The sequence below is a fragment of the Falsiroseomonas sp. HC035 genome, from assembly GCF_050563525.1.
Lineage (GTDB): Bacteria > Pseudomonadota > Alphaproteobacteria > Acetobacterales > Acetobacteraceae > Falsiroseomonas.
Map to the genome: position 1 here is coordinate 1 of NZ_JBNXUN010000019.1, position 54,206 is coordinate 54,206.

The 54,206-nt window shown below is 71.0% G+C and carries 56 protein-coding genes (1 of these 56 running past the window's edge); 30 read left to right on the plus strand and 26 right to left on the minus strand.

Features of this window, described 5'->3' with window-relative positions:
- Positions 1 to 349 precede the first annotated feature (349 nt).
- Positions 350 to 1,546 carry a M23 family metallopeptidase gene (locus tag ACLF3G_RS25080; protein WP_430672132.1) on the plus strand — a complete coding sequence of 399 codons (1,197 nt, stop codon included), beginning with the start codon at positions 350 to 352 and terminating at the stop codon, positions 1,544 to 1,546.
- Positions 1,547 to 1,555: 9 nt separating this feature from the next.
- Here the strand turns inward: ACLF3G_RS25080 and ACLF3G_RS25085 are convergent, their stop codons facing one another.
- Positions 1,556 to 3,256, minus strand: coding sequence for a Na/Pi cotransporter family protein (locus ACLF3G_RS25085; protein WP_430672133.1), 1,701 nt, complete (start codon positions 3,254 to 3,256; stop codon positions 1,556 to 1,558).
- 145 nt (positions 3,257 to 3,401) lie between these two features.
- Between ACLF3G_RS25085 and ACLF3G_RS25090 the strand changes: the two genes are divergently transcribed.
- Positions 3,402 to 3,920: a TspO/MBR family protein gene (locus ACLF3G_RS25090; protein ID WP_430672134.1), complete on the plus strand. Its 519-nt coding sequence runs from the start codon at positions 3,402 to 3,404 to the stop codon at positions 3,918 to 3,920.
- A 142-nt stretch (positions 3,921 to 4,062) separates the two neighbouring features.
- Positions 4,063 to 5,037: a collagen-binding domain-containing protein gene (locus tag ACLF3G_RS25095; protein WP_430672135.1), complete on the plus strand. Its 975-nt coding sequence runs from the start codon at positions 4,063 to 4,065 to the stop codon at positions 5,035 to 5,037.
- A gap of 81 nt (positions 5,038 to 5,118) precedes the next feature.
- Here the strand turns inward: ACLF3G_RS25095 and ACLF3G_RS25100 are convergent, their stop codons facing one another.
- The 4 genes from ACLF3G_RS25100 to ACLF3G_RS25115 form a co-directional block, all read right to left on the minus strand.
- Positions 5,119 to 5,358: a DUF2188 domain-containing protein gene (locus tag ACLF3G_RS25100; protein ID WP_430672136.1), complete on the minus strand. Its 240-nt coding sequence runs from the start codon at positions 5,356 to 5,358 to the stop codon at positions 5,119 to 5,121.
- 64 nt (positions 5,359 to 5,422) lie between these two features.
- Positions 5,423 to 6,823 (minus strand): amidase family protein, encoded by a 1,401-nt coding sequence (locus tag ACLF3G_RS25105; protein ID WP_430672137.1) that lies wholly within the window; start codon positions 6,821 to 6,823, stop codon positions 5,423 to 5,425.
- Positions 6,824 to 6,875: 52 nt separating this feature from the next.
- On the minus strand, positions 6,876 to 7,643 hold the full coding sequence (locus ACLF3G_RS25110; protein WP_430672138.1) for an enoyl-CoA hydratase/isomerase family protein: 768 nt from the start codon (positions 7,641 to 7,643) through the stop codon (positions 6,876 to 6,878).
- Positions 7,640 to 8,287 carry a 3-oxoacid CoA-transferase subunit B gene (locus tag ACLF3G_RS25115; protein WP_430672139.1) on the minus strand — a complete coding sequence of 216 codons (648 nt, stop codon included), beginning with the start codon at positions 8,285 to 8,287 and terminating at the stop codon, positions 7,640 to 7,642. Before ACLF3G_RS25115 ends, ACLF3G_RS25110 begins: the two co-directional genes overlap by 4 nt.
- Positions 8,288 to 8,471: 184 nt before the next feature.
- Between ACLF3G_RS25115 and ACLF3G_RS25120 the strand changes: the two genes are divergently transcribed.
- Entirely contained in the window at positions 8,472 to 8,876 is a 405-nt protein-coding gene (locus ACLF3G_RS25120) for a host attachment family protein (RefSeq protein WP_430672140.1), read from the plus strand.
- Positions 8,877 to 8,897: 21 nt separating this feature from the next.
- On the opposite strand, the gene ACLF3G_RS25125 is transcribed toward ACLF3G_RS25120, so the two are convergent.
- The 3 genes from ACLF3G_RS25125 to ACLF3G_RS25135 are packed head-to-tail and all read right to left on the minus strand — an operon-like array spanning position 8,898 to position 12,673.
- Positions 8,898 to 9,578 carry a 3-oxoacid CoA-transferase subunit A gene (locus ACLF3G_RS25125; RefSeq protein WP_430672141.1) on the minus strand — a complete coding sequence of 227 codons (681 nt, stop codon included), beginning with the start codon at positions 9,576 to 9,578 and terminating at the stop codon, positions 8,898 to 8,900.
- A 24-nt stretch (positions 9,579 to 9,602) separates the two neighbouring features.
- On the minus strand, positions 9,603 to 10,478 hold the full coding sequence (locus tag ACLF3G_RS25130) for a MaoC/PaaZ C-terminal domain-containing protein (protein ID WP_430672142.1): 876 nt from the start codon (positions 10,476 to 10,478) through the stop codon (positions 9,603 to 9,605).
- Positions 10,479 to 10,480: 2 nt separating this feature from the next.
- Positions 10,481 to 12,673 (minus strand): acetate--CoA ligase family protein, encoded by a 2,193-nt coding sequence (locus tag ACLF3G_RS25135; RefSeq protein ID WP_430672143.1) that lies wholly within the window; start codon positions 12,671 to 12,673, stop codon positions 10,481 to 10,483.
- Between the two features lie 110 nt (positions 12,674 to 12,783).
- On the opposite strand from ACLF3G_RS25135, the gene ACLF3G_RS25140 reads away from it, so the two are divergent.
- Both ACLF3G_RS25140 and ACLF3G_RS25145 read left to right on the plus strand, forming a co-directional pair.
- Entirely contained in the window at positions 12,784 to 13,206 is a 423-nt protein-coding gene (locus ACLF3G_RS25140) for a hypothetical protein (RefSeq protein ID WP_430672144.1), read from the plus strand.
- A gap of 59 nt (positions 13,207 to 13,265) precedes the next feature.
- Positions 13,266 to 15,122 carry a bifunctional sugar phosphate isomerase/epimerase/4-hydroxyphenylpyruvate dioxygenase family protein gene (locus ACLF3G_RS25145; protein WP_430672145.1) on the plus strand — a complete coding sequence of 619 codons (1,857 nt, stop codon included), beginning with the start codon at positions 13,266 to 13,268 and terminating at the stop codon, positions 15,120 to 15,122.
- A gap of 3 nt (positions 15,123 to 15,125) precedes the next feature.
- Here the strand turns inward: ACLF3G_RS25145 and ACLF3G_RS25150 are convergent, their stop codons facing one another.
- The 4 genes from ACLF3G_RS25150 to dctP are packed head-to-tail and all read right to left on the minus strand — an operon-like array spanning position 15,126 to position 18,395.
- Positions 15,126 to 15,566 (minus strand): type II 3-dehydroquinate dehydratase, encoded by a 441-nt coding sequence (locus ACLF3G_RS25150; RefSeq protein WP_430672146.1) that lies wholly within the window; start codon positions 15,564 to 15,566, stop codon positions 15,126 to 15,128.
- 14 nt (positions 15,567 to 15,580) lie between these two features.
- Entirely contained in the window at positions 15,581 to 16,882 is a 1,302-nt protein-coding gene (locus ACLF3G_RS25155; protein WP_430672147.1) for a TRAP transporter large permease, read from the minus strand.
- A complete protein-coding gene (locus ACLF3G_RS25160; RefSeq protein ID WP_430672148.1) occupies positions 16,879 to 17,391 on the minus strand; it encodes a TRAP transporter small permease in 513 nt (170 codons plus the stop codon). Before ACLF3G_RS25160 ends, ACLF3G_RS25155 begins: the two co-directional genes overlap by 4 nt.
- Positions 17,392 to 17,405: 14 nt before the next feature.
- Positions 17,406 to 18,395 carry a TRAP transporter substrate-binding protein DctP gene (dctP, locus tag ACLF3G_RS25165; RefSeq protein ID WP_430672149.1) on the minus strand — a complete coding sequence of 330 codons (990 nt, stop codon included), beginning with the start codon at positions 18,393 to 18,395 and terminating at the stop codon, positions 17,406 to 17,408.
- A 184-nt stretch (positions 18,396 to 18,579) separates the two neighbouring features.
- Between dctP and ACLF3G_RS25170 the strand changes: the two genes are divergently transcribed.
- On the plus strand, positions 18,580 to 19,971 hold the full coding sequence (locus tag ACLF3G_RS25170; RefSeq protein ID WP_430672150.1) for a GntR family transcriptional regulator: 1,392 nt from the start codon (positions 18,580 to 18,582) through the stop codon (positions 19,969 to 19,971).
- 42 nt (positions 19,972 to 20,013) lie between these two features.
- On the opposite strand, the gene ACLF3G_RS25175 is transcribed toward ACLF3G_RS25170, so the two are convergent.
- Positions 20,014 to 20,361, minus strand: coding sequence for an SWIB/MDM2 domain-containing protein (locus ACLF3G_RS25175; protein ID WP_430672151.1), 348 nt, complete (start codon positions 20,359 to 20,361; stop codon positions 20,014 to 20,016).
- Positions 20,362 to 20,645: 284 nt separating this feature from the next.
- Here ACLF3G_RS25175 and ACLF3G_RS25180 point away from each other — a divergent pair, with 284 nt between their 5' ends.
- The 5 genes from ACLF3G_RS25180 (at position 20,646) to proB (ending at position 24,933) form a co-directional block, all read left to right on the plus strand.
- On the plus strand, positions 20,646 to 21,911 hold the full coding sequence (locus ACLF3G_RS25180) for an NAD(P)/FAD-dependent oxidoreductase (RefSeq protein WP_430672152.1): 1,266 nt from the start codon (positions 20,646 to 20,648) through the stop codon (positions 21,909 to 21,911).
- Between the two features lie 173 nt (positions 21,912 to 22,084).
- Complete coding sequence (gene rplU, locus ACLF3G_RS25185) at positions 22,085 to 22,402, plus strand: 50S ribosomal protein L21 (protein ID WP_430672209.1); 318 nt, start codon at positions 22,085 to 22,087, stop codon at positions 22,400 to 22,402.
- Between the two features lie 12 nt (positions 22,403 to 22,414).
- A complete protein-coding gene (gene rpmA / locus ACLF3G_RS25190) occupies positions 22,415 to 22,684 on the plus strand; it encodes a 50S ribosomal protein L27 (protein ID WP_430672153.1) in 270 nt (89 codons plus the stop codon).
- Positions 22,685 to 22,777: 93 nt separating this feature from the next.
- Complete coding sequence (gene obgE, locus ACLF3G_RS25195) at positions 22,778 to 23,803, plus strand: GTPase ObgE (protein ID WP_430672154.1); 1,026 nt, start codon at positions 22,778 to 22,780, stop codon at positions 23,801 to 23,803.
- Between the two features lie 11 nt (positions 23,804 to 23,814).
- On the plus strand, positions 23,815 to 24,933 hold the full coding sequence (gene proB, locus ACLF3G_RS25200; RefSeq protein ID WP_430672155.1) for a glutamate 5-kinase: 1,119 nt from the start codon (positions 23,815 to 23,817) through the stop codon (positions 24,931 to 24,933).
- A gap of 50 nt (positions 24,934 to 24,983) precedes the next feature.
- Here proB and ACLF3G_RS25205 read toward each other — a convergent pair whose 3' ends face one another.
- Positions 24,984 to 25,307, minus strand: coding sequence for a hypothetical protein (locus tag ACLF3G_RS25205; protein WP_430672156.1), 324 nt, complete (start codon positions 25,305 to 25,307; stop codon positions 24,984 to 24,986).
- 170 nt (positions 25,308 to 25,477) lie between these two features.
- On the minus strand, positions 25,478 to 25,768 hold the full coding sequence (locus ACLF3G_RS25210; protein WP_430672157.1) for a hypothetical protein: 291 nt from the start codon (positions 25,766 to 25,768) through the stop codon (positions 25,478 to 25,480).
- 197 nt (positions 25,769 to 25,965) lie between these two features.
- Between ACLF3G_RS25210 and ACLF3G_RS25215 the strand changes: the two genes are divergently transcribed.
- Positions 25,966 to 27,957, plus strand: coding sequence for a methyl-accepting chemotaxis protein (locus ACLF3G_RS25215; RefSeq protein ID WP_430672158.1), 1,992 nt, complete (start codon positions 25,966 to 25,968; stop codon positions 27,955 to 27,957).
- Positions 27,958 to 27,959: 2 nt separating this feature from the next.
- Here ACLF3G_RS25215 and ACLF3G_RS25220 read toward each other — a convergent pair whose 3' ends face one another.
- On the minus strand, positions 27,960 to 28,886 hold the full coding sequence (locus tag ACLF3G_RS25220) for a LysR family transcriptional regulator (protein ID WP_430672159.1): 927 nt from the start codon (positions 28,884 to 28,886) through the stop codon (positions 27,960 to 27,962).
- A 74-nt stretch (positions 28,887 to 28,960) separates the two neighbouring features.
- Between ACLF3G_RS25220 and ACLF3G_RS25225 the strand changes: the two genes are divergently transcribed.
- From ACLF3G_RS25225 to ACLF3G_RS25240, 4 genes are all read left to right on the plus strand, one after another.
- Positions 28,961 to 29,611 (plus strand): SDR family NAD(P)-dependent oxidoreductase, encoded by a 651-nt coding sequence (locus ACLF3G_RS25225; protein ID WP_430672160.1) that lies wholly within the window; start codon positions 28,961 to 28,963, stop codon positions 29,609 to 29,611.
- A 13-nt stretch (positions 29,612 to 29,624) separates the two neighbouring features.
- Positions 29,625 to 30,545: an MBL fold metallo-hydrolase gene (locus ACLF3G_RS25230; protein ID WP_430672161.1), complete on the plus strand. Its 921-nt coding sequence runs from the start codon at positions 29,625 to 29,627 to the stop codon at positions 30,543 to 30,545.
- Positions 30,538 to 31,458, plus strand: a complete 921-nt coding sequence (locus ACLF3G_RS25235) for a hypothetical protein (RefSeq protein ID WP_430672162.1) — start codon at positions 30,538 to 30,540, stop codon at positions 31,456 to 31,458. The genes ACLF3G_RS25230 and ACLF3G_RS25235 overlap by 8 nt, the downstream gene beginning before the upstream one ends.
- A gap of 92 nt (positions 31,459 to 31,550) precedes the next feature.
- Positions 31,551 to 33,062, plus strand: coding sequence for an ABC transporter substrate-binding protein (locus ACLF3G_RS25240; RefSeq protein ID WP_430672163.1), 1,512 nt, complete (start codon positions 31,551 to 31,553; stop codon positions 33,060 to 33,062).
- A gap of 61 nt (positions 33,063 to 33,123) precedes the next feature.
- Here the strand turns inward: ACLF3G_RS25240 and ACLF3G_RS25245 are convergent, their stop codons facing one another.
- Positions 33,124 to 33,483 carry a hypothetical protein gene (locus tag ACLF3G_RS25245; RefSeq protein ID WP_430672164.1) on the minus strand — a complete coding sequence of 120 codons (360 nt, stop codon included), beginning with the start codon at positions 33,481 to 33,483 and terminating at the stop codon, positions 33,124 to 33,126.
- Positions 33,484 to 33,523: 40 nt separating this feature from the next.
- Positions 33,524 to 33,889 carry a hypothetical protein gene (locus ACLF3G_RS25250; RefSeq protein WP_430672165.1) on the minus strand — a complete coding sequence of 122 codons (366 nt, stop codon included), beginning with the start codon at positions 33,887 to 33,889 and terminating at the stop codon, positions 33,524 to 33,526.
- A gap of 248 nt (positions 33,890 to 34,137) precedes the next feature.
- Here ACLF3G_RS25250 and ACLF3G_RS25255 point away from each other — a divergent pair, with 248 nt between their 5' ends.
- From ACLF3G_RS25255 to gpmI, 9 genes are all read left to right on the plus strand, one after another.
- On the plus strand, positions 34,138 to 35,403 hold the full coding sequence (locus tag ACLF3G_RS25255; protein WP_430672166.1) for a glutamate-5-semialdehyde dehydrogenase: 1,266 nt from the start codon (positions 34,138 to 34,140) through the stop codon (positions 35,401 to 35,403).
- 14 nt (positions 35,404 to 35,417) lie between these two features.
- Complete coding sequence (locus ACLF3G_RS25260; protein WP_430672167.1) at positions 35,418 to 36,272, plus strand: 2-keto-4-pentenoate hydratase; 855 nt, start codon at positions 35,418 to 35,420, stop codon at positions 36,270 to 36,272.
- The gene (locus tag ACLF3G_RS25265; protein ID WP_430672168.1) at positions 36,157 to 36,900 is read left to right on the plus strand and encodes a nicotinate-nucleotide adenylyltransferase; all 744 of its coding nucleotides are present in this window, start codon (positions 36,157 to 36,159) and stop codon (positions 36,898 to 36,900) included. Before ACLF3G_RS25260 ends, ACLF3G_RS25265 begins: the two co-directional genes overlap by 116 nt.
- Before the next feature lie 205 nt (positions 36,901 to 37,105).
- Positions 37,106 to 38,134: a ribosome silencing factor gene (rsfS, locus tag ACLF3G_RS25270; protein WP_430672169.1), complete on the plus strand. Its 1,029-nt coding sequence runs from the start codon at positions 37,106 to 37,108 to the stop codon at positions 38,132 to 38,134.
- Entirely contained in the window at positions 38,118 to 38,600 is a 483-nt protein-coding gene (locus ACLF3G_RS25275) for a 23S rRNA (pseudouridine(1915)-N(3))-methyltransferase RlmH (RefSeq protein ID WP_430672170.1), read from the plus strand. Before rsfS ends, ACLF3G_RS25275 begins: the two co-directional genes overlap by 17 nt.
- Before the next feature lie 31 nt (positions 38,601 to 38,631).
- A complete protein-coding gene (locus ACLF3G_RS25280) occupies positions 38,632 to 39,303 on the plus strand; it encodes an NnrU family protein (protein WP_430672171.1) in 672 nt (223 codons plus the stop codon).
- A gap of 96 nt (positions 39,304 to 39,399) precedes the next feature.
- A complete protein-coding gene (locus tag ACLF3G_RS25285) occupies positions 39,400 to 40,131 on the plus strand; it encodes an FkbM family methyltransferase (RefSeq protein WP_430672172.1) in 732 nt (243 codons plus the stop codon).
- A gap of 98 nt (positions 40,132 to 40,229) precedes the next feature.
- Complete coding sequence (locus tag ACLF3G_RS25290) at positions 40,230 to 41,078, plus strand: ion transporter (RefSeq protein ID WP_430672173.1); 849 nt, start codon at positions 40,230 to 40,232, stop codon at positions 41,076 to 41,078.
- 74 nt (positions 41,079 to 41,152) lie between these two features.
- The gene (gene gpmI / locus ACLF3G_RS25295) at positions 41,153 to 42,685 is read left to right on the plus strand and encodes a 2,3-bisphosphoglycerate-independent phosphoglycerate mutase (RefSeq protein ID WP_430672174.1); all 1,533 of its coding nucleotides are present in this window, start codon (positions 41,153 to 41,155) and stop codon (positions 42,683 to 42,685) included.
- A gap of 34 nt (positions 42,686 to 42,719) precedes the next feature.
- Here the strand turns inward: gpmI and ACLF3G_RS25300 are convergent, their stop codons facing one another.
- From ACLF3G_RS25300 to ACLF3G_RS25310, 3 genes are read right to left on the minus strand one after another with little or no spacing between them, the layout of a single operon-like run.
- Positions 42,720 to 43,718: an NAD(P)H-dependent flavin oxidoreductase gene (locus tag ACLF3G_RS25300; protein WP_430672175.1), complete on the minus strand. Its 999-nt coding sequence runs from the start codon at positions 43,716 to 43,718 to the stop codon at positions 42,720 to 42,722.
- 48 nt (positions 43,719 to 43,766) lie between these two features.
- Complete coding sequence (locus tag ACLF3G_RS25305; protein WP_430672176.1) at positions 43,767 to 44,021, minus strand: chaperone modulator CbpM; 255 nt, start codon at positions 44,019 to 44,021, stop codon at positions 43,767 to 43,769.
- Positions 44,018 to 44,926, minus strand: coding sequence for a DnaJ C-terminal domain-containing protein (locus tag ACLF3G_RS25310; RefSeq protein WP_430672177.1), 909 nt, complete (start codon positions 44,924 to 44,926; stop codon positions 44,018 to 44,020). The genes ACLF3G_RS25305 and ACLF3G_RS25310 overlap by 4 nt, the downstream gene beginning before the upstream one ends.
- A gap of 132 nt (positions 44,927 to 45,058) precedes the next feature.
- Here ACLF3G_RS25310 and ACLF3G_RS25315 point away from each other — a divergent pair, with 132 nt between their 5' ends.
- From ACLF3G_RS25315 to ACLF3G_RS25330, 4 genes are all read left to right on the plus strand, one after another.
- Positions 45,059 to 46,375 (plus strand): murein hydrolase activator EnvC family protein, encoded by a 1,317-nt coding sequence (locus ACLF3G_RS25315; protein ID WP_430672178.1) that lies wholly within the window; start codon positions 45,059 to 45,061, stop codon positions 46,373 to 46,375.
- 76 nt (positions 46,376 to 46,451) lie between these two features.
- Positions 46,452 to 47,951 (plus strand): S41 family peptidase, encoded by a 1,500-nt coding sequence (locus tag ACLF3G_RS25320; RefSeq protein WP_430672179.1) that lies wholly within the window; start codon positions 46,452 to 46,454, stop codon positions 47,949 to 47,951.
- A gap of 96 nt (positions 47,952 to 48,047) precedes the next feature.
- On the plus strand, positions 48,048 to 49,145 hold the full coding sequence (locus ACLF3G_RS25325; RefSeq protein WP_430672180.1) for a divergent polysaccharide deacetylase family protein: 1,098 nt from the start codon (positions 48,048 to 48,050) through the stop codon (positions 49,143 to 49,145).
- A 31-nt stretch (positions 49,146 to 49,176) separates the two neighbouring features.
- Positions 49,177 to 49,656, plus strand: a complete 480-nt coding sequence (locus tag ACLF3G_RS25330) for an RNA pyrophosphohydrolase (RefSeq protein ID WP_430672181.1) — start codon at positions 49,177 to 49,179, stop codon at positions 49,654 to 49,656.
- Positions 49,657 to 49,660: 4 nt separating this feature from the next.
- Here ACLF3G_RS25330 and ACLF3G_RS25335 read toward each other — a convergent pair whose 3' ends face one another.
- The 5 genes from ACLF3G_RS25335 to ACLF3G_RS25355 all read right to left on the minus strand — a co-directional run.
- On the minus strand, positions 49,661 to 50,803 hold the full coding sequence (locus tag ACLF3G_RS25335) for an endo-1,4-beta-xylanase (protein ID WP_430672182.1): 1,143 nt from the start codon (positions 50,801 to 50,803) through the stop codon (positions 49,661 to 49,663).
- 2 nt (positions 50,804 to 50,805) lie between these two features.
- Positions 50,806 to 51,669, minus strand: coding sequence for a ferritin-like domain-containing protein (locus tag ACLF3G_RS25340; RefSeq protein WP_430672183.1), 864 nt, complete (start codon positions 51,667 to 51,669; stop codon positions 50,806 to 50,808).
- A 75-nt stretch (positions 51,670 to 51,744) separates the two neighbouring features.
- On the minus strand, positions 51,745 to 52,155 hold the full coding sequence (gene atpC / locus ACLF3G_RS25345) for an ATP synthase F1 subunit epsilon (RefSeq protein WP_430672184.1): 411 nt from the start codon (positions 52,153 to 52,155) through the stop codon (positions 51,745 to 51,747).
- Positions 52,156 to 52,299: 144 nt separating this feature from the next.
- A complete protein-coding gene (gene atpD / locus ACLF3G_RS25350; RefSeq protein ID WP_430672185.1) occupies positions 52,300 to 53,730 on the minus strand; it encodes a F0F1 ATP synthase subunit beta in 1,431 nt (476 codons plus the stop codon).
- A 16-nt stretch (positions 53,731 to 53,746) separates the two neighbouring features.
- A protein-coding gene (locus tag ACLF3G_RS25355) for a F0F1 ATP synthase subunit gamma (RefSeq protein WP_430672186.1) crosses the window boundary here: on the minus strand, positions 53,747 to 54,206 show its 3' portion. The gene runs 428 nt beyond the window's last position; only the last 460 of its 888 coding nucleotides appear in the window; its start codon lies beyond the right edge, outside the window; the stop codon is at positions 53,747 to 53,749.

A 54,206-nucleotide genomic window follows, 5' to 3' on the forward strand; every position in this document is an offset into this window, starting at 1 on the left:
ACAAGGTCGCGTCCGAGGCCAGAACCCTGACCACCGGCACCATCGCATCGCTGCGAGAGACCGCTGCCGTAGCAGCGGGGGCGAGTATCTAGCGGATCACTCCGCCGATTGCAAGCCCCGCTTTTCCGGCGGCCCGGCAGAACCGTGAGGCTCTGCGTTGGTGGCCGGCTTCTACGACCCAGCCCGGGACGAGTCAACACGACCTCCCGCAAAGCGTCACATATCAGCCATCGCCCGCAACCCCTTGACTTTGCTGCGTCCGTACCGTTGCGCATACAGGATTCACGTTGACATCCGCAGCCTGGCCCAAGAAGTTCCCGGCCATCACGAGCCTGGACATGACATCAGAATGACCTTGAAACTGCGCCTCGCCCTGTTCCTTTGCGCTGGCCTGGCCGCCCTTCCGGCTCCGGGCCATGCATCGGACCCGCCGGAGGAGGCGCAGCGGATCGTCACGGTGCAGTCCGGCGACACGCTTGGTGGCCTGCTGCAGGAAGCGGGCGCGGTCTCCGAAGACGCCCATGCCGCCATCGCCGCCTTGACCCCGCATTTCGACCCCCGTGACCTGTCCATCGGGCAGGAGGTCGGCGTCCGGCTGGATGAGGAGGAGGGCCTGCTCGGGCTCGAGATCGCGCCGCAGCCTGGCCAGACCATTACCCTGCGCCGGGACGGCGCGGCCTGGGTGGTCCAGGAAGCTACCGCGCCCCGCATGCGCCACCTCGCCCGCATCGAGGCGCGGATCGAGGGCGGCGTCTTCGGCACCCTCACGCGCGCCGGCCTGCCCGGACCTCTCACCCATGCCTTGATTCGCGCGCTGTCGCATGAAGTCGACTTCCAGCGCGACCTGCAGCCGGGCGATCGTATTGCCGTGGCGTTCGAGCGTCTGCGCGACCCGAATGGTGACCTGCTCGGCCACGGCCAGCTGCACCATGCCGCCCTGACCCTGGGCGGTGAGGTGCTGGAGGTCTGGCGCCATGCCGGGCCGGATGGCGAGGTGGCGTGGTACCGCGCGGATGGCACGCCGCTCGCAGGCGGATTCCTGCGCACCCCGCTCGATGGCGCGCGGCTGACCTCCGGCTTCGGCATGCGGCGCCACCCGGTGCTCGGCTACAGCCGGCGGCATGAGGGGCTGGATTTCGCCGCGCCGCGCGGCACGCCGATCTTTGCCGCCGCGGATGGCGTGATCGCATCCGCGAGCTACGAGCGCGGCTATGGCCGCACCGTGCGGATGCGCCACCCGAACGGGGTGGAGACGGTCTACGCCCACATGTCGCGCTTCACCCGCGGCCTGAAGGCCGGTGACCGGGTGCGGCAGGGCGCCGTCATCGGCGCCGTGGGGTCCACCGGCATGTCCACCGGCCCGCATCTGCACTACGAGATCCGCATCGCCGGCCGGGCCCAGAACCCGACCCAGGTCGCCCTGCCGAACGGCACGCCGCTGCGCGGCCAGGCCCTGGCCGAGTTCCAGCAGAACCGGGCAGAGCTGGGCCGGCAGCTTGCGACTTTGTCTGCCACCGTCACCGAAGTGGCGATGGCCCTCGACTGAAGGCCGCGTTCAGTCGCTGCCGGCGAGGCTCTCGGACAGGGGGGCCTCGACCGCCAGCCGGCTCGGCAGCAACTCGCCGCGGCGTTCCAGCAGCGGGTGCGCCACCATCGCGAAATGCGCGCCGATCCGGCGCAGGTCGCGCACCGCATCCAGCAGCAGCCCGGCCGCGGCACCTCCCTCGGCGGCGGACCGGTCCGCGGCCTCGGCCATGCGGGCCAGCGCCAGGCGCTCGGCATCGCGCAGCGCCTCCTTCTCCCGCACCAGGCGGCGGGCGGCCTCGGCATCCTCCCTCATGAACACCGCGACGGCGAGGCGAAGCTGCGCCTGCAGGCGCAGGTGCAGGCCGGTGATCTCGGCGGCGATGTCGGCCGGCAGCACCAGGCCGCGACGCAGCCGCTTGGTGGCGAGGCCACCCAGGTCACGCTCCAGCACGTCCCCCGCATGTTCGAGCGATACCGCGAAGGCGCGGATCTCCGCCAGCCGCCGCGCATCCTCCTCCCCCAGGTCGTCCTGCGCGATGCGGGCGAGGTAGAACTGCACCTGCCGGTGCAGCCGGTCCACCACGTCGTCAAGGCGTTTGGCGGCCTTCGGTCCCTCCCGGCTGCCTTCCTGGAAGGCGGCGGTGGACGCGACCAGCATGGCCTCCACGGTATCGGCGATGCGCAGCACCTCCCGCGCCGCATTGGCCAGCGCCACCGGCGGGGTCTCCAGCGCGCCGGTATCCAGGTAGCGCGCCGCGCCGGCATCCTCCGCCTGCGGGCGGTCTGGCATGAGGCGTTCCAGCAGCCGGGCCAGCGGGCCGAGCAGCGGCCAGGCCAGCAGTGCCGTGCCAAGGTTGAACGCCAGATGCGCCTGCGCCGCCGCCAGCCGGCCCATCGGCTCCAGCCAGGCAGCCGCCTGCGGCAGCAACGCCAGGACGATGCCGGCGCCCAGCAGCCGGTTCGCCAGATTGCCGAGCGCCACGCGCAGCCGTGCCCGATCCGGCCCGGCTTCCCCGGTCGCGGCCAGCAGCGGGTTCAGCGCGCTGCCGATATTGGCGCCGAGCACCATGGCGATGCAGGCCTCCGTCCCCACGGCACCGGAGGCTACCAGGGCTGCGATGAACAGCATGGCGGCAACCGAGGAATGCGCCGCCCAGGCCAGCAGCGCCGCCACCAGCAGGTTCGGCAGCGGCATGCCGGCGAAGGCGTCCAGCACGACATGCAGGGTGGGGGAGCTGCCGACCGGCGCCATCGTCGCGCCGAGCAGGTGCAGCGAGGTCAGCATCAGCCCGAGCCCGATCGCGACCCGCCCGAGATCCCGCACCCGGCCGCCGGCGCTGCGCCGGAAGGCGATGACGCCGGCCAGCACCAGCCCCGGCGCCAGCGCATTCGCCGGGAAGGACAGCACCAGCACGATCAGCGCGGTGCCGAGGTTGGCCCCCAGCATCGCCGCCAGCGCCGGCGCCAGCGCCACCCCGGCGCCGGCCGCGAAGCTGCCGAGCATCAGCGCCGTGGCGGTGGAGGATTGCAGCGCAGCCGTGATGCCGAGCCCGGCCACGACCGCGCGCCATCGATTGCCAAGCCCGATGCCGAGCACGTGGCGCAGCCGCATCCCGAAGCTGCGCTGCACGCCGGACTGCACCATGTGCAATCCCCAGAGCAGCAGGGCCGCGTGGCCCGCCAACTCCACCAGCAGCAGCGCCTGGGACACCGCCCACCTCTCTGTCATAAAACTGCAATAGTGCAGTCTAGACTTCCGCAGTCCGGATGAAAACCAGTGACGGGGGCGCAGGTTCGGCTCTCGCTGGATTGTGGCCTTGGCCCGGGCGCGTTTCGCGGTGGACAGCGCCGACGCCGGGCCTCATCTAGGTTCCATGAACTGGACCCTTATCCTCGGCGCCGTCGGCTGCCTGGTGGCCTGCTTCGCGGCGGCCTCCACGGGCGCGATCTTCAAGCCCGGCCCGTGGTACGCGGCGCTCCGCAAGCCGTCCTGGAACCCGCCGAACTGGCTGTTCCCGATCGCCTGGTCGGTGCTCTACCTGATGATCGCGACCGCCGGCTGGCTGGTCTGGCGGGAGGACGGGATCGGGCTGGCGCTGGTCGTCTGGGCCATCCAGCTGGTGTTCAACGCCGGCTGGTCCGCGGTGTTCTTCGGCCTGCGCCGGCTCGGCTGGGCGGTGGTGGAGGCGATCGGGCTCTGGCTGTCCATCCTGGCCTGCATCGTGCTGTTCGCGCCGATCTCCGCCTGGGCCGCCTGGCTGATGGTGCCCTACCTGGCCTGGGTCAGCTTCGCCGTGGTCCTGACCTACGCGGTTTGGCGTCGCAATCCCGGCCCGCATCCGGTGATGCGGCGGGAGGAGGCCGGCAGCCTGACGCAGCGGGCGCAGATGTAGCGCCTGTCGAAAATCCTTACACGCAACAAAGGCGGCCCGTCGAAAAGACGGCAAGTGTCTGTATTTTTTAGATGTTTCGACGTGGCATCAGTCTTGCTGTTGCCTTACGCAGTGATCAATTCCTGCGCAAGGGAACCCGTCGATGCGCCTGCCAAGCCGCCTGCTGACCACCCTTACCCTCTTCGGCGGCCTGACCGCCGCCCACGCAGGCGCCAGCGCCGCGCCGCTCGAGGCAGTCGATATCCTGCGCCAGTTCAACGTCATCACCAGCGGCGACTTCGCGACCAACTCGGATGTCGAGGGCCGCACGGTGATCGGCGGCAACCTGACCGGCGGCGCCACCTTCTACAACAATCCGGGCGCGGCCCAGGCCTCGGCGTTCCGGGCGCTGACCATCTATGGCAGCAGCACCACCGGCCAGCCGTTGAACATCAACAATGGCGGCGGCGTCACCATCGCCGGCTCGGCCGCGGGCATCCTGAACACCAATGGCGGCGGCGGGCGATCGGTCGGCGGCGGGCCGGATGCGGCGGCGCCGAATCCCCTGCCCGACTTCACCAGCAGCTTTGTCACGCCGCTGACCGACCTCTCCGCGCAGCTCGCGAAGCTTGCGGCCAACAGCGTCCTGCCCGGGACGGCGACGCCGGGCTTCCCGAACAACGTGCCGATCACGGCCAGCGCCGGCAGCGGCCTCGCGGTGTTCAACGTGACGGTGGCGGAGCTGTCCGCCTTCGCCTCCTTCAGCGTGAACCTGAACGGGCGGGATGCGGCAATATTCAACGTCAGCGGCGGCGCCTATACCGGCCAGGCGAACTTCCTGAACGCGACCTCCGTGGCGCGCGACGTCATCTGGAACTTCACCGGCGCCACCAGCCTGGATTTCCAGAGGCAATGGGGCGGCACCGTGCTGGCGCCGCTGGCCACCGTCCGCAACGCCACGCCGATCGAGGGCTCGCTGTTCGCCGCGCGCTACGACGGCCGCGGCGAGATGCACAGCCAGCCCTTCCGCGGCAGCCTGCCCGTCGCTGACCCGGTGCCGGAACCGGCCAGCCTCGCGCTGTTCGGCCTCGGCCTGGCGGCGATTGGTGTCGTGCGCCGTCGCGCACGCCGGGCCTGACTGCGCCGTCGCGCACGCCGGGCCTGACTGCGCCGTCGCGCACGCCGGGCCTGACTGCGTCGTCGCGCACGCCAGGTCTGACTAGGGCTCCACATCCGCATCCGGCCGGTCGGTCCCGGCCGAGTATTCGGTGTGCCATTGGCCCTTGTCGTCCTGGTACTCGATGGTCGTCGAGGATCCCGGCACATGCTGTTCCCGCGCCACCCGCCGCGCGGCCGCCATGGCCTTGGCGTGGCTCGGGAAGGCTTCGGAAAACACGTCGCCGAGCTTGTAGGCCCAGCCGCCGTCATGCGGGACCACGCGGTAGTGGATCTTGGTCATGGCAAGCCTCCTCCCTTCCGTCGCAACGGGTTTCCGCGGCCCGCGTTCCTTCGCGCAGCCTCCCTCAGGCCAGCACGGGGTCCACCGGGCTGGCCGGCACACCCGCCGCCTCGATCGCCTCGGCGGCGGTGAACAGCAGGTCCTCCCGGTACCGCCCGGCCAGAAGCTGAACGCCGACGGGCACGCGGCCGACCAGGCCCGTCGTCACCACCAGACCGGGCAGGCCCATCAGCGGCAGGCCGACCTGGGTCAACTGCGCCTCCATGATGCGGCGGAACGCCTCCGGGCTGCTGACATCATCTTGGTCCTTGAACGGCAGCTCGGCGGAGACGGGCGTGATGGCGACCGGATGGCGCTCGAAGAACCGCATCCACTCACGCACGAAGAAGCCGCGTTTCTGCAGCCCGTCCATGAAGGCGTTCAGGTCCGGCACCGGGCACAGCGCCTCCATCTGGGCGAAGACGAAGCTGGCGTCGGGATCGGCTTCCTGATGCAGACTGGCATTCAGGCCGCGGCGGCTTTCGGCCAGCCACAGCATCGCCTGGATGGCGGCCGGCTCGCGCAGCGGCGGGCATTCGGCTTCCTCAACCACCCAGCCGGCCGCCTCCAGCCGCTTCGCCGAGTCGCGCAGCGCGGCCTCGACCTCGGGCGTTGTGGGCATGCCTTCCGGGCGGATGCACAGCGCGGCGCGCTTCGGCGCCGGCGGGCCTTCCGGCGCGGCGTCCACCCACCAGGGGTCGCGGATGTCGCGCGCCGACATGGCGGCGAAGGCCAGGCGCAGATCGCCAATGGTGCGCGCGATGGGGCCCGAGACGGCCATCAACTGCCCGCCGACATGGCGTTCGGCGCCCGACGCGTTCCACGCCGGAATTCGCCCCAGCGTCGGCCGCAGCCCATGCACGCCGCACGCATACGCCGGGTAGCGGATGGACCCGCCGATATCCGTGCCATGCCCGACCGCGCCGATCCCCGCCGCCACCGCCGCCGCCGCCCCACCGGAGGACCCGCCCGGCGTGATGCCGGGGTCGCGCGGGTTCTTCGTATGGCCGTGCAGCCCGTTGCGGGTGAACCAGCGCAGCGAAAACGCCGGCGTGTTGGTGCGGCCGAGCAGCACCGCGCCCGCCTTGCGCAGGTTGGCGACCACCGGATTGTCCTGTGTCGCCACCAGGTCCTTCTGCAGCCGCAGGCCATTCGTGGTGGAGTAGCCCTGCTGGTCCGCGTTCACCTTGATGGTGACGGGCACGCCGGCCATCGGGCCCGCATCCTCGCCGCGCGCAATCGCCGCATCGATGCCGTCGGCCTGCGCCAGCACATCCTCCGGCCGATGGTCGACCACCGCATTGATCGCGGGGTTCGCCGCATCCAGCCGCGCCAGCGCATCGCGCGCCACCTCCGCCGCACTCACCTTGCGGCTGCGGACGAGGCCAGCGAGTTCGGTGGCGGGCATGCGCCAGAAATCGGTCATGAAGCGGGCTCCCCTTGCGTCGCTGGAAGGCTGCGGCGCAAGGGCGGCGGCGTCAACGCTGCCCGAACACCGGCTCCCGCTTCGCCAGGAAGGCGTCGCGCCCCTCGGCATGGTCGGCGCTGAGGAAGCACATGGTCTGCCAGTCGCGCTCCCGCTCCAGCGCCGCATCCAAGCCCTCGGCCAGCATGCGCTTGGTCAGGGCGATGGGCAGCGCGGCCTGCGCAGCGAGCCCCGCGGCCAGAAGCTGCGCCTCCGCCAGCGCACCTCCCTTCGGCACGACCCGGTCCACCAGCGCGATGCGCTCCGCCTCCACCGCCGCGATGGGTACCGGATACAGCAGGATCTGCCGCGCCCGCGCGACGCCGATGCGGGCCGGCAGGGTGAAGGGCAGGCCGAGATCGGCCATCAGCCCAACCTTGTTGAAGCCCGCCATGAAGCGCGCATCCTCCGCCGCCACGATGGTGTCGCAGGCACACGCCATGGACAGGCCGGCGCCGACGCACCAGCCCTCCACCGCCGCCACGATGGGCAGGCGGCCGCCGACCATCAGGCGGATGATGCGGTGCGTCCGCCGCATCCTCTCCCGCCCCTGCTCCGCATCGCTGACATCCATGCCGGAGATGTCGCCGCCCGAGCAGAAGGTGCCTCCTGCCCCGGTCAGCACCAGGGCACGGATGCCGGCATCGCCCTGCGCCGCCTCCAGCGCCGTGAACAGCGCATCCCGCAACGGTACCGCCAGCGCATTGCGTCGCGCCGGGTAATCCAGCGTCAGCGTCAGCACCGCACCGGCGCGATCCTCGCCCAGCCGCATGGCGCTCATGAATCGGTGTGCAGCACGGCGCCGGTCTGCGCCTGGAGATCGCCGAGTGACAGCCCCTCCGCCAGGATCTCCCGCAGCACGAAGCCCCGCCCCGCCACCACATCCACCACCGCCAGGTTGGTGTAGATGCGCTGCACCGCCGCCGGCGCCGTCAGCGGATAGCCGCACCGCTCCACCAGCTTCGGCCGGCCATCCTTCGTGGTGTGGTCCATCACCACCCACAGACGCTTGGCACCCGCCGCGAGGTCCATGGCGCCACCGACCGCCGGCGCCGTGTCGTTCTCGCTGGTCGCCCAATTGGCGATGTCGCCATTCTCCGCAACTTCGAACGCGCCGAGCACGCACAGATCGATGTGCCCGCCACGGATCATTCCGAAACTGTCCGCGTGATGGAAGAAGCTGCCGCCCGGCCGCAATGTCACCTGCTGCTTGCCGGCATTCACCAGCCAGGCATTCCCCTTGCCCGGCTCCGGGGCCGGACCCATGCCCAGGATGCCGTTCTCGGAATGCAGGATCACCTCCCGCTCCACCGGCACATGATCCGCCACCATCGTCGGAATCCCAATCCCGAGATTGACGAACCACCCCTCCGGAATGTCCCGCGCCACCCGCGCCGCCATCCCCTGCCGCGTCACACCCGCCATCGCACCGCCTCCTGCCGCCCCGGAGCTTATCGCCGGAGCGACGGTGGGGCCAGATAACCCTGGGAACGTCGCCAACCAATGCGCGCCTGCGTCGTTGGCTTAACGCGCGCCCCCTCCCATCCGGCATCTGGCCAGGATGCCTCGGGGGCGGCGCCGATCAGGCCCGAACGGCCCAGGAGTTCCCATGCTGCTTCCGAACAATGCCTATGTCGCCGTCGCCGATGGCGAAAAGCTCCAGCTCTACCGCAACGATGGCGACGCGGGCGCGCCGAGCCTTGCCGCGATGCAGGTGCCGGAGGTCGACAGCGACAACAAGGGCGCGGGCGGCCGCCATGCCAGCAGCTTCGCCAACCCCGATGACAGCCAGCAGAACGAGGACGGGTTCGCCGCTGGCACCGCCGCCATGCTGAACCAGCAGGTTCTAGCCGGCCACATCGAGAAGCTCGTCATCATCGCCGCACCGCGGACGCTGGGCGAATTGCGCAAGCATTATCACAAGACGTTGTCGGCGGCGCTGCTTGGCGAGATCGCCAAGGACCTGACCGGGCATTCGCTGAAGGACGTCGAGGCGACCCTCGCCGCCCACTGAGCGCCTTGTGTCCTGGGTCCCTCAGACCCAGGGCGCCCCGCGGCTGACCTGCACCACGCGCTGCACGAAGATGCCCGGAGTATGGACATGGTCGGGGGCGATGTCGCCGAGGTCCAGGATGTGGTGCGTCTGGGCGATGGTGGTGGTGGCGGCCATGGCCATCACCGGGTTGAAGTTCCGGCCGGATTTCCGGTAGGTCAGGTTGCCCCAGCGGTCGGCCTGCCAGGCCTCGATCAGCGCCACATCGCCCGGCAGGGCCAGTTCCATGATGTGCGGCCGGCCGTTGAACTCGCGGGTTTCCTTGCCCTGGGCGAGCTTGGTGCCGGCGCCGGTCGGCGTGAAGAAGGCCGGGATGCCGGCGCCCGCGGCGCGCATGCGTTCGGCCAGCGTGCCTTGCGGCACGATCTCCAGCTCCAGCTTTCCGGCGCGGTACAGCTCCTCAAACACCGTGGAACCGGCGGAGCGGGGGAAGGAGCAGATGATCTTGCGGACGCGCCCTTCCATCATCAGCCGCGCCAGGCCGACCTTGCCGGCGCCGGCATTGTTGGCGACCACGGTCAGGTCGCGCGCGCCCTGTTCCAGCAGCCCCTCGATGAGCTCATCCGGCTGGCCGACGGCGCCGAAGCCGCCCATCAGCACGGTGGCGCCGTCCTTCACCCCGTCCAGGGAGTCGGCGATCGACTGGACGATCTTGTTGATCATGCACCGGCCTCGATTGGGTGGGGTTCAGGTAGCGGCAAGGGTTTTGCGCGTAAAGCTGCCGTGGCTAATCACGGTGACGTCGCGCTCCACCACGCGGGCGCGGAAGGCGGCGCCGGTTTCGTTGGGCCAGATCTCGGTGCGGATGGTCTCGCCCGGGAAGACCGGGGCGGAGAAGCGGCATTCCATGCGGCCGAATTTTCCCGAGTCGCCATCGCAAACGCGGCCCAGCAGCGCGCGGCCGACGACGCCGAAGGTGCCGAGGCCGTGCAGGATGGGCCGCGGGAAGCCGGCCCGGGCGGCCAGGGCCGGGTCGCTGTGCAGCGGGTTGTGGTCGCCGTTCAGGCGGTACAGCAGCGCCATTTCGGGCCGCGTCGGCAGGTCGAGCGTGATCGTCGGGGGGCTGTCCGGTTCCGCGGGAAGCCGACGGATCGGCCCGTCCGGACCGCCGAAGCCGCCATCGCCGCGCAGGAAGGTGGTGCCGCCGACCGTCGCCAGCAGTCGGCCGGAGCCGGCGTCCAGGATGTCGCGCTCGGTGTACAGCAGCGCGCCCTTGCCGGCGCCGCGATCCACCAGGCCGGTGACGCGGGACCGGCCGATGATCTCGCCCTCGGTCGGGAGTGGCGCGTGCAGTTCCACGAACTGCTCGCCCGCCACCAGCTTCACGGCGTCCACGCCGGTGGCGGGGTCGGCGAGCCAGAAGCCGGGATAGCCCAGCACCACCGGCATCGTCGGCAGCGCCAGCATCCCGGTGCCTTCCGTGACGTAGCGCAGGCCCGCCGCATCCATCGGGTCCTGCCCGACGCCGAGTGACAGCGCATACAGCGCGGTGTCCTGCCAGCGCAGGTTCTGGCGGATTTCCGGGATCGGGAAGTTGAGGAGCGTTTCGTAGTGGACCGGCATGGTCAGGCCACCTCGATCACGGCATCGGCGGCGAAGGCGCCCTGTCCTGCCGGCAGCACCAGCAGCGGGTTGATCTCGGCGGACGCCAGGCGCGGTCCCGCCGCGGCGGCGAAGCGGGACAGCGCCACCAGCGCCTGCGCCAGCGCCGCCACATCGGCCTTCGGCTTTCCGCGCGCCCCATCCAGCAAGGGGAAGCCACGCAGGGATCGGATCATGGCCTCGGCCTGCCCGGCATCCACCGGGCAGCGGCGGAAGGCGACGTCCTTGAAGATTTCGATGAAGACACCCCCAAGGCCGACCATCGCCATCGGCCCGAAGACAGGGTCGCGCACCACGCCGAGCGCGATCTCGACGCCGCCCGTCACCTGCTTCGCGACCAGCACGCCATCGATCCGTGCATCCGGCGCATGCGCGCGGGCGCGCTGCATCAGCGTGGCGAAGCCTTCCCGCACCGCATCGGCGTGGCCCAGGCCGAGCAGCACGCCGCCCATTTCCGATTTGTGCAGGATGTCCGGCGACAGGATCTTCGCGACCACCGGGTAGCCGATGGCCTCGGCGGCGGCCACCGCGTCCTCGACACTGGCGCAGGCGGCTTCCGGCACCATCGGGGTGCCGGCTGCGTCCAGGATGCGCTTGGCATCGGCCTCGTTCGGCGAGGTGTCGGGCAGCGGAATGGGCTGCAATGCCGCAGCGGCCTCCGCATGCCGGGCAAAACTTTCGCCGAATCGCCCCATGGCGGCGAGCGCGATCACGGCACGCGACGGATCCTCCATGCACAGGAACCCATCCGCCTCCCACTCCCGGACACGGTCGAGCGGCGCCAGGATGGAGAGGACGAAAATGCGGTCGGGATGCGCGTCCAGTACCGCCTTCAGCTCCGTCCGCAGCCGCGGCGCGATGGAGGGGCTGGCCCCCCATTGCGTGAAGAAGGCGATGACGCTGGCATAGCCGCCATCGACCATCATGCTTTCAGCGAAGGTGCCGATCACGCTCATGTCGTTGGTGGCCTGCGCCGTGCAGTCCAGCGGGTTGAGCGGCGAGGAGAACGGCACGATCTGCTTCAGCCGGGCCTGCGCCGCCTCCGGCATCGGCGGCATCGGCAGGCCGACGGCCTCGGCTGCGTCCGAGATCAGCACGCCGGCCCCGCCGGAGACCGTGACGACGCCCAGCGTGTTGTGGGCCGGAAAGATGCCGCGCTGCGCGACGTAGCAGACGTCCAGCAGTTCTTCCGTGGTGCGCGCGCGGTGTACGCCGAATTCGGCCAGCACCGCGTCCATCACGCGGTCGTCACCGGCGATGGAGGCGGTGTGGGACTGCGCCGCCGCCATGCCGAGCGCGCTGCGCCCCACCTTCATCATCACGACGGGTTTTCCCGCCACCCGCGCCGCCTCCAGCGCGGCGACGAAGCGGGGGCCGTTCTGGATGCCCTCCGCATAGGCGGCGATCACCTGCACTTCGTCGCTGCCGGCCATCCAGCCGATGATATCGGCCAGGCCGATATCGGCCTCGTTGCCCGTTGTCACCAGCACCGGCGTCGCGATGCCACGTTCGCGGGCGGCGGCGAACAGATGGCTGCCATAGGCGCCGGACTGGCTGGCGATGCCGACGCCGCCCATCCCGGGCAGCGCGGTGCGGGGCCAGCCATTCTCGAAGCTTGCCGAGAAGATCGGATAGTAGCCGAGCGTCGCGTTGAACATGCCGAGGCAGTTCGGGCCGAGCAGCCGCAGGCCATGCGGCCGCGCCGCCTCCAGCAGCCGGGCCTGCATCGCCGCCCCCGCCTCCCCGGTCTCGGCGAAGCCGGCGGTGAAGACGATGGCCGCGCCGCAGCCGCGCGCGCCGAGATCCGCCACCGCCTGGATCGCCGCCTCCCCGGGGATCGCCACGATCGCGGCATCGGGGGCCTGCGGCAGGTCCGCCACGCGGGCGAAGGCGGGCACGCCCTGCACGGTCGGCCGATTCGGGTTCACCGGCAGCAGCGCGCCGCGAAAACCCTGGGACAGCATGTAGGCCAGCGGACGGCCGCCGATGCGGACCGGGTCGTCGGACGCGCCGATGATGGCGACCGAGGACGGCCGCAGCAGCCGATCGAGTTCCCGGAATTGCAGCGCAGCCTCCCCTGGCAGATGGCTGGCAAATTGCGGGAGGCGGGGGGTGCCGGCAAGACCCCGCGGGATCGTGAAGCCCGGACCGTCCACCGCGGAAAGCCGCCGCGTGTTGCCTCGGGCGTGACCAAGCGGCGGAGGAACGTGGGTTGATCCTGCCACCCGCCGCCTCATCTGCCGCACCCAAGCTGGAGACAATGTACATGCGGAAGATCGTCCTGGCGGCCCTGGTCGCCTCCATGCCCGGCCTGGCCCTGGCACAGCAGTACGACAGCGGCTGGCAGCGCATCGCGCCCGCCGACCTGGTGAACCTGGAGCTGACCGGCGGCGGCGTGCGGCTGAACAACTTCATCGTGGCGCCAGCGAATGCACCGCGGGAGGGTGAGGCGCTGGTGAACTACAGCTTCTCCGCCAGCGCCGTGAAGCAGGTGGAGGGGCGCCGCAACGTGCGGGTGGAGCTGGTGGGCATCACCGCGGACCGCACGCCGACCGTGACCTCCGCCCTGGTCTTTAACATCAGCAGCCCGCAGGCCAACCGTCCCGCGACCGACCAGCACCGCTTCGTCGCGCTGCAGAACGACATCGAGGCGACGGAGGCTTATTTCATCCGCGTCATGGTGCCCTGACGGTTCCGGCCGCCCCTGCCCCACCCTATGTTGCGGCGTGACGGGATGAGGGGGTTCTGGTGCGGCGCAAGCGTTCCATCGCGACGGTCTGCCTCTCCGGCACCCTGCCCGACAAGCTGGAGGCCGCCGCCGCCGCCGGCTTCGATGCCGTCGAGATCTTCGAGAACGACCTGCTGACCTTCGAGGGCTCCGCCCGGGAGGCCGGGCGCATGGCTTCCGACCTCGGCCTCGACATCGCGATCTTCCAGCCTTTCCGCGATTTCGAGGCGATGCCGGAGCCGCAGCGCGGACGCAACCTGGACCGCGCGGAACGCAAGTTCGACACCATGCAGGCCCTCGGCACCGACCTGGTGCTGGTGTGCAGCAACGCGCAGCCGGCGACACTGCCGGATTCCGCGCGCGCCGCCGCCGACCTGCACGAGATGGCGGAACGTGCGGCGCGGCGCGGGCTGCGCGTGGGCTACGAGGCCCTGGCGTGGGGCCGCCAGGTGAACCGGTGGCGCCAGGCCTGGGACATCGTGCGGCACGCCGACCACCCGGCGCTCGGCCTGATCCTCGACAGTTTTCACACCCTGTGCCTCGGCGACGACCTGGCCGGACTCGCCGCCTCGGTGCCGGCGGAGAAGCTGTTCTTCCTGCAATTGGCGGACGCCCCGCTGCTGTCGATGGACCCGCTGTCCTGGAGCCGGCACCACCGGCTGTTCCCGGGCCAGGGCGAATTGGCCGTGCCGGATTTCCTGCGGCAGGTGCTGGCCGCCGGCTATGCCGGGCCGCTGTCGCTCGAGATCTTCAACGACGAGTTCCGCACCGCACCCTCCCGCCGCATCGCCCGCGACGCGCTGCGCAGCCTGGTGTGGCTGGAGGACCAGGTCGCGGCGGCACCGCTGCCCGCGCTTCCGGTGTTGTCCGGCATCGAGTTCGTCGAGTTCGCGCTGGACCCGGCGGCGCGGGCGGATCTGGGCGCGATGCTCGGCACGCTGGGCTTCCACCGCGCCGGGCTGCACCGGTCCAAGGATGTCGAGCTGTGGCGCAACGGCGGCGCGAATCTGGTGCTGAACGCGGAGCCGGACAGCGCAGCCTCCGAACGCTTCGAACTGTTCGGCCCCTGCGTCTGTGCCATCGCGTTGCGCGTCGACGACCCTGTGCGGCTGGTGGCGCGGGCGGAGGCGCTGGCCTGCCCCGTATGGCGCGAGCGCGTCGGCGACGGCGAGCGCCACATCCCCGCCGTCCGCGCGCCGGACGGCATGCCGGTGTACCTCGTGGAAGACCCCGCGACCGGCGCGCGGCCGATCTGGGAGGACGACTTCGCCCTCGACGCCGAAGCCGCCAACGGTACGCTGCTCGGCATCGATCATGTGGCGCAGGCGCTGGCGCCCGGCATGATCGACAGCTTCGTGCTGTTCTTCCGCGCGCTGTTCGGCCTGCAGGCGGACGCGCCCTGGGAATTGCCCGACCCCTACGGCCTGGTCCGCAGCCGCGCCTACACCGGAGGCGGGGGCAGCGTGCGGCTGCCACTGAACGTCTCGGAAAGCGGCCGCACCGGCACCGGCCGCTTCGTCTCCGCCTTCGCCGGCGCCGGCGTGCACCACATCGCCTTCGCCGCCGCGGATGCCGATGCCGCGGTGGACGCCGCCGCCGCGCTGGCCGCGCCGCTGCTGGATATCCCCACCAACTACTACGAAGATCTCGGCGCCCGCTTCGGGCTGGAGGAAGCGGCGCTGGAGGCAATGGCGAAGCGCCACCTGCTGTACGACCAGGATGCCGCCGGCGGCACCTTCCGCCACGCCTACACCCGCGCCTTTCGCGACCGCTTCTTCTTCGAGATCACCGAACGCGCGGCGGGCTATGCCGGCTTCGGCGCCGCCAACGCCGCCGTCCGCATGGCCGCCCAGGGCCGCAGCGCGGTGGCGCCCTGAGACTCAGGCGGCGCCGAGCAAGTCCTGCATGGACCGCACCGCCGTCGCATAGCCTTGCGCGCCCAACCCCGCGATCACCGCGGTTGCGACCGGGGAGATCAGCGAGCGGTGGTAGATCGCCTCCCGCCGGTGGATGTTGGAGATGTGCAGCTCAATGATCGGGCCCGCGAACATCTTCAGCGCGTCCAGCACCGGGATCGAGGAGAAGGTCAGGCCCGCCGGGTTGATGACGATGCCGTCGGCGGACTCGTCGATCGCCTCGTGGATCCACTCCACGAGCTGGCCCTCGTAGTTGGTCTGGCGGAACACGAGGGCATCGGCGCCCGCCGCCTCGCGGCACATCGCCTCGACCTGCGCCAGCGTGGTGTGGCCGTAGATTGCGGGCTCCCGCTTGCCGAGCCGGTTCAGGTTCGGGCCGTTCAGGACATGCAGGGTACGAGGCATCGGGTCCGCCTGTGTCAGCCCTGGTAGCCGAATTGCCGCGGCAGCCAGAGCACGAGGTCAGGGATGAAGGTGATCGCGGCCAGCGCCAGCACCATCGCCAGGATGAAGGGCATCATGTCCCGCACCACGGCGGACAGCGGCGCATCGGCCAGCTTCGCCACGATGAACAGCAGCAGGCCGTAGGGCGGCGTGATCAGCCCGATCATGATGTTCACCACCACCACCACGCCGAGATGCACCATGTCCACGCCAAGCGCCTGCGCCGTCGGGATCAGTACCGGCACCACCACCAGCAGGATGGTGCTGCCCTCCAGCAGGCAGCCCAGCACCAGCAGGATGACGTTGACCGCGAGCAGGAATTCCCAGCGCGACAGTTCATAGCCGGCCAGCAGGTTGCGCACCGTGGTCGGAATGTTCTCGCTGGTCACCACGTAGTTGAAGGCCAGCGCGCCGGCGATCAGCATGCCGATGGCCGCGGTGGACCGCGCGCTATCCAGCACCGTGCTGTACAGCTGCGGCGCGGAGATGCTGCGATACAGCAGCGTCGCCACCAGAAAGGCATAGGCGGCGGCGACGGCGGCGGCCTCCGTCGGTGTCATCACGCCGCCATAGATGCCGCCCAGCAGGATCACAGGCATCAGCAGGGACGGCAGCGCGTCCCAGGTCAGCCGCGGCAATTCCCGCAGGGGGACGCGTTCCGCCACGGGGAAGTCGTGCCGATGCGCCATCCAGGTGTTGATGCCCATCTGCGCCACGCCCATCAGCAACCCCGGCACCACGCCGCCGAGGAACAGGTAGCCGATGGAGCTGTCGGAGATCAGCGCGTAGAGCACCATCGGGATGGAGGGCGGGATGATCGGGCCGATGACCGCCGTGGCCGCGGTAATGGCCGCCGCATAGCTGGCGGGATAGGCGCCGCCACGCTTCATCATGTCGATGATCATGCGGCCGCTGCCAGCGGCATCGGCGATAGCTGAGCCCGACATGCCGGCGAATATCACGCTCTGCACCACGTTCACATGGCCCAAACCGCCACGGAATCGGCCGACCAGCATGTTGCAGAAGCGCAGCAGCCGGTCCGTCATGCTGCCGGCGTTCATCAGCCCGGCGGAGAAGATGAACAGCGGCACCGCCAGCAGGATGTAGCTGCCGTTCAGCCCGTTCAGCACCTGCTCCGCCGCGATCGACATGTCCTGGCCCGACAGCGCCAGGTAGATGATGGACCCGGTGATCATGCCGAGGCCGATCGGCAGGCCGAGCAGCGACAGGCCGATGATCGCCACCAGCGCCAGGGAAAACGGGCTGTCGGGAATCACGCGGCGCGCGCCGGGCCAGGGGTGGGGCCACGGGGTGTGTTGGTGATGGCGCACCAGGCGATCCATGCGTGGCGGATGATCATCGCCACCGCGAAGACGACATAGACGGAAAACAGCACGTCGAAGCGCAGGCCGAGATAGGTGGACCGCTCGACCTTCATGAAGGCGACGTAGTCCAGCACAGCCGGCAGGGACATGCCGAAGACTCCGACGACGGTCAGGCCGGTGATCGCATCGAAGACCCGGCGCAGGCCGGGCAGCACGCTGCCATGGATCAGGTCGAAGCGGATCTCCTCATCGTCCCGCAGCACCAGCGCGGCGCCCCACAGCACGCCCCACAGCCAGGCGAGCGTCGAGACCTCCGTCGTCCAGCCGACCGGCGCGTTCAGCACGTAGCGCATGGCGATCTGGATGATGAAGGCGCCGAACATCGCCAACAGCAGCGCGGCCAGGACATTCTCCGCCCGCCGCCCTGCCCAGCCCAGGATGCGGCGTGCCGCGTGCCGCACCCGACGGGCCCGGTTCAGCTGACGGCGTTGATGCGGTCGAGCACGCCGGCCGGCCAGGCCTGCGACAGCGGCGAGGCGAGGTAGCGGCGCTGCGCCTCCGCCCGGAAGGCGGCGACATCGGGGGCATAGACCTCAAGGCCCTGGGTGCGGAAGAAGTTCACCATTTCCTCCTCCTGCATTAGGTGGCGGCGCGTGCTGGCCTCGATCGCCTTGTCGGCGGCGGCCTGGATGGCGGCCTGCTGCGCCGGCGTCAGCCCGTCCCACAACCGCGCCGAGATCGACAGCAGGTCGTAGGCGACCAGGTGGCTGGTCAGCACGAACTGCGTCGTGACCTCGTGGAAGCGCATGGTGCGGCTGGTCGGCAGCGGGTTGTCCTGGCCATCCACCGCGCCGGTCTGCAACGCCGTGTACAACTCGGCGAAGGCCACCGGAGTCGGGTTGGCGCCGAGCGCCTCCCCGAGGAACTGCCAGGCCTCGCCCGGCGGCATCCGCAGCTTCATCCCGGCGAGGTCCGCCGGCGTGCTGATGCGCTTGCGCGGCTTCAGGTTGACGTGGCGCGTGCCGAAATACAGCGGGCCGAGGACATGGACGTTCAGCTGGTCCCGCGCCATCCGGTTGAACTCGCGCCCGACATCGCCGGCGAAGGTCTTCCGCATGTGCTCCGCATCGCGGAACAGGTAGGCGGAGGTCATCACCGACCAGGCCGGGATCTGGCGGGAGATGTCCTGCGGCGCGAGGTTCGCCATCTCCAGGTTGTTGCGCTGGATCGCCACCAGCTCAGTCCCCTGGCGGAACAACGTGGCGTTCAGGTGCAACTCGACATCGAACTGGCCGGCCAGGTCGGTGACGAAGCCGCGCATCGCCTCGCCGCGGATGTCCTGGTCGGAGAAGACGGCGGCGAAGCGGATGCGCCGCCGGGCCTGCGCCACGGCCGGCGCAGCAAGGCCGGCTGCCAGGGCCGCGGCCCCCATCACGGCGCCCATTGCGGAACGACGCCCCATCATCGCGCCCATGCGCGTCCTCCCACCGATTGCTTGGCCGCGGATGCCGCGGCGGACCCACGCTATTGAGGCACCGGTACGGAATCAAGCGTCCAGACGCATTATCTAGGAGATTTTCTGGAATCGCGGATATTGTGGCGGTACGGGCCAGCGTGATCTGCTGCGCGGGACCAGCGACCGGGACAGGATGACGAGCCGGGTGGAGGAAGGCTTCAGCGACGCCGCCTATCGGCGCATCCGCGGCGACCTGATCCTCGGGCGCTTGGCACCCGGCGCGAAGCTGGGGCTGGAGGGGCTGCGCCCGGTCTACGGCGCCGGCGTCGCGACGTTGCGCGAAGCCCTCAATCGCCTGGCGAGCGAGGGGCTGGTCCTCGCAGAGGGCCAGCGTGGCTTCGCCGTGGCGCCAGTCTCGGCGGAGGATTTTAGCGAGGTGGCGGCGCTGCGCCTGCTGCTGGAATGCCACGCCATCCAGGCCAGCTTCGCCGCCGGCGACCTGGATTGGGAAGGCGAGGTGGTCGGCGCGCACCACAAGCTGGCCGTGATCGAACACCGGTTGCTGGCTGGCCAGGCGGCCGACGCGGCACTTTGGAAGCGCTACGACCGGGACTTCCATCATGCGCTGATCGCGGCCTGCGGCTCGGCGACCCTGCTGGAGGCCTATGCCGCGGCCTATGACCGCTACCTGCGCTACCAGATGGTAGCGGTGGTATTCCGCGGCGCCGTGGCGGCGGACCAGCACGCGGCCCTGCTCGACTGCGCGTTGCGCCGGGACCCCGCGGCCGCCTGCGCCACCCTGGCGGCGCATGTCGATGGCTGCGTCGCGCATGTGGCCGCGACCGGTGCCCTCGCCGGCTTCACGCCAGCGCTCCGCCGCCACCCGGCCCCACCCAGCGCCGAATCGGCGAGCGAGCGTGCCTACCGCCTGATCCGCGGCGACCTGCTGCGCGGCATCCTCGCACCCGGCCAGAAACTGCGGCTGGAGGCGCTGCGCGAGCGCTATGGCGCCGGCATCAGCACGTTGCGGGAGGTGCTGAGCCGCCTGACGGTGGAGCGGTTCATCGTGGCCGAGGGCCAGCGCGGCTTCGAGGTCGCGCCCCTATCGGCCGCGAATCTGCACGAGGTGGCGAGCCTGCGCCTGCTGCTCGAGGGCCATGCGCTGGGCCATGCCTTCCACGCCGGCGACCTGGAGTGGGAGGCGCGGGTGGTGGCCGCGCATCACCGCCTGGCGCAGATGCAGGACCGGCTGCGTGCGGGAGACGCGGCGGCACTGGACCAGTGGCGGCGCCTCGATGCGCAGTTCCACCAGGCCCTGATTTCCGCCTGCGGATCGCACACCCTGATGGCAACCCATGCCGCGGTGTTCGACCGCTATCTGCGCTACCAGAACATCGCCCTGGGTTTCCGGGGCGATATCGCGGTGCGGGAACACCAGGCCCTGCTGGATTGCGCCTTGCGCCGGGATGCGGCGGGGGCGCGGCGGGTGCTGGCCGCGCATATCGGCGGCGGCGTCGACCAGGCGCTAGCCAGCGGCGCGATCGAGGGGGCCAGACCCCTCGGGCAGAGGGCGCGCCGGGCGTGAAATCCGCGCCCGGCCGCGCGTCGCGCCGTTACTGTCGCGCCGTTACTTCAGATGCTGGGCCAGGTGCTTGTTCATCTCGAACATGGTCACCTTGTCCTTGCCGAACACCTTGCGCAGCTTGTCATCGGCAATGATCTCGCGCCCGTCATCGGGGTTCTGCAGCTTGTTTTCCTTGATGTAGACCCAGACCTTGCTGACCACCTCGCCGCGCGCGAGTTTGCCTTCACCGACCACGGCCGCCAGTTCCGCCGAGGGCTGCAGCGGCTGCTGCAGCGCGTTGGGCTTGGCGCCCTTGGCGGGCTTGTCGATCTTGGCTGCCTTTTCCTTGGCCGGGGCCGCATCCTTCGGCGCCTTGGTTTCCGACGTCTTCGGGGGGGCCTTGCTGGGCATGCATATGTTCCTGGCTGCTGGCGCCCGGCCGCCCTTCAAGGGCCAGCGGACGAAGTTTGGATCGAAACGGCGGCGTTGTCTGGCGGTTCCCGAGGATCAGGTTTTTCCACCGGGGCGTGCAGGGTGACATGAATAGGGCGCCGCGTCAGTGTGGATCAAGACCAATCCGTTTCGCGGGTACGTACCGCGGATCGGGCCAGGTCGGCGCCGCTTGTCACTGAACGGAGGCGCGTGCTTACGTTCCGGCCTGCCTGGAGCCGGCCTGTTTGGAGTCAGACGCTGCCATGACCGGTCCGCACCCGCCCCGGGTCCTCGTGGTCGGCGCCGGCATCGTCGGCCTCGCGCTCGCCTGGCGCCTGCTGCGCGGCGGCGCCTCCGTCACCGTCGTGGATGCCGAACCGCCTGGCGAGGGCGGCGCCAGCTTCGGCAATGCGGGCGCGATCAGCGCCAGTTCCGTCGCGCCGCTGGCCATGCCCGGCCTGCTGCGCCAGGTGCCGCGCATGCTGCTGGACCGCGCCGCGCCCTTGCATGTGCCGCCCGCCTACTGGTGGCGCGCCGCGCCCTGGCTGGCCCGCTTCGTCGCCGCGGCGCGTCCGGCCGCCGTGTCCCGCGCCACGGCGGCACTGGACCAGCTGCTGCACCTGGCGACGGAACAGCACCACGCGCTGGCGCAGGAGATTGGCGCGCCGGAGCTGCTTCGGGCGCATGGCCAACTCTACATATACCGCGATGCCGCGCAGCTGGCGAAGGACACCCCGGCCTGGGAGATCCGGCGCCGCCACGGCGCCCGGCTCGAAAAGCTGGACCGCACCGGCATCACCGCGCTGGAACCCGCGATCGGCGAGGCCTACCAGCTCGGCATGTTCCTGCCGGACCACACCCATTGCGCCTCACCGCTCCGCTACGCGCGCCGGTTGGCCGAGGCGTTCGGGCAGGCCGGCGGCACCATCCTGCGCGATCGTATCACCGCGCTGGCGACCAGCGATGGCCGCATCTCCGGCGCCCAGGGGGAGGCCGCGCTGCACCAGGCGGAGGTGGTGGTGCTCGCCGCCGGTGCCTGGTCGGCCCGACTGGCCGCCCCGCTCGGCTACCGCATCCCGCTGGAAACGCAGCGCGGCTACCATGTGGACCTGCCCGATGCCGGCGTCACGCTGACCCGGCCGGTGATCCCGGCGGACCGCAAGGTGTTCATCACGCCGATGGAGGGCGCGCTACGTGTCGCCGGCACGGTGGAGTTCGGTGGGCTCGGCCGCCCCCGGGATGCCGCACGGGCGGAACTGCTGTATGGCGACCTCGCGGCGGTGTTCCCGGACGCCAAGGTCACGAGGGCCTCGGATTTCTGGATGGGCCACCGGCCCTGCCTGCCGGATTCGGTGCCGGTGATCGGACCGGCGCAGCGCGTGCCCGGCCTGTGGTTCGCGTTCGGCCACGGCCACCTCGGGCTCACCGGCTCGGCCCCGACGGCGGAGCTGCTGGCGCCCGCGATCCTGGGCCGCCCCGCCAACCAGGACCTCGCCCCCTACGCGGCAGAGCGCTTCGCCGGCGCCTGACGCGCCAGCCGAACCGTTGACTCACCGGCCGACGCGCGGCTATACGCTGCGCCCTCCGGCCACCCAGGTGCTCAGGCGCTTCGGAAGGCCGGCGGCCAGTCATGGCCGAACCACCTCCAACAGTCCGGGCGGACTCGCCCATGGCACCGGACCTCGAAAGCCCGAGCGCGAACATGACCTATGCAGTGATCCGCACCGGCGGCAAACAGTACCGCGTCACGCCCGACGCCGTGCTGACCGTCGAGAAGCTCGAGGCCGAACCCGGCTCCACCATCACCTTCCACGATGTCCTGGCCCTTGGCGACGAGTCCGGCCTGACGCTCGGTGCGCCGACCGTTCCGGGCGCCACCGTCACCGCGGTGGTGGAACGCCAGACGCGCGATGCCAAGGTGATCATCTTCAAGAAGCGCCGCCGGAAGAACAGCCGCCGCAAGAACGGCCATCGCCAGATGCAGACCGTGCTCCGCATCTCCGGCATCGTTGCAGCGTAAGGATTTCGGAAAATGGCACATAAGAAGGCAGGCGGTTCCTCCCGCAACGGCCGCGACTCCGCGGGCAAGCGCCTCGGCGTGAAGCGCTCGGACGGCCAGTTCGTCCAGGCCGGCAACATCCTGGTCACCCAGCGCGGCACCAAGATGATGGCCGGCAGCAACGTGCTGGTGGGCCGGACCCACTCCCTGCACGCCCTCGTCACCGGCCATGTGAAGTTCGAGCGCAAGGCCGAAGGCCGCGTGCAGGTCTCCATCACGCCGATGGCCATCGCCGCCGAATAAGGAAGCGGTCGTCTGGCAGGCGTTGGGACGGGGGCCGCACGGCCCCCGTTCGCGTTTCCAGGCTCCGGACCCCCAGATCCTAGACATGGCGCCATGAAATTCCTCGACGAAGCCAAGGTACATGTGAAGGCAGGTGACGGCGGCGACGGCGTCATTGCCTTCCGGCGCGAGAAGTACATCGAATTTGGCGGCCCTGACGGTGGCAATGGCGGCAAGGGCGGCGACGTGATCATCGAGGCCGTGGACGGCCTGAACACGCTGATCGACTACCGCTACGCCCAGCACTTCCGGTCCCGCAAGGGCGGCAACGGCGCGGGCTCAGACCGCACCGGCGCCGGGTCCGACGACGTCATCATGAAGGTGCCGGTCGGCACGCAGATCCTGGACGAGGACAAGGAAGCCCTGCTGGCGGACCTGACCGAAGTCGGCCAGCGCGTCGTTATCGCCCGCGGCGGCGACGGCGGGCACGGCAACGCCACCTTCAAGACCTCCACCAACCGCGCGCCCCGCCGCGCCGACAAGGGCTGGCCGGGCGAAGAACGCTCGATCTGGCTGCGCCTGAAGCTGATCGCGGACAGCGGTCTGCTCGGCCTGCCGAATGCCGGCAAATCCACCTTCCTCGCCGCCGTCTCCGCGGCGCGGCCGAAGGTCGCGGACTACCCCTTCACCACGCTGCACCCGCAGCTTGGCGTGGTGCGGCTGAACCCGGATGGCACGCCGTCCCGCGACGGCTCGCTGGAATTCGTCCTGGCCGACATCCCCGGCCTGATCGAGGGCGCGCATGAAGGCGCCGGCCTCGGCACCCGCTTCCTCGGCCATGTCGAACGCTGCGCCGTGCTGCTGCACCTGGTCGATGGCACCGCCGCCGACCCTGCCGCGGCCTACCGCACGATCCGGGAAGAACTGGCCGGCTACGGCGGCGGACTTGCCGACAAGCCAGAGGTGGTGGCGCTGAACAAATCGGACGCGATGACGCCGCAGGCCACGGCCTCGCGCCTCAAGGCGCTGTCCAAGGCGGCGGGCAAGCCCGCCCTGCTGGTCTCGGGCGCCACCGGGGCCGGGGTGCCGCAGGTGCTGCGGGCGCTGTACGAGCAGATCCTGGCCGACCGCCAGCGCTGAGAGGGCGGCCCATGCTCCCCTCCCTCGCCACCGCGCGGCGCATCGTCGTCAAGATCGGCTCCGCCCTCGTCGTAGACCCTGGCAGCGCCACGCCGCGGGAGGCCTGGCTGGCCGGCGTGGCGCAGGATGTGGCAGCGCTGCGTACGCGGGGGGCGGAGGTCATCCTGGTGTCCTCCGGCGCCATCGCGCTGGCCCGCCACGCGCTCGGCCTCACCCGGAAAAAGACGCTGCGGCTGGAGGAGAAGCAGGCCGCCGCCGCCGTCGGGCAGATCCGGCTGGCCGGCGCCTGGGCGCAGGCGCTGTCCGCCGTGCAGCTCAACGCCGCGCAGCTGCTGCTGACGCTGGAGGACAGCGAGGATCGCCGGCGCTACCTGAACGCCCGCGCGACGCTCGGCACGCTGCTGACGCTCGGCTGCATTCCCGTCATCAACGAGAACGACACCGTCGCCACCGCCGAGATCCGCTTCGGCGACAATGACCGCCTGGCCGCCCGCGTGGCGGAGATGGTGGAAGCGGATGCGCTGGTGCTGCTGTCCGATATCGATGGCCTGTACACCGCCGACCCGCGACGCGACCCGCAGGCCGCGCATATCCCCGTGGTGCCGCACATCACGGAGGAGATCATGGCGATGGGCGGCGAGCCGCCGCCCGGCTATTCCTCCGGCGGCATGCGCACCAAGCTGATCGCGGCGCGCATCGCGACCGGCGCCGGCTGCGCCATGGCGATCGCGCTCGGCCAGCGCGACCGGCCGCTGGATGCGATGATGCAGGGCGCGCGTTGCACCTGGTTCCTGCCGGAGAATGAGGGCCGTTCCGCGCGCAAGCGCTGGATCGCCGGCAGCCTGGCGCCGCTCGGCGCGCTGGTGGTGGATGCCGGCGCGGCACGCGCGTTGGCGCGCGGATCCTCGCTGCTGCCGGCTGGGGTGCGTTCCGTGGAAGGGACGTTCCAGCGCGGTGATCCGGTGGCGGTGCGCGACGAGGCCGGCCTGCTTCTGGCGCGCGGGCTATCCGCCTATGACGCCGACGCCGCCCGGCTGATCGCCGGCCACCGCAGCGAGGAACTCGAGCAGATCCTCGGCTGGCGGGGGCGGGACGAGATCATCCACCGGGATGATCTCGTCGTGCTGTAGGCACGCCGGTAGCCACGCTGTAGGCACGCCGGTAGCCAAGCTGCAGGCACTCAGCCGCGGTCGCCCGTCGTGGCGGCGAAGCGCGCGGGCTGCGCGGCCTCGATCTCCACCACGCTCTGGTTCTCGCCGCTGCCGACCACCCGCACGATGCGGGCCGACTGCATGCCGTTGACGCTGAGCGTTTCCGTCGTCGCGCCCTCGCCCGAGCCGGTCACGCGCACCAGCGCGCCGCCGACGATGTTGTGGTTCGGGTCACGGCCATGCACGACGATGCTGTCGCCATCCTGCGTGGTCGTGAGCCACTGCGCCGAGGCGCCCTGGGCAAACCCCGTGGCCAGCAGCGCCGCCGCGGCCATCCGTGTGAACTGGTTCATCGGTCTTCTCCTGTCTCGCATCCTGTTGCGGTACGCCCTTGCGTCCGGGACGGAAGCTAGTGCGGCCGCGTTGCGGCAGGGTGTCGTGCCCCTCGCGGCGGGTTTCGACAGATGGCGCCCCCCGCCGACGTGCACGACACGGACGAAAGCAACGAAATGCAGGGTGTGCCTCAGCGCCAGCCGTAGCGATGGCCGCGCGGCGGCGCATGCCAGTTGCGCCGCTGTGGTGCGGCATAGGCATGGCCGCGGTAGCGCAGCGGCGTCACGTAGCGCGGTGCCACGTAGCGGGGTGCTGGGCGATGACTCCGCCGGTCATCGTGGCGCCGGTCGCGGTACTGCACCGGCGTCGCGTCGAGGGCCATTTCGGCCACGGGCCGCGGCGGGGTAGCCGGCGCGGCATTCGCGGTGCCGGCGGCAAACAGACCGAGGCTGAAGGCGGCGGCGAGAAAAAGGCGGCGCATGATGTCCTCCTGGACGTGCAACGCGGCCAGCATGGCGCCGGGGGCAAGGCGCAACCGGGCCGGGATTGCCGCTTTCCGGAGGCAGATTGCTGCGGAAGGTAACGCCGCTTCACGGGCCCTTAAGCCCCGACGCGCAAAATGGAGAGCATCCGCGCGACCAACCCTGCCCGTGGCGCGCCATCCTTCCGGGGCCAACAATGTCGAGTCCCTCGCCGAAGCTTGCGCCCAAGTCTGCGCAACGCCTGTCGAGCATCCGGAGCCGGCTCGCACTGGGTTACGGCCTGGTGCTCTGCCTACTGCTCGGTCTCGCCGCCGTCGCGGTGCGGGAGGTGAACGCGATCAACGCCAGCCTCGCCGTAGTCGCCGACGTCAACAGCGTGAAGCAGCGCTTCGCCATCAACTTCCGTGGCAGCGTGCACGACCGTGCGATTTCGCTGCGCGACGTCGTGTTGGTTCGCCTGCCGGCCGAACGCGCTGCGGCACTGGCGGAGATCGACAAGCTGGCGGCTGACTACGCCGCCAGTGCGCAGCGCCTCGACGCGATGATGGCCACGGGCGCGGAGGTGACGGAGGATGAACGCCGCATCCTCGCCTCCATCAAGCAGACCGAAGCGCGCAGCATGCCCCTGATCTCCCGCGTCATTGCCCTGCAGGCCTCGGGCGATGGCGCCGCGGCCCATGCGCTGCTGCTGGAACAGGCGCGGCCTGCCTTCGTCGAATGGCTGGCGCGCATCAACCAGTTCATCGACCTGCAGGAAGCGAAGAATGGTGTCGTCGCCACACAGGCGCGCCGCCTGGCGGGTGGCTTCCAGGCGCTGATGCTCGGGCTGGTTGGCGCCGGCCTCCTGCTCGGGATTGGCATCGCCGCCTGGTCGATGCGCGCCATGGCGCCGCTGCGGGCGCTGGAGACGGTGATGCGCCGCATGGCGACCGGCGACCTTGCGGTGGACATCCCGGGCCAGGGCCGCCGCGACGAAGTCGGCGCGATGGCCGAGGCGGTGATGGTGTTCCGCGCGCAGGGCCAGGAAGCGCATATTCTGCGGGCCGAGCAGGAGGCGGGTCGCGAGGCGGCTCAGCAGGCCAAGACCGAATCGTTACGTGGCATGGCCAATCTGGTGGAAGCGGAGACGCTGAAGGCGATGACGCGCATCGTCGAGCAGGCCAGCGGCCTCGCCGCCGATGCCAGCGCCATGGCGGCCGCGGCGGCGCGGGTGGACCAGAATGCCGGCGCGGTCGGCGCCGCCGCCGATGCCTCCCTGGCCGTGGCGGAGACCGTCGCGGTGGCGGCGGAGGAGCTGACGACCTCGATCCGCAGCATCTCCGGCCAGGTGCGGGAGGCCGCCGAGGTCGGGCGCGCCGCCGCTACCGACAGCACCAAGACCGAAACCGTGATCCTCGACCTGTCCGGCGCCGTCAGCCAGATCGGCGACGTCACGCGGCTGATCCAGGAAATCGCCGGCAAGACCAACCTGCTGGCGCTGAACGCGACGATCGAGGCGGCGCGCGCCGGCGATGCCGGCAAGGGCTTCGCCGTGGTGGCCGGGGAAGTGAAGGCCCTGGCGACGCAGACCGCCAAGGCGACGCAGGAAATCAGCCAGCACATCGAGGCGGTGAGCCAGCGCACCGCCGCGGCGGTGGAAACCGTGCGCCGCATCGCGCACTCCGTCGCCCGCATGGACCAGCTCGCGGCGACACTCGCCGAGTCCGTCGGCCAGCAGGATCAGGCGACCAGCGCCATCGCCCGCAGCATCGCCGACAGCACCCAGGCGACACGCGACGTCTCCCGTCGCATCGGCCAGGTCTCCAGCGATGCGCGCGATGCCGGCACCCGCGCCGAACGCAGCCGCAAGGAGACGGAGGATCTGGCGGCGGAGGCGCAGGGGCTGACGCATCACGTGGTCAGCATCCTGCGTTCCTCGGTGCCAGAGGTGGACCGCCGCAACGGGCCGCGCCGGTCGACCGAGGGGAGGGCAACCCTGGTGCTCGGCGGAACCGGCAGCATCGTGGAACTGCGCGACATCAGCGAAGGGGGCGTTGGCGTCGTCGGCGCCGTCACCGCGCCCCTGGGCACGCGCGGCAGCCTGCAGATGGAGGGCCAGGCGCAGCGGGCGGTGGAACTGCGCGGAGTGGACGGCACCAGGGTGCGGCTCGCCTTCGTCCGGGACATGGCGGGTCAGGCCGCTGCCTGAACTCAGCCGGCGGCCGGGCTGTTCTGCGCGGCGATGCGGTCGCGCAGCCAGATCTGCGCGGCCGCGTTGCTGTCGCGCCGATGCCACAGCATGGAGATCTCGAAGCGGCGCGGCGGGAAGGGCAGCGGGCTGACGGTCAAGGCCGCCGTATTGGCGCAGGCCATGCAAAGGCGGCGGGGCAGCGTCGCCACCGCCGGCACCTGCTTCAGCAGCATCGGGATGGACAGGAAGTGCGCCGTCGCCATCACCACGCGGCGGCGCTGCCCCAGCCGGTCCAGCTCCTCCTCCACCCAGCTCGTGAAGTCGCCATGCAGCGAGGGGACGATCTGCGGCAGGGCGCAGAATTGCTCCAGCGCGATGGGCGCCGCGATGCCCAGACGGGCGCCGTCGAAGACGCAGGCCTGCACCTCCTCATACAGCACGCGGCCCTCATGCCAGCGCCGCCTTTGCGGCAGCAGGCCGAGCGCCAGGTCAATCTGGCCGGCATCCAGCATCGCCGGCGCCGAGTGCCGGTCCACCGGCAGCACCGCGATGCCGATATCCCAGCCCGCCGCTGCAACTTCCGCAACAAAGCCGCCAAGCAGCACCGCCGCAGCATAGTCGCCGGCGCCGATGGTGAAGACGCGGCGCCCCGCGGCCGGGTCGAAGGGCTGCGCCGCATCGGGTGACAGCGCGCTGGCAGCCAGCACCAACGCATCACGCATCGGCTCCGCCAGGCGTTGCGCGCGGGCCGTCGGTTCCATGCGCCCGCCGCTGCGGATGAACAGCGGGTCGCCCACAGCCTCCCGCAGTCGCGCCAAGCCATGGCTGACGGCGGATTGGCTCAGGCCGAGCAGCATCGCGGCGCGGGAGACGCTGCGGGTTTCCATGACGGCATCGAACAGCTTCAGCAGGTTGAGGTCGAGCGCCGTACTATGAATCCGGTTCATGTCGATATGCCAATACCCGCCGTTGCGGCAGATCATCGCGGGCAAACATGCGGCGTCGCAACAGGAACCTTTCCATGTCCGTATCCGCACAAAGGCCGCGCTGCGTCGTCATCGGCTTCGGCCCCGGTCTCGGCGCCGCCATCGCCCGGCGCTTCGCCGCGGAGGGTTTCGGCGTCACCGGCCTGGCACGCGACCCTGCACGCCACGCGGCGTTGGGCGGCCCCGGCGTCAGCCTGGCCAAGGCCGATGCCGGTGATGCTTCGAGCCTCACAGCTGCACTGGCAGGCGGGGCGGAGGTGCTCGTCTACAACGCCTATCGCGCCAGCATCGCCATGCCTGGCCCGTCCGCCCTGGCGCCCGCGGACCTTGCGGCGGATCTTGCCGTCAACGTCACCGGCGCGCTGGCCGCAGTGCAGGCGGTGTTGCCGGGCATGCGGGCGGCGGGGGGCGGCAGCCTGCTGCTGACCGGCGGCGGCCTGGCGCTGAGCCCGACCAACTGGCTGCCCGCCGCCTCCCTCGCCATCGGCAAGGCCGGGCTGCGGAGCCTGGCGTTGACCCTGCATGCGGAGCTGGCGCCGGAGGGAATCCACGCCGCGACCGTCACCGTCGATGGCCCCGTCGCCCCTGCCACGCCGTTCGACCCAGACCGCATCGCCGAGGCCTTCTGGCAACTGCACCGCGACCCGCCCGGCGCATTCCGCGCCGAGGTGGTCTTTCGCGGCTGAGGAGAACACGCCCATGCTGACCCGACGCACTCTCGGCCTCGCCGCCGCAGGCCTCACCTTCCTGCCGCTGTCCCGCGCCGCCGGCTACACGCCGGGACGCGGCCTGGAAATCGCGAAATACGACCGGCCCGGGGAGGGTTCGGTGAACTCCTACCTGCTGATCGGCCCGCGCTCCGTCGTCATCATCGATGGCCAGCGCACGCTGGTGGAAGCGCGCCAGGTGGTGGCGCTGGCACGCGGCCTCGGCCTTCCGGTGGAGGCGATCTTCCTGAGCCACGAGCACCCCGACCATTGCGGCGGGCTGAGGGCCATCACCGACGCCTTCCCAGATGCACCGCTGCTGGCCAGCGAGCCGACACGGGATTGGCTGGCGCGCAACGGCGCCGGAATGATGGCCTTCATGCGCAGCATCTTCGGCGACCGCGCGCCGGACAGCGTGCCGATGCCGACCCGCGTATTGCGGCCGAACGAGCGCATCACCCTGGCCGGCTCCGAGTTCACCGTCGATCAACTCGGCCCCTGCGAGGCGTCGGAAGGCATGACGCTGCTGTATTCCGAGGCCGACAGCCTGCTCGTCGCCGCCGACCTGTTCGGCAACCGCGCCACGCCCTGGCTGCTGGATGGCACCACGCGCGGCTGGATCTCCGAGCTCGAGAAGGCGGCGCCGAAGTACCGGGACGTGCAGACCGCCCTGCCCGGCCATGGCGCGGCCGCGCCGGCCGGCGTGCTGATCGCGGAGCAACTCGCCTATCTCCGCGATTTCCACGCGCTGGTGCAGGCGGAAATGCAGGGCGGCGTGGTGTCGGATGCCGGAAAGGCGCGCATCCGCGCCGCCGTCATGGCCCGCCATCCCGGCGCGCCACGCGTGGCGCCGCAGCCGAACCTGATCGAGCTGAACGTCGATGCCGTGGCGAAGGAGCTTTCCGGTGGCTGAAAGCCTCTCACGCCGCGCCATCCTCGCAGCCGCCGCCGGCCTGCTGGCGGCCAAACCCGCGCGCGCGCAACAGCCGCCCGAGATCCTGGCGCGCTTTCCCAGCGGCACCTTCCTGGAGAACCTGGTGGTGCGCGGCGATGGCAGCGTTGTCTTCACCAACTACTTCGCCCGCCGCCTGGAGCTGTGGACCCCGGCGTCCGGCGCCGCCGCCTTCGCGGAGGTCCCGGCGCATCCGGTCAGCCTGACGGCGCTGCCGGGTGGCGGCATGGCGCTGGTCGTCCACGGCGCGCCGTTCAATGGCGGGCCGGCGGCCATGCGTGGCAGCGGCGCCGTGCTGCTGCTGGATGCCACCGGCGCCGCGCAGCGCCGCATCGCGCTGCCGGACGCCATCTTCCCGAACGGCGCGCTGCTTCTGGCGCCGGACCGCCTGCTGGTGGCGGACAGCGCGCTGGGGCGGGTGTGGCTGGTGGACCTTGCCAATGGCGGCGCCACGGCGTGGCTGGATCATCCGATGCTGCAACCGGTCGCCGGCCGGCCCTATCCCGGCGTGAATGGCCTGAAGCGCCAGGGCGATGCGCTGCTGCTGTCCAACTCCGCGCAGCGCCTGCTGCTGCGCCAGGCGATGGCCGGCGGCGCCGCGGCGGGAGAACCCGTGCTGCGTGCGCGGATGAGCACCGGCGTCGATGATTTCGCCCTGGCGAGCGATGGCACCATCTACGCCGCGACGCATGCACGCGGCTTGGCGCGGCTGGCCGCCGATGCCGATACGCCCAGCGTCATCCCGGCACCCGGCGTCGAGGGCAGCACGGCCGTCGCCTTGACGCAGGACGGCCGCGCCTTGTTTGCGTTGGGCACCGGCGGGCTGCTGGAGGGTGCGACCGGGGAGGCGGTCCTGGCGCGGGTGGCGCTGTAGCCGCGCGGGGCTTGCCCCCTGGCATGGGCCCCGGACTTGCCACCGGGGCGGAGAGGCGCAGACTTCCGGCTGAACCCGCCGGAGGCCCCGCCATGCGCCATCTTCGCCTCGCCGCCCTCGCAATCTCGGCCCTGGCGCCGCTCGCCACGCCCGCCCTTGCGCAGACCACGCTGCGCATCGGCATCGGCGCCGATCCTGCCGTGCTGGACCCGGCGCAGTCCGGCAGCTTCGTCGAGCGCGTGGTCTTCGCCGCGATGTGCGACAAGCTGGTCGACATCGGGCCGGACCTGCAGTTCCGCCCGGAAGTCGCCACCGCCTGGGAATGGTCGGCGGATGGCCGCGCGCTGACGCTGACGCTGCGGGATGGCGCGCGATTCCAGGATGGCGCACCGATCGATGCCGCGGCGGTGAAGGCGAACCTCGACCGCTACCGCACCACGCGCGAAAGCCGCCGGCGCAGCGAGTTGCAGCAGGTGTCGGACGTCCAGGCCGTTGATGCGCGCACCGTCCGCCTGGTGCTGTCCGAGCCCTTCGCGCCGCTGCTGTCCGTGCTGTCCGACCGCGCCGGCATGATGCTGTCGCCCGCCGTACTGCCGATGGCGGAGCGCGTCGGCGAGAACCCGGTCTGCTCCGGCCCCTTCCGCCTGACGCGGCGCGTGGCGCAGGACCGCATCGAGATGGAGAAGTTCACCGGCCACTGGAACGCCGCGAACATCCATGCAGACCGCCTGGTGTTCCAGCCCATCCCGGACAGCAACGTCCGCCTGCTGAATCTGCGTGCCGGCCAGCTCGACCTCATCGAGCGCGTCGCGCCCGTCGATGTGCCGAGTGTGGAGCGCGATGCGCGGCTGCGCCTGGTGGCGGGGGATTCCATCGCCTACCAGACGATGAGCCTCAATGTCGGCAACGGTCCGATGGCGCAGCGCCCGCTCGGCCGCGACCCGCGGGTGCGGGAAGCCTTCGAGCGCAGCATTGATCGCGCCATCATCAACCAGGTGGCGCTGGAAGGGCGCTTCAGCCCCAACAACCAGCCCGAGGCCCCCGGCACGCCCTATCATTTTGCGGACCTCGCCGCACCGCCGCGCGATCCGGCGCGGGCACAGGCGCTGCTGCGGCAGGCGGGGCATGAGCGCGTGGCCTTCACGCTGAAGGTGCCGAACCAGCCAGTGGAGGCGCAGGTGGCGGAGATCATCCAGGCCATGGCGCGGGAAGGCGGCTTCGACATCAGCATCGAGACGCTGGAATCCGGCGCCATGGTGGCCGCCACGCGCCGCGGTGACTACGAGGCCGCGATCGCCATCTGGTCCGGACGGCCGGACCCGGACGGCAACATCGCCTTCTGGCTGGCCTCCGACGGGTTCCTGAACTGGGGGAAGTACGCCAATCCGCGGCTCGATGCGCTGCTGGCGCAGGCGCGCGCGGTGACGGATGTGGCGCAGCGGCAGGCGCTGTACCGCCAGGCTGCGGAGATCTGGATGGCCGATCGGCCGCACCTGATGCTGTACCACCACCGCTGGTTTTGGGCGATGCGGCGTGGCGTGGAAGGCTTCGTGCCGAGCCCGGACGGCATCATCCGCTTCGCCGGGCTGCGGGTAGCGCGTTGAGACGGGGCGCGGCCCCCGCACCCGGCCCTCTCCCCCCGAAGTGGGGGGAGAGGGCTATTGGTCAGCCGCGCTCGATGCTGTTGGGCAGGGAGGCGGCGTTGGCCGGGGCGTTCAGCGGCACCCAGACGGTGCGCTGGTTCTCGCCATTGCCGACCGTCACGGCGCGGACGCCCTCGCGGCCCGGCTGGACGAAGCTGTCGTCGAAGTGGCGCACATCGGCACCACCGCCGGCCACGTCACGCGCCACCACGGCGCCACCGCCGACGATGTTCTGCGTCGCATCCGGGCCATAGACGACGGAGGCATTCTCACCGCTGCCGATCACGCGGGGGTAGGACGCGCCATCGGCGAAGGCGGGCGCTGCGAGGCCCAGGGCGCCGGTGGCCAGGATGGCGGCGGCGAAGCGATTGAAGCGGGTCATGTGTCTGTTCCTTTGATTACGTGTTGGTCGTTCAGGTCGTTCAGCTGCCGACGAAGCCGCCGGCCTGGGCCAGGGCGGTGTTCGCGGCGTTGGTGTCGGCGGGCACCCAGGCGGTGGCGGCGTTCTCGCCGCTGCCGATGGTCACCGGCACCAGGCCGGCGCGGGGCTGCTGGGCGAAGCGGGCGTCCAGGTGGCTGATCTGCACGTCGTTGCCGGTGGCCTGCCGCACGGTCACGGCACCACCACCGACGACGTTCTGCTGCGCATCGGGACCATGTTGCACGGAAGCATTCTCGCCGGTCCCGACCACGCGGGGATAAGCGAAACCATCGGCCATCGCGGGGGCTGCCAGAAACAAGGCGCCGGCGGCAAATAGCGCGGGGGTAATGCGGGTGAAGCGGGTCATCTGCGTATTCCTTAACTCGTCTCTGCCGATACCAGCCGCTTCGCTGCGGCTGCCGTCTGCGTTACGGCCCAGATGGGGACTGCCTGTCGATTTCCCCATCGCTTCGACGCATCGCCGCCATCACCGCAACGGATGACACGCCCGCGTGAGGCAGGGTTGCACCCGCGGCGGTGACGCCAGTGGGGGTGCAGCGTTCGCTTCCCTCCCTCGCGGCCGCGCGCTACCTGTCGCGGCGGGAGAATGCCGCCATGACCGCGCTTGCCGACGAAGCCGCCCGCCTGCTGGAAACTGCCGCCCACGCCGCCCGCCTGGCCGCGCGGGACTTGGCCGTGGCACCGCGACCGCAGCGGGATGCGGCGCTGTTGGCCGCCGCCGCGACGCTGCGGACGCGGGCGGAGGCAGTGCTGGCGGCGAATGCCGAGGACCTCGCCGCCGCCCCGGACCTCACCGCCGCCTTCCGCGACCGCCTGGCGCTGACGCCGGCGCGGGTGGAGGCGATGGCCCGCGCGGTGGAGGAGGTGGCGGCCCTGCCCGATCCGGTCGGCCGCGTGCTGTCGGAATGGACACGGCCGAACGGTCTGGTGATCCGCCGCGTGGCGCAACCGCTCGGCGTCATCGGCATGATCTACGAAAGCCGCCCGAATGTCGGCGCCGATGCCGCGGCGCTGTGCCTCAAGGCCGGCAGCGCGGTGATCCTGCGCGGCGGCCGCGAATCGCTGCGCAGCGCGCTGGCGATCCATGGCTGCATGGTGGCCGGGCTGCGCGAGGCCGGGCTGCCGGAGGCGTCGGTGCAGGTCGCGCCGACCTCAGACCGCGGCTTCGTCGCGGCGATGCTGCGCGCGGCGGGGCTGATCGACCTGATCATCCCGCGCGGCGGCAAGGGGCTGGTGGAGCGCGTGCAGCAGGAAGCCCGCGTGCCGGTGCTCGCCCATGCCGAGGGTCTCTGCCACACCTACATCCACGCGGCCGCGGACCCCGCCATGGCGCGCGCCATCCTGGCCAACGCCAAGATGCGCCGCACCGGGGTCTGCGGCGCCACCGAGACGCTGCTGATCGACGCCGCCATCGCGCCGACCCTGCTGCCGCTGCTGGTCGTCGACCTGCGCGCGCTCGGCTGCGACTTTCGGGCCGACGACAGGGCACGCGAGATCCTGCCCGAATTGAAGCCCGCCACCGACGCGGATTTCGCCACCGAATGGCTGGATGCGATCCTGTCCGTGAAGGTGGTGGATGGCGTGCAGGACGCGCTGGACCACATCGCCCGGTATGGCAGCGAGCACACCGAAGCCATCGTCACGCAGGACGAGGCGGTGGCGACGCGGTTCCTCGGCAACCTCGCCTCCGCCGTCGGCATGTGGAATGCCTCGACGCAGTTCTGCGACGGCGGCGAATTCGGCTTCGGCGCCGAGATCGGCATCGCGACTGGCCGCCTGCATGCGCGCGGGCCGGTCGGGCCGGAACAACTCTGCACCTTCCGCTACCAGGTGATCGGCAGCGGCCAAACGCGACCCTAGGCAGGACCAGACGCATGAAAGCCGTCATCGCCGCCGCCCTCGCCCTGCTGGCGCTGCCGGCCGCCGCCGCCTGTCCGGAACCGGCGGAGGTCGCGCGCCTGGCCGGCGCCATCGTGGATCGCCGCGCACCACCGCCGCCGGTCCAGGGGATGGACTTGGCCGATGCGGCCTGCGCGCGAGACCGGCTGGTGGCGCTGCTGGCGCAGCCCTGGGGCGATCGCGTCGGCTGGAAGGTCGGCCTCACCACCCCGGCGGCGCAAGCCCGCTTCGGCGTGCCGCACCCACTCGCCGGCGCCATCTTCCACGGCACGCTGCGCGCCCGATCCGGTGCCGAGATCCCGGCCGGCTACGGCATCGCGCCGGCCATCGAGAGCGACCTGCTGGTGCGCGTACGGGACGAGGGCGTGAACGAGGCCGGCGCCGACCACGTCGCGCTGCTGCGCCACCTGGACCAGGTGATCCCCTTCCTCGAACTGCCCGACCTGGTGCATGGCCCGGCCACCGCCTGGTCCGGGCCGCTGCTGCTGTCGATCAATGTCGGGGCGCGGCTCGGCGTGGTGGGGGAGCCGATCGCGGTGCAGGCGACGCCGGATTTCGCCGCTGCGCTGGGCACGATGCAGGTGGCGCTGACCGAAGGCGGGCGGGAGGTTTCGCGCGCGCCCGGCACGGCGCTGTTGGGCCATCCGCTGAACGCGCTGTCCTGGCTGGTGGCGGACCTGCGCGCGCAGGGACGGCGGCTGCGGGCGGGCGAGTATGTTTCGCTCGGCGGCTTCTCCCCGCCGCTGCCGGTACGGGCGGGGCAGGATTACGTCGCGACCTACACCGGGCTGGCGACTGACCCGGTTTCCGTGGACGTGCGGATCCGCTGATCCCGTGACTCTCAATCCCTGGGGGGACCGCCGCCTGCGCCGCATCGGGCTGCTCGGCGGCAGCTTCAACCCGGCGCATGCCGGGCACCTGCACGTGGCGCGCCGCGTGCGGCGGGCGTTGCGGCTGGATGAGGTCTGGCTGATGGTCTCGCCGGGCAATCCGCTGAAGCCGGCGCGCGGCATGGCGCCGTTCCGCGAAAGGCTGGCCTCGGCTTGGCGCATCGCGGATGGAAGGCGGATCCGCGCCACCGGGATCGAGGCGGCGTTTGGCACGCGCTTCAGCGTGGATACACTGCGGCAGTTGCGGCGGCGCTTTCCGCGGGCGCGCTTCGTCTTCGTCATCGGCGCGGACAACCTGTGGCAGTTGCCGCGCTGGCAGGGCTGGCGGGACATCGTGGCGCACACGCCCATCGCCGTGCTGCCACGCCCCGGCTGGACGCGGCGTGCGCTGGCCGGGCAGGCGGCGCATCTTCTGGCGCGGCACCGGAGGCGACCTGGCGCGTTGCTGGCAGGGCCGGCGCGCGGACCTGCGCCCCCGGCCTGCGGCCATGCGCCGTGGTGCTTCGTGCCGGCGGCGGAACACGCAGCCTCCGCCACCGCGATCCGCGCCGCAATGCAGGCCGGGTGACGGGCCGCCGCCAGGGAGGCGGCGCAACGTGCCGTGCCGTGCTACAGGGTGCCACAAAGACAAACGACAGGAGGCGGTCATCGCCCGCACGCCAAAGACACCCGAGTCGAAGACCCGGGACACCAAGCCGAAACCCCGCGCCACCCCTGCCGCGGCACCCGCCACACGCACGCGCGCGGCAGCGAAGCCGAAGGCGGAGGCATCGGTGAAGCCGAAGGCCGCGGCCAAGCCGCGCGCCGCCGCGGCACCAGCCGCAAAGCCCGCCGCCAAGCCGCGCGCCGCCGCCAAGCCGGCTGCCAAGCCCACCGCGAAGCCCCGCGCCGCCGCGGCCCCAGCCGCAAAGCCCGCCGCCAAGCCGCGCGCTACCGCCAAGCCGGCAGCCAAGCCCGCCGCGAAACCCCGCGCCGCCGCGGCACCAGCCGCAAAGCCCGCCGCCAAGCCGCGCGCCACCGCCAAGCCGGCTGCCAAGGCCACCGCGAAGCCCCGCGCCGCCGCGGCACCGGCCGCCAAGCCGCGCGCCACCACCAAGCCGGCTGCCAAGCCCACCGCGAAGCCCCGCGCCGCCGCGGCACCGGCCGCCAAGCCGCGCGCCACCGCCAAGCCCGCAGCGGCGCCGAAGCCGCGCAGCCGCAAGGCGGCGCCGGAGCCCGACACGATCGAGGTGGCCGATGCCACACCGGCCGCGCCGATGCCCAAGGCCCGCAGCCCGCGCAAGCCGAAGGCCGCGCCCGCCACGCCCGATGAGGCAGCCCCCGCCGAGGCCCCTCGCCCCACCCGCGCCCCGCGTGCCGAACGGCAGAAGGTCGAACCGGCCCTGCTTGACCGCCTGGTCGAAGCAGCGCGCGAGAGCCTGGATGCCGACAAGGCCGAGAACATCCTGGTGCTCGACGTCACCGGCCGCGCCGACTACGCCGATCGCCTGGTGATCGCCACCGCCGAAGCCGACCGCCAGATGCAGGCCATGGCCGTGCACCTGGAGGAGGCCTTCGAGAAGGAGGGCCTGAAGCTGCGCCGCGACAACATCCAGGCCTCGCCGGACTGGGTGCTGATCGATGCCGGGGACCTGGTGATCCACCTGTTCAAGCCGGAAGCCCGCGGCCTGTATGCGCTGGAGCGGATGTGGGGCCCGGACAGCCCCGCTGCCACGCCGGATGCGGAGGAAGACCGCACGCCGCTGCCGGACGATGGCAGCGTGCCGGAAGCCGGCATCGAGGAGGATGACGACGACGTCTAGGGGCTATCGCCTGATCGCCATCGGCCGGCTGAAGCCGGGGCCGGAACGCGCGCTGTTCGAACAGCACGCGGCACGGCTCCGGCCGGAGATCACCGTCACCGAACTGCCGGAAGGCCAGGGCGGCAACCCCGCCGAGATCCGCCGGCGGGAGGGGGCCGCCCTGCTCGGCGCGCTGCCGGATGCGGCCTTCGCAGTGGCGCTCGACCTCGGCGGCGGCGCGCCGACGACGGAGGCGCTGGCCGCTCTGGTCCTGAAGTGGGAGGATACCGCCCGCCCCATCTGCTTCCTGATCGGTGGGACGGAGGGGCTGGACCCCGCGGTGCTGGCGCGCGCCGACCACCGCCTGTCGCTCGGCCCGCTGACCTGGCCGCATTTCCTGGTGCGCGGCCTGCTGGCGGAGCAACTGTTCCGGGTGCAGGCGATCCGCACCAATCACCCCTATCATCGGGCCTGGCGGCCTGCTTGAATCGGCGGCGAACCCGGTCGGAGCCGCCGCCATGACACTTCTCATCCTTGCCGCCCTGTTCTGGATCGGCGTGCATGTCGGGCTTTCCGGCACCGCACTGCGCGGCAAGGCGGTGGCGGCGGTGGGGGAGAAGCGGTTCATGATTGGCTTCTCCGTGACCTCCGTGGTGGCGATCTTCCTGCTGGTGCTGGCCTGGCAGAATGCGGAAACGACGTTCCTGTGGGCGGCCGGGCCCGGGCTGCGCTGGGTTCTGGCGGCGCTGATGCTGCCGGCCTTCGTGCTGTTCATGGCCAGCCACAAGCGCAACCCCACCGCCGTCGGCGCGAAGGGGCTGGGGGAGGAACCGCGCGGCATCCAGCGCATCACGCGCCACCCGATGCTGTGGTCCTTCGCACTGTGGGCCGCGATCCACATCATCGGCAATGGCGACAGCGCCAGCCTGGTGTTCTTCGGCGCCTTCCTGGTGACGGCGCTGGCCGGCATGCCCTCCATCGACGCCAAGCTGGCGGCGCGAGACCCGGAGGCCTGGGCGCGCTTTTCCGCGCGCACCAGCATCATCCCCTTCGCCGCCATCGCCGCCGGCCGCAACCGCCTGGCACTGGGCGAGATCGGCTGGATGCCACCAGTGGTGGGCCTGGTGATCTGGGCGGCGCTGCTGCACTTCCACCGCGGCATCTTCGGCGTGCCGGCGATCCTCATGTAGCCACATCGGCACTTGATGCGACATTGAATCGGATCCATTGCCCAGGCGGACTGGGAGGCGACCGGGATGATGCGCGCTGCGCCGTGGGAGCCTCCGATGTCGGCGGAGGAGCGTTTCAAGGCCCTGTTCGTCCCGGGCCGGCTACAGACCCTCTATCACCTCGCGCGGGAACGCCGGCGTGGCGAGCAGGAAATCCGCCTCGTTCCGGTGCTTGCGGATCGCAGCCGCGTCTCGCTCGATATCGGCGCCAACAAGGGCGTCTGGAGCGAGGCGCTGCGGCCCCATTCCTCCAGCGTGCATGCGTTCGAGCCCAATCCGAAGATCCACGAGGTCCTGCGGCGCGGCATCGGCTCCGGCGTCACCGTCCACGACATCGCGCTGTCCGACACCTCCGGCAGCGCGGAGCTTCGCGTGCCGAGGCACCGCAGCGGCGGCTATTCGAACCAGGGCGCCTCGCTCAGCACGGAGAAGATCGGCGCGGCGGAGTACGGCAGCGTCGTCGTGGATGCGCGCCGCCTCGACGACCTCGACCTGGGCGAGGTGGGGTTCATCAAGATCGACGTGGAAGGCTTCGAACTCGCCGTCGTCGAGGGAGCGCGGGAGACGCTGCGGCGCCATCGTCCGAACATGGTGATCGAGATCGAGGAGAAGCACACCAGGCGCCCCATCGCGGAGCTTCTCGGCGCGGTCTGTGCCCATGGCTACCAGGCCTTCGCGCTCGACCGGGGGGTCCTGCGGCGGACCTCGCAGATCGATCTCGCGTTACGCCATTCCACCCCCGCCAGCCGCCGCGACTACATCTTCAACTGGATCTTCCTGCCGGGCTGACCCTTCGGGGCCGCAACGGCCCTTGAAACGCGGAGCGTGAACCGCCATTCCCTGCGCCGCCTTTTCCTCCCCAGGGACTCGAGACAATGCAGGAAGTGATGACCCCGGCCGATGCCGGGGACAGCCGGCGGGCGCGCGCCGCGCGGCTGGTGCTGTCGCCGCTGTTCCAGCGGGTGGTGATCGGACTGATCATCCTGAACGCCATCACCCTGGGCCTGGAGACCTCGGACAGCGTCATGGCGCGGTTCGGCGGCTTGCTGGAAGCGGTCGACACGTTGCTGCTGCTGATCTTCACCGCTGAGATCGCCTTCCGCATCTACGCCTTCCGCGGCCGCTTCTTCCGCGACCCCTGGGGGCTGTTCGACATCATCGTGGTCGCCATCGCCTGGATGCCGGCGACCGGCCCGCTGTCCGTGCTGCGCGCGCTGCGTGTGCTGCGTGTGCTGCGGCTGATCAGCGCCGTGCCGTCGATGCGCCACGTGGTGGAGGCGATGCTGGCCGCCCTGCCGGGCATGGGCAGCATCGTGCTGCTGATGGGGCTGATCTTCTACGTCTTCGGCGTGATGGCCACCAAGCTGTACGGCGACATCCTGCCGGAGCGCTTCGGCTCGTTGGGGCTTACCCTCTACACCCTGTTCCAGATGATGACGCTGGAGAGCTGGTCCGAGGCCAATGTGCGCCCCATCCTGGCGGTGCAGCCGCTGGCCTGGATGTTCTTCGTGCCCTTCATCCTGATCGCGACCTTCGTGGTGCTGAACCTGTTCATCGGCGTCATCGTCGACAGCATCCAGACCCTGCGCGCCCAGCGCGAGAGCGTCGATGTCGCCGCGACCCAGGCCGCGGCCGACGCGGCGCGCAGCGAACAGCACCTGGACAGCCAGATGCTGCTGGCCGAGATCCGAGCCCTGCGGGCGGAGATGGCGGCGTTGCGCGCAGCCCAACGTTGACCCTCGGGCGTTGACCCTTTGGGCCTGCCAGCGGTAGGCACTCCGCACCGCCACAGCCGCCGGACGCCCCGCCCATGCCCGCACCCGCCCGCCGTCCCGTCATGCTGGCGATCCTGGACGGCTGGGGCTGGCGGGAGGAGACGGCGGACAACGCCGTGCGGCAGGCCCGCACGCCGCATTTCGATACGCTGTGGCAGGCCGGCCCACGCGCCTTCCTGCGCACCTCCGGCCTCGATGTCGGACTTCCCGAGGGTCAGATGGGCAATTCGGAGGTCGGCCACCTGAACATCGGCGCCGGCCGCGTGGTGATGCAGGACCTGGTCCGCATCGATGCCGCCTGCGCCGATGGCAGCCTCGCCACGCTGCCCAACCTGGTCGCCCTGATCGAGCGGACGAAGGCGGCCGGGGGCGTGCTGCACCTGATGGGCCTGCTGTCCGAAGGCGGCGTGCACAGCCAGCAGGACCACGCGCTGGCGCTTGCTCGCGTCGCGACACGGGTCGGGCTGGACGTGCGCGTGCATGGCTGGACCGATGGCCGGGACGTGGCGCCGACCTCTGCCCCCGAATCCGTCGCGCGCTTCGAGTCGGCGCTGCCGCCAGGCGCCCGCATCGCCACGATCTGCGGCCGCTACTTCGCCATGGACCGCGACAACCGCTGGGACCGCGTGCGCCAGGCCTATGACGTGATGGTGGCGGCGAAGGGCGCGCGCCACGCCACGGCGCAGCAGGCCATCGCCGCCGGCCACACAGCCGGCAAGACCGACGAGTTCCTGCCCGCCGCCGCCATCGGCGAGTATCGCGGCATGAATCACGGCGACGGCGTGCTGTGCTTCAATTTCCGCGCCGACCGGGTGCGGGAGATCATGGCTTCCCTGCTCGACCCGTCCTTCGCCGGCTTCGAGGCCGACCCGACCGTGCGCTTCGCCGCCTGCGCCGGCATGACGGATTATGGCAGCGCGCTGGCTCCCTTCCTTCCGGCGCTGTTCCCCCCGCAATCCATGCAGGACATCCTGGCTGCCGTCGTCTCCGCCGCCGGGCTGCGCCAGCTCCACATGGCCGAGACCGAGAAGTACCCGCACGTCACCTACTTCCTGAACGGCGGCGAGGAGGTGGCCTATCCCGGGGAGGACCGCATCATGGTCGCCTCCCCCCAGGTCGCCACCTATGACCTGCAGCCCGAGATGTCGGCACCGGAGCTGACCGACAAATGCGTCGCCGCGATCAACTCGGGAAAATACGACCTGATCGTGCTGAACTACGCCAATGCCGACATGGTCGGCCATTCCGGCAGCCTGCCTGCCGCGATCAAGGCCTGCGAGGCGGTGGACCAGGGGCTCGGCCGCATCGCCGCGGCCATCGGCGCCGCCGGCGGCTGCCTGCTGGTCACGGCCGACCACGGCAATGCGGAGCTGATGCGCGACCCTGTGACCGGCGGCCCACACACCGCCCACACCACCAACCCGGTGCCGGTGCTGCTGATGGGCGCGCCGGAGGGTGCCGGGCTGGCCGACGGAAGGCTGGCCGATATCGCGCCGACCCTGCTGGCCCTGCTCGGCGTGGCGCAACCGGCGGCGATGACGGGGCGGTCGCTGCTGCGGGGCGGCTAGACCTCGGTCTGCGCCTTCGCGTCCGAAGCCGGCCTCACCACCTCCGCAAAAGCGCCTCGGCGCCTTCGGCCAATTCATGGACGATGGCGGCCGCAGGCTGGATCCGCTTCACGCCGCCAACCGACTCGCCAGCCCAAAGCGGCAGAGCGGCAATGTGGCCGGTCACCATCCGATCCGCGACGGCCGTGGCGAAGCGCGCGATCGGCATGCGCGTGCCGTCGAGGCGCGAGCCCTCCGCAATGATCTCGGCGGGGGCCATCCTGGCGGCTTCGAGGCAGGAGCGGAGAACCCGGTGCGGAGCATCGGGCCAACCGCCCCGGAACGCGTCGGTATGGATGGTATCCCCGGCTTCCGCGGCGATCAGCGCGGCGACGTAGTCTGGATGCGCACCCGCTTCCTGGGCCGCGATAAAACGCGTCCCGACACGGACACCCTGGGCTCCAGCGGCAAGGGCCGCCGCCATGGCACGCGCGCTGCCGATGCCGCCAGCGGCCAGCACCGGCACGTCCACCGCGTCAAGGATCTCGGCGAGCAGCGGCAGCAGGCCGATCCGGCCGCGAACGTGGCCACCCGCCTCGACGCCCTGGGCCACGATCAGGTCACACCCGGCCTCGACGGCCGCCACAGCCTCGCTGCGCGACCCCACCTGCCAGCACGCCAGGGCACCACCCTTGTGGACGATCTCGACCAGCTTCGGATCAGGATCGCCGTAGAAGAAATCGACAACCCGTGCGGCCTCCGCAGCCACCCCGACGCAGGCGAGGTCGAGCGGCTGGCGGCCATGGCGTCCTTCCAGGTGCACCGGTGAGACAAGGAAGTTGACCCCAAAGGGCCGGGTCGTGAGCAAGCGTACGCGTTCCAGCAGCACCGCCAATGTCGCGGGTGTCAGGCCCGCGCGTGCCGTTCCGACCATGCCGAGCCCACCTGCTTCCGACACCGCCGCGGCCAGTTCGGGCGGCGACACGCCACCCATGCCAGCCTGCTGCAGAGGCACCGTGCAGCCGACAAGCTGTGTGAAGCGGGTGCTGATCATGGGCTGGCCCTCCCCTGTTGCTCGTCATCCTCCGGCAGCGGCTGACCCTTACCGCTCGCCGAGCCGCCGTCGCAGCGCGTAAAGCTGGTCGAGCAGCGACAGCACCAGCGGCAGCGCCTCCTCGTTCACCGCCAGATCCTCGCGCAGTTCGAGGATCAGCCGCACGCGCTCCACGTCGATGTCCTGGAAGCGCAGCTCACCGGCCTCGGAGTCGGCGCGGACGTATCCGGCGGCGACCCAGTCGCGCAGCTCCTCCGGCTGCAAACGCCCGAAGCGGGCGCAGACCAACTCCAGCGTCATCATGGCGCGGCCTCCATCCCCCGGCGCGGGTCCTCCTGGTGCTCCGGCTGCCAGTCGCGCAGGAAGGCCTCCAGCGCCGCGTCCGGCCTGCCCACCACAACGCTCAGCGTTAGCAGCAGATCGCCGGCGGGCTTGCCCGCATGCGCCGGGATGCCCTTGCCGCGCAGGCGGATCTGCCGGCCGGTGTCACTGGCTGGCGGCAGGGTGACACGCAGGGCGCCGCCGGGCGCCGGAACCGTCACCGCGCCACCCAGCACCGCCTCCCGCAGCGTCACCGGCAAATCCATGTGCAGGTCCCGGCCCTCGCGGCGGAGGAACGGGTGGTCCTCCACCTCCAGTTCGATCACGGCGTTGCCGGCGGGGCCGCCGTTGCGGCCAGGGCCACCCTGGCCGCGCAACCGCAGCGACTGGCCGGTGGTGACGCCGGGCGGGATGCGGACGCTGAGGCGGCGGCCATCGGGCAGCACCAGCTCCTCCGTCGCGCCCAGCACGGCGGACAGGAACGGCACGCGCAGCCGGTAGCTTTCGTCACGACCGGGTCGCGGTGCCGATTCGGCGGCCTGGCGGGCGGCGAACATGTCCGCGAACAGGTCCTCGAAGACACCGGCTTCCGTGAAGGGCTCGTAGCGGTTGCCCTGCGCGGCATCCGCGTGCCGGCGCCAGCCGCCGGCCGGCGCCGCCTCCTGGCCCTCGGCGTCGATCTCGCCTCGGTCGAAGCGCTCGCGGGTCTCCGGGTCCGACAGGATGGCATTGGCGGCGGAGGCTGCCTTGAAGCGCGCTTCGGCCTCCGGCTTGCCGGGGTTCAGGTCGGGGTGGTTCTGCCGCGCCAGCTTGCGGTAGGCGCGCTTGATCGCCTCCTGCGTCGCGTCCCGCGGCACACCCAGAACCTTGTACGGATCTTCGGCCATGGCGACCCTTTGTGATCTGACGCGGCGATGGTGGGACCAACCAGCCCTGCGCTGCAAAGCACCTTGTCGCGCAGGCCGTCCAGGGTTGTCCCGCCGGACGGGCGGGCGCTATGCAGCAAGGGGGTGCTGCATTTGAAGGGTTCGAGAGATCAGCGTGCCGGCCAGGGGCACAGCCGGACGCTTCGTCCGCTGCTGCTCGCGCTGCTTGCCGTCCTTGCGCTGCCCGCGCCAGCCCCGGCCCAGCCCACCGCGCGCGACCTGCGCGCCGCCGAACAGGCGGCGGAGGAGCGCCGCGCCGAAGCCGAGGCCGCCGCCACCCGCGCCCGCACCCTGGCGGAGGAGGAGGTGGCCCTGGCCGCCCGGCGCGTCGAGCTCGCCGCCCTGGCGCAGGCGGCGGAGGCCGAGGTGGCGGAGGTATCGGCACGTCTGGAAGCGGCGCAGGCCGACGGCGCGCGGGCGGCGCGGCAGATCGCCGACCGCGCCGCGGCATTGCGGCCGCTGCTGCCGGTGATGCTGCGGTTGTCGCTGTATCCGGCGGAGACGGTGCTGGCGATTCCCGGCGAGCCTGAGGATGCGCTGCGCGGCGCCCTGGTGCTGCGCGGCCTGATCCGCCGCATGGAGGAGGAAGCCGAGTCGCTGCGCCAGGCACAGAGGGAAGCGCAGCAGGCCGAATGGCTGGCGGCGCGCGAAGCCATGGCGCTGGCCGAGGCCGAGGCCCAGGCGCGGGAAGCCGTGGCCGGTCTCGAGGCGGAACTGGCCGTCGCCCGTACCCGCCGGGGCGAGGCCGAGGCGGCGGAGGAACGCGCCGCCACCCAGGCCGCCGCCGCCGCGGCACGAGCCGGCGACCTGGCCGATGTGCTGGCGCGCCTACAACGGGACCGGGAGCGGCGGGAGGCCCAGGCCCGCGCCAATGCCGCCGCCCGCGCCGCCGAACAGGCGCGCCAGGTGGCGGAGGCGGAGCGGGAACAGCGCCTGGCCGCCGCACGCCCGGCCCCGCGCCCTTCCGAGGCGCCGGAGCGCCCGCCGGCCGGACGCCCCGAAGCTGGAGGCCCGGCAGCGGCTCCCGTGCCATTCGGCGGCCGTGCGCTGCCGGTTGCCGGCCGCATCGTCACCAGCTGGGGCCAGGCCGCGCCCGGTGGGCCGCATCGCGGGCTGACCTATGCGACGGCCGGCGGCGCCCGCGTGGTCTCCCCCTGCAACGGGCGCGCGGTTTATGCTGCGCCTTTTCGATCCTTCGGCCTTCTGTTGATTGTGGATTGCGGAGGGGGCTACCATTTTGTGCTGGCAGGGATGGATCGGCTCGACGCGGCGGCCGGGCAGCGGCTACTGGCGGGTGAACCGATCGGCGTGCTGGGCGGCGCTGGCGGTTCGGGCGGTTCCCTCTATGTGGAGTTGCGGCGAAGCGGGCAGCCGGTGGATCCGCGGCCGTGGTTTGCGGCGCGAGGTTAACCTTCGGGTCATCTCCCGGGGGCATGTTGGTCAGGTCGGCGGCTCCAAGGCCGCGACCCAAGGATCGGGTGGTCGCATGAGCGACGTGTCTGGAAACAAGGATGGCCGGGACAACACCGGCAGGATGCCGAGTGCCGGCCAGGCTGTGCTGATGCAACCGGCGAAGCCTTCCCGCAGGCGGCGGCTTGGCGTCGCGGGTGCGGTCACGGCGGCCTTCCTGGCCGGTGCGGTGGTCGGCCCGATGGTCGCGGTGCCCGGCATGCAGGCCTGGGCGCAGGAAGGCGGCCGGGCCGAGACCTACCGGCTGCTGAACCTGTTCGGCGACGTGTTCGAGCGGATTCGTGCCGAATACGTGGTGCCGGTGACAGATCGCGACGTGATCGAGAGCGCCATCAACGGCATGCTCCAGGGACTCGACCCGCACTCCTCCTACATGAACCCGCGATCCTTCCGGGACATGCAGGTGCAGACGCGCGGCGAATTCGGCGGCCTCGGCATCGAGGTGACGCAGGAAGGCGGCTACGTGAAGGTGATCAGCCCGATCGACGACACGCCGGCCTCCCGCGCCGGGGTCAAGCCGGGCGATCTCATCACCCACCTGAACGGCCAGTCTACGCAGGGCCTGTCCTTGCAGGACGCGGTGGAACAGATGCGCGGCGAGCGCGGCAGTTCCATTCGCCTGACCATCCGGCGCGAGGGCGAGGCCCGGCCGGTGGAAATTTCCCTGACCCGCGACGTGATCCGCCCGCAGGTGGCCCGCTTCCGGCTGGAAGGGAACGACATCGCCTATATCCGGCTGTCCTCCTTCAACGAACGCACCGAATCGGCGCTGCGCAACGCCATGACCACCATGCGCAACCAGGCTGGCAGCAACCTGCGCGGCCTGGTTCTGGACCTGCGCAACAATCCGGGCGGCCTGCTCGACCAGGCGGTGCAGGTGACGGACGACTTCCTCGACCAGGGCGAGATCGTCTCCACCCGCGCCCGGCGGCCGGAAGATGCGCAGCGCTGGAATGCGCGCCCGGGCGACATCGCCCAGGGGCTGCCCATCGTGGTGCTGGTCAATTCCGGCTCCGCCAGCGCGTCCGAGATCGTTGCCGGCGCCCTGCAGGACCATCGCCGCGCCGTCGTCATGGGCGTGAAGTCGTTCGGCAAGGGCAGCGTGCAGACCGTCATGCCAATCCCTGGCAACGGCGCCATCCGCCTGACGACCGCGCGCTACTACACCCCCTCCGGCCGCTCGATCCAGGCGACCGGGATCGAGCCGGATATCGAGGTGCTGGCCACCAGGCCGGACCCGAACATCACGGCGCGTGAGCGTGATCGCGAATCCGACCTGCGGCGTTCGCTGCGCAACGACAATGACAGCAGCGTGGACCCGACCCCGCCGCCGCCCCTGCCGGCGCTGAACCTGCCGGCCGGCGTGGTGGACCGCGTGGTGCGCCAGCCCGCGGAGGGCGCGGCGGCCTTCGACCCGACCAAGCCGGAAACCGACCACCAGTTGCAGCAGGCGGTCCAGTTGCTGCGCAACATCGCCGCCGCCCCCGGCGCACCGCAGCGCCGTGCGCAACGCTGACCCTGGCAGTCTGCTGAGGGAGAAGACGCGTCGGGCCGCGCTGCGCCTGCCGTGAATCGAGGCCGCCGGGCCCTGGGGGCGTTTTGGGCGGTCGTGATGCTGGCCCTCGGTATGGGGGCCGGCACGCTGCAATGGCTGGGGCCACCACCCGATGCGGCCAGCGTCGCGGCGCCGGCGAGCCTGGCGGCCGCCGACCCGGCGCCGCCGGCACCCGTCGCGACCGTAGCTGCCGAACCGGTCGTCGAAGCTCCCATGGCAGCCGCCGCAGAGCCCATCGCCGCAACCGGAGCCCCGGTGCGGACCGAACCGCCAGCCGCACCGGCCCCGCCGCCACTGGTCACGCCGGTCGCCATGCCGCAACCGGGCGCTGCCGAGCCCCGCATCGCCGAGCCCGAGCCCGAAATGCTGGAGCGGACCCGCGCCGGGCTGGTGCCGAAGCTGGGGCCTGATGGCCGTACCTCCATCCGCCACTATGCCCGCCCCTTCGACCGCGACGCGGAACGCCGCCCGCGCATCGGCCTGATCATCGGCAATATGGGCCTGTTCGCCCAACACTCCGAGGAAGCCATTCGTAGGCTCCCGGGCGCCGTCACCCTGGCCTTCAGCCCCTACGCCCAGCGGCCGGAACCGCTGCTGGAACGCGCCCGGGCGCGGGGGATGGAGGTGCTGACGGCGCTGCCGCTGGAGCCTGCCGGCTTCGGCCAATTCGCCGACCCCGGCGACCGCGCCCTGCTGACCGGCTTGCCGGTGGAGGAAAACCTGGAACGCCTGGACTGGGCGCTGTCCCGCATGCAGGGCCAGGTCGGCGCCATCGGTGCTCTCGGCCGGCTGCGCGGGGAGCGCTTCGCCGCCAATGCCGAGCTGCTCGGCATCATCCAGGCGGCGCTGACCACGCGGGGCCTGCTGTACGTCGAACCGCGTCCCGGCGCCCCCACCCCGGCGCGCGCCTTCGGCCGCACGGTGGACCTGGTGCTGGACGAACCTTCCGAGACCCGCAGCGAGGTTGAGCGCCGCCTGACGGAGCTGGAGGCGCTGGCGCTGCGCAACGGCTCCGCCCTCGGCCTGCTCGGCAACCCGACTCCCTTCTTCACCGCCGCCATCCTGGCCTGGTCGGCGGGGCTCGAGGATCGCGGCGCGGTGCTGGCGCCGGTTACCGTGCTGCTGCGGCGGCCCGGCACGCAGGCGGCGCGTTGAGGGGCGCCGCTTCACCGGCTACAAGGCGCGCATGAGCCTTCCCTACCGCACCAATGTCGGCGCCGTCCTGTTCAACCGCGACGGCCGCGTGCTGGTGGCCCGCCGCGCCGACATGCCCAACGCGGAAGGCCGCGCCGGCGGCTGGCAATTGCCGCAGGGCGGCGTCGATGCAGGCGAGGATCTGCGCCTCGCCGTGCTGCGCGAACTGGCCGAGGAGATCGGCACCGACCGCGCCGAGATCATCGCCGAGCACCCGGAGTGGCTGAGCTACGACTTTCCGCCCGAGCTGCAATCCATGCGGATGGCGCAGAAATACCGCGGCCAGCGGCAACGCTGGTTCGCACTGCGTTTTCGGGGCGAGGATTCCGACATCCGGCTCGATGCCGACCCGCACCCGGAATTCGATGCCTGGCGCTGGACCGACATCGGCGAGTTGCCGGACCTCGCCGTGTCCTTCAAGCGCGACATCTACGCCGAACTGGTACGCGAATTTTCCCGGTTTGCCGGCTGAAGCGTCAGCCGACGCCTTGTCCCAGAAAGGCGCGGGCCAAAGCGCGCCACATCTGCTTGCGGTTCAGCTCCCAGTCATAGGGCAGGCCGCGATGCACGTCGCCGGGATCCAGCGCCACCGCCTGTTCCCGGTGCAGCCAGGACCAGCGGTCGCTGATGCCCCAGGTCAGCAGGGTGCGCGCCCCACCTTCGAAGGCGGCGGAGGCGAAGGCGTGGGTGCGTAAGGCCACGGCGGCATCGCGCGCGACGAAATCGCCGACCGGCGGCCGCACCTCCCGCACGTCCAGTTCCGTGATCAGCACCTGCAGGTCCAGCGCGCGGATGTCGCGGACAAATCGCGCGAAGACGGCCGGGTTGAACGCCTCCCGCATCTGCAGATGTGCCTGGATGCCGACGGCGTCGAGCGGCACGTTGCGGTCGCGCAGGCTGCGCAGCAGGCGCAGAAGCCGGCGCCGCTTTTCCTCGGCCGAGGGGCTGTCCGCCTCCACGCCGTAGTCATTCAGGGTCAGGCGCAGCGTCGCATCGCGCTGCCTTGCCGCGCGCAACGCCATCGGGATGTAGTCGGGGCCGAGTGCCCGCAGCCACGGCGTGCTGCGCAGGTCGCCGCTGTTGCCTGCCGGTTCCGGCACGTCGGAGCCCGGCGGGTTGGCGACGGGCTCGTTCACCACGTCCCAGTCGCGGATACGGGCGCGGGTGTGTGTCAGGACGCGGTCGAAATGCGCCTCCATCACCCCCTGGGCGCGGGCGCGGCTCTCGGCGAGGACGGGCGGCACCCAGGCGGGCAGTGAGTTGTGCCAGACCAACGCATGGCCGCGCAGTGGCTTGCGGAAATGCTCCGCCCAACTCAGCAGCGCATCGAGCTTGGTGAAGTCGAAGCGGCCGGCCTCCGGTTGCAGGCTCTCGAACTTCGCCTCGTATTCCGGCACCAGGATGCCGGCCTCCTGCGCCACCAGGGCCGCGAACTGCGGCTCCTCCGCGATCAGTTGCGCGGTGACGGCGCAGCCATAGGTGAAGCCGCGCGACTGCGCGATTTCGGCCAGCGGCCGGTCGGGCGCACTGGCGGGCGTGAAGGATTGGGCCCGGGCAGCGCGAGGAGCCGTGAAGGGCACAAGGACCAGGGGGGCGAGCGCCCGGCGGGACAGCGGCAAGGTCAGGCGGCCATCGCCGGCGTGGTGGCGCCCGTGGTTGGGGCCGGCTTGGCCAGCAGCGCCTGGTAGCGGCCACGGCGCCAGGCCATCAGCCGCCAGGCACCTTTCGCGGCGAGCAGGGACATCCGCCCGCGCGGTTGCAGTCCGACCGACTTGAACACCATGCCCATGCCCCGTTCGATGTGGCGGAAGCGGTAATAGGCCATGGCGCGGCCCATGTACCCCGCAATGCAACGATCATGGCTGTAGGGGGTATCGATCGCCTCGTTGCCGCAGTGGAAGGCGAAGGCGAGTTCATCATCCTCCGACTCGCCGATCCGGCCGGCGGCGACCCGCAACCGTTGCAGGAAGGACAGCTTCTCCCGGCCCAGGTAGCGCTTCATGTGGTCGTAGAACAGCTTGAAATGGCGGTATTCATCCGCCGCGATCAGCTTGCAGACCTCCTTGAGCACAGGCTCATCGGTCGCCTCGCCGAGCGCGGTGTAGTAGCTGCTGGTACCGGTCTCGACCATGCAGCGGGCGATGAGTTCGCCGGTGCGGGAGCCGCGGATGGAGGCATCGGCCTTGATGTCGATCTTGTAGCCGGCGCGGTAGCGGGCGAAGGCCTGTTCGAAATCCCAGGTCGGGTCCGCCAGCATCGCCCATTTGCCAAGGGCGTCGCCATGCTGGACCTCCTCCTCCGCCCAATGCGCGGCGGCCTGGTGGAAATCCGGATCGTCGTGGAAGACGGATTGCAGGTACAGGGCGTAGTCGTCGCCGTTGCGCTCGACCATCGCGGCGGCCTTCACCAGCGGCACGATCTCGGGATCGAGCCGGGCCGGGTCGAACTGGTCCCAGCCGATCTGCTCGATACGCCAGTGCTTCATGCCACCAATCGCCCCCGGTTCAGACCGCCGCTAATGTCTTGCGGCGGGGAGGCAGTTTCAAGCGCCCCGCTTGGCTTACGCCGCTTCGGCTGCCTGGGCCATGGCACGGGCGGACAGCAGGCGCGCCATGGTGGCGTCGCGCTTCTCAGGCGTGTCCATGGCGGCGGCGGTGTAGGCCGCCTCGGCCTCCCGCAGCCTGATCTCGGCCGCGGCCTTGGAAAGCTGCGCGACCGGCACGGCGTCATCGGCCAGCACGGTGCAGCGCTCCGGCGTCACTTCGGCGAAGCCACCGCCGACGAACAGCCGTTCCGTCACTTGGCCGCCCTCTGTCACGGCGATGATGCCGCCGCGCAGGGTGACGATCATCGGCGCATGGCCGGGCAGCACGCCCATCTCGCCTTCCGCGGCCGGCAGCACGGCCATTTCCACGGCGCGGCTCAGCAGCAGCTTCTCGGGGGAGACGAGTTCGAACTGGAAGGTGGCCATGATGCGATCCCCATCAAATCCAACGAAGGCGGCCCGCTGGAGGCGGGCCGAGGCCGCAACAGCGGCCCGCCGCTTATGCGGCGAGCCAAGCGGCCGGAGGCCGCGCCCGGCGCCTGAGGGCGAGAAAAGCGATCGAAGAGGCTGCTACGCAGCAGCCTTCAACGTTTCACCCTTCTTCACGGCGTCCTCGATCGTGCCGACCATGTAGAACGCCGCTTCCGGCAGGTGGTCATACTCGCCGGCGCAGATCGCGGCGAAGGAGCGCACCGTGTCCTCGAGCTTCACGAACACGCCCGGCGAGCCGGTGAAGACTTCCGCGACGTGGAACGGCTGGCTGAGGAAACGCTGCAGCTTGCGGGCGCGCGCGACGACGAGCTTGTCCTCCTCGGACAGCTCATCCATGCCGAGGATGGCGATGATGTCCTGCAGCGACTTGTAGGTCTGCAGGATGCGCTGCACCTCGCGCGCCGTGCGGTAATGCTCCTCGCCCACCACGCGGGGGTCGAGCGCGCGGCTGGTGCTGTCCAGCGGGTCGACCGCCGGGAAGATGCCGAGTTCGGCGATGGAGCGGTTCAGCGTCGTGGTCGCGTCCAGGTGGGCGAAGGAGGTCGCCGGCGCCGGGTCGGTGAGGTCGTCCGCCGGGACGTAGATGGCCTGCACCGAGGTGATGGAGCCCTTCTTCGTCGAGGTGATGCGTTCCTGCAGCGCGCCCATGTCGGTCGCCAGCGTCGGCTGGTAGCCCACCGCGGAAGGAATGCGGCCCAGCAGCGCGGAGACTTCGGCGCCGGCCTGCGTGAAGCGGAAGATGTTGTCGATGAAGAACAACACGTCCTGGCCCTGCTCGTCGCGGAAGTATTCCGCCATCGACAGGCCGGACAGCGCCACGCGCGCGCGGGCGCCCGGCGGCTCGTTCATCTGGCCATAGACCAGCGCCACCTTGGAGCCCTCGGTGGAGCCGTTCTCGCCGAGCTTGATGACGCCCGCATCCACCATCTCGTGGTACAGGTCGTTGCCCTCGCGGGTGCGCTCGCCGACGCCGGCGAAGACGGACACGCCGCCATGGCCCTTGGCGATGTTGTTGATCAGTTCCTGGATGGTCACGGTCTTGCCGACGCCGGCGCCGCCGAACAGGCCGATCTTGCCGCCCTTGATGTAGGGGGCCAGCAGGTCGATCACCTTGATGCCCGTCACCAGGATCTCCGCCGAGGTCGCCTGGTCCTCGAAGGACGGCGCCGCGCGGTGGATGGTGTAGGACTTGCTGTGGCCGACCGGGCCACGCTCGTCGATCGGCTCGCCGATGACGTTCAGGATGCGGCCCAGCGTCTCATTGCCCACCGGCACGGAGATGCCGGCGCCGGTGTCGACCACTTCGGTGCCACGCACCAGGCCGTCCGTGGTGTCCATGGCGATGGTGCGCACGGTGCGCTCGCCCAGGTGCTGCGCGACCTCGAGGACCAGGGTGCGGTCCTCGATCTTCAGCGTCAGGGCGTTCAGGATGGCGGGCAGTTCGGCCGGGAACTGCACGTCCACGACGGCGCCCAGAACCTGGGACACCTTGCCGACATTGTTCTTCATCTGTGCGATTCCCTGCTCAAACAGCTTCAGCACCGGAGATGATCTCGATCAGCTCCCGGGTGATGTTGGCCTGTCGCGTACGGTTGTAGTTGAGCGTGAGCTTGTTGATCATCTCGCCCGCGTTGCGCGTGGCGTTGTCCATCGCCGTCATCTGGCTGCCGAAGAAGCCAGCCGCGTTTTCCAGCATCGCGCGATAGATCTGGATGGCGAGGTTCTGCGGCAGCAGCGTCGCGAGGATTTCCTCCTCGTTCGGCTCGTACTCATACAGCGGCTGCGCACCGGTCGGCGCCGCATCGGACTCGACCGCCGGCAGCAGCGCCGGGATCAGCTGCTGGCCGGTCGGCACCTGGCTGATGACGCTGCGGAAGCGGTTGTAGACCAGCGTGCAGACGTCGAATTCGCCGGCTTCCTGCATCGCGGTGATGCGCAGCGCGATCTCCTGCGCATCGGCAAAGTCGACGCGCTTCTTGCCGGCC

Excerpts from the sequence above, each read along its gene's own strand:
- ACLF3G_RS25225 (WP_430672160.1), top strand. The coding sequence starts at position 28,961 with ATGTCCGTATCCGCACAAAGGCCGCGCTGCGTCGTCATCGGCTTCGGC.
- ACLF3G_RS25180 (WP_430672152.1), top strand. The coding sequence starts at position 20,646 with ATGACCGGTCCGCACCCGCCCCGGGTCCTCGTGGTCGGCGCCGGCATC.
- ACLF3G_RS25305 (WP_430672176.1), bottom strand. The coding sequence starts at position 44,021 with ATGATGACGCTGGAGTTGGTCTGCGCCCGCTTCGGGCGTTTGCAGCCG.
- ACLF3G_RS25110 (WP_430672138.1), bottom strand. The coding sequence starts at position 7,643 with ATGAGCGCCATGCGGCTGGGCGAGGATCGCGCCGGTGCGGTGCTGACG.
- ACLF3G_RS25215 (WP_430672158.1), top strand. The coding sequence starts at position 25,966 with ATGTCGAGTCCCTCGCCGAAGCTTGCGCCCAAGTCTGCGCAACGCCTG.
- ACLF3G_RS25105 (WP_430672137.1), bottom strand. The coding sequence starts at position 6,823 with ATGACCGATTTCTGGCGCATGCCCGCCACCGAACTCGCTGGCCTCGTC.
- ACLF3G_RS25085 (WP_430672133.1), bottom strand. The coding sequence starts at position 3,256 with ATGACAGAGAGGTGGGCGGTGTCCCAGGCGCTGCTGCTGGTGGAGTTG.
- ACLF3G_RS25240 (WP_430672163.1), top strand. The coding sequence starts at position 31,551 with ATGCGCCATCTTCGCCTCGCCGCCCTCGCAATCTCGGCCCTGGCGCCG.
- ACLF3G_RS25175 (WP_430672151.1), bottom strand. The coding sequence starts at position 20,361 with ATGCCCAGCAAGGCCCCCCCGAAGACGTCGGAAACCAAGGCGCCGAAG.
- ACLF3G_RS25265 (WP_430672168.1), top strand. The coding sequence starts at position 36,157 with ATGTTTCGCTCGGCGGCTTCTCCCCGCCGCTGCCGGTACGGGCGGGGC.
- rplU (WP_430672209.1), top strand. The coding sequence starts at position 22,085 with ATGACCTATGCAGTGATCCGCACCGGCGGCAAACAGTACCGCGTCACG.
- ACLF3G_RS25140 (WP_430672144.1), top strand. The coding sequence starts at position 12,784 with ATGCGGAAGATCGTCCTGGCGGCCCTGGTCGCCTCCATGCCCGGCCTG.
- ACLF3G_RS25205 (WP_430672156.1), bottom strand. The coding sequence starts at position 25,307 with ATGAACCAGTTCACACGGATGGCCGCGGCGGCGCTGCTGGCCACGGGG.
- ACLF3G_RS25275 (WP_430672170.1), top strand. The coding sequence starts at position 38,118 with ATGACGACGACGTCTAGGGGCTATCGCCTGATCGCCATCGGCCGGCTG.
- atpD (WP_430672185.1), bottom strand. The coding sequence starts at position 53,730 with ATGAAGAACAATGTCGGCAAGGTGTCCCAGGTTCTGGGCGCCGTCGTG.
- ACLF3G_RS25280 (WP_430672171.1), top strand. The coding sequence starts at position 38,632 with ATGACACTTCTCATCCTTGCCGCCCTGTTCTGGATCGGCGTGCATGTC.
- ACLF3G_RS25095 (WP_430672135.1), top strand. The coding sequence starts at position 4,063 with ATGCGCCTGCCAAGCCGCCTGCTGACCACCCTTACCCTCTTCGGCGGC.
- obgE (WP_430672154.1), top strand. The coding sequence starts at position 22,778 with ATGAAATTCCTCGACGAAGCCAAGGTACATGTGAAGGCAGGTGACGGC.
- ACLF3G_RS25080 (WP_430672132.1), top strand. The coding sequence starts at position 350 with ATGACCTTGAAACTGCGCCTCGCCCTGTTCCTTTGCGCTGGCCTGGCC.
- ACLF3G_RS25250 (WP_430672165.1), bottom strand. The coding sequence starts at position 33,889 with ATGACCCGCTTCACCCGCATTACCCCCGCGCTATTTGCCGCCGGCGCC.
- proB (WP_430672155.1), top strand. The coding sequence starts at position 23,815 with ATGCTCCCCTCCCTCGCCACCGCGCGGCGCATCGTCGTCAAGATCGGC.
- ACLF3G_RS25290 (WP_430672173.1), top strand. The coding sequence starts at position 40,230 with ATGACCCCGGCCGATGCCGGGGACAGCCGGCGGGCGCGCGCCGCGCGG.
- ACLF3G_RS25115 (WP_430672139.1), bottom strand. The coding sequence starts at position 8,287 with ATGGCGGGTGTGACGCGGCAGGGGATGGCGGCGCGGGTGGCGCGGGAC.
- ACLF3G_RS25300 (WP_430672175.1), bottom strand. The coding sequence starts at position 43,718 with ATGATCAGCACCCGCTTCACACAGCTTGTCGGCTGCACGGTGCCTCTG.
- rpmA (WP_430672153.1), top strand. The coding sequence starts at position 22,415 with ATGGCACATAAGAAGGCAGGCGGTTCCTCCCGCAACGGCCGCGACTCC.
- gpmI (WP_430672174.1), top strand. The coding sequence starts at position 41,153 with ATGCCCGCACCCGCCCGCCGTCCCGTCATGCTGGCGATCCTGGACGGC.
- ACLF3G_RS25125 (WP_430672141.1), bottom strand. The coding sequence starts at position 9,578 with ATGATCAACAAGATCGTCCAGTCGATCGCCGACTCCCTGGACGGGGTG.
- ACLF3G_RS25130 (WP_430672142.1), bottom strand. The coding sequence starts at position 10,478 with ATGCCGGTCCACTACGAAACGCTCCTCAACTTCCCGATCCCGGAAATC.
- ACLF3G_RS25325 (WP_430672180.1), top strand. The coding sequence starts at position 48,048 with ATGCTGGCCCTCGGTATGGGGGCCGGCACGCTGCAATGGCTGGGGCCA.
- ACLF3G_RS25320 (WP_430672179.1), top strand. The coding sequence starts at position 46,452 with ATGAGCGACGTGTCTGGAAACAAGGATGGCCGGGACAACACCGGCAGG.
- ACLF3G_RS25330 (WP_430672181.1), top strand. The coding sequence starts at position 49,177 with ATGAGCCTTCCCTACCGCACCAATGTCGGCGCCGTCCTGTTCAACCGC.
- ACLF3G_RS25340 (WP_430672183.1), bottom strand. The coding sequence starts at position 51,669 with ATGAAGCACTGGCGTATCGAGCAGATCGGCTGGGACCAGTTCGACCCG.
- ACLF3G_RS25260 (WP_430672167.1), top strand. The coding sequence starts at position 35,418 with ATGAAAGCCGTCATCGCCGCCGCCCTCGCCCTGCTGGCGCTGCCGGCC.
- ACLF3G_RS25220 (WP_430672159.1), bottom strand. The coding sequence starts at position 28,886 with ATGAACCGGATTCATAGTACGGCGCTCGACCTCAACCTGCTGAAGCTG.
- ACLF3G_RS25255 (WP_430672166.1), top strand. The coding sequence starts at position 34,138 with ATGACCGCGCTTGCCGACGAAGCCGCCCGCCTGCTGGAAACTGCCGCC.
- ACLF3G_RS25100 (WP_430672136.1), bottom strand. The coding sequence starts at position 5,358 with ATGACCAAGATCCACTACCGCGTGGTCCCGCATGACGGCGGCTGGGCC.
- ACLF3G_RS25170 (WP_430672150.1), top strand. The coding sequence starts at position 18,580 with ATGACGAGCCGGGTGGAGGAAGGCTTCAGCGACGCCGCCTATCGGCGC.
- ACLF3G_RS25245 (WP_430672164.1), bottom strand. The coding sequence starts at position 33,483 with ATGACCCGCTTCAATCGCTTCGCCGCCGCCATCCTGGCCACCGGCGCC.
- ACLF3G_RS25285 (WP_430672172.1), top strand. The coding sequence starts at position 39,400 with ATGTCGGCGGAGGAGCGTTTCAAGGCCCTGTTCGTCCCGGGCCGGCTA.
- ACLF3G_RS25210 (WP_430672157.1), bottom strand. The coding sequence starts at position 25,768 with ATGCGCCGCCTTTTTCTCGCCGCCGCCTTCAGCCTCGGTCTGTTTGCC.
- ACLF3G_RS25120 (WP_430672140.1), top strand. The coding sequence starts at position 8,472 with ATGCTGCTTCCGAACAATGCCTATGTCGCCGTCGCCGATGGCGAAAAG.
- dctP (WP_430672149.1), bottom strand. The coding sequence starts at position 18,395 with ATGATGGGGCGTCGTTCCGCAATGGGCGCCGTGATGGGGGCCGCGGCC.
- ACLF3G_RS25230 (WP_430672161.1), top strand. The coding sequence starts at position 29,625 with ATGCTGACCCGACGCACTCTCGGCCTCGCCGCCGCAGGCCTCACCTTC.
- ACLF3G_RS25150 (WP_430672146.1), bottom strand. The coding sequence starts at position 15,566 with ATGCCTCGTACCCTGCATGTCCTGAACGGCCCGAACCTGAACCGGCTC.
- ACLF3G_RS25310 (WP_430672177.1), bottom strand. The coding sequence starts at position 44,926 with ATGGCCGAAGATCCGTACAAGGTTCTGGGTGTGCCGCGGGACGCGACG.
- ACLF3G_RS25090 (WP_430672134.1), top strand. The coding sequence starts at position 3,402 with ATGAACTGGACCCTTATCCTCGGCGCCGTCGGCTGCCTGGTGGCCTGC.
- atpC (WP_430672184.1), bottom strand. The coding sequence starts at position 52,155 with ATGGCCACCTTCCAGTTCGAACTCGTCTCCCCCGAGAAGCTGCTGCTG.